The organism is Mammaliicoccus sp. O-M54 (assembly GCF_022386035.1).
In the GTDB taxonomy this organism is placed as follows: domain Bacteria; phylum Bacillota; class Bacilli; order Staphylococcales; family Staphylococcaceae; genus Mammaliicoccus; species Mammaliicoccus sciuri_A.
Map to the genome: position 1 here is coordinate 57,672 of NZ_JAJNJE010000003.1, position 57,152 is coordinate 114,823.

Sequence of the window (57,152 nt, forward strand, 5' to 3'; positions counted from 1 at the left end):
TTCTTTTAAGAATGTATCTGCTTTGGAGTTAGAAATAATGATTTCATTCTTGTCATTAATACCTAGCACACCATCGATCATTGAATTAATAAGTTTTTCTTGTATATTATTTTTCGATTTAACATCATCTATGTTTGTACGGATATCTTTACTCATTTTATTAAATGCTAAACCGAGTTCGCCAATTTCATCACGCGTATAAATCGGTACTTTTTCAGTATAATGACCTTTAGCAACTTTAAAGGCTGCATGTTTCAATTGAATTAAAGGTTTCGTAATTCTGTTTGAAAGGAAGAAGGCAAAGATCGTACTCACGATTAATAATATAATGGCTGAAACAAGTATACTCAATGTAACAACATTTTGAGCTTCTTTAATGGAGTTGATATCTTGGAATAAAAAGATACCTGCATCGTCTTCAGGAAAAGCTTGTGAAGGATAGCCTAATAAAATATATTGATGTTTCTCACCGTTATAAGTTAAATTGATTTCTTTTAATACGTGCTTATCTTCATTAAAGACTTTATCGAATGCATGATTAGTTCTGATCTCATTAAGCATGACTTCTTTTAACGGGTCTTCAGATCTTGCTGTCAAATCCTCACTATTTTTAACGATAATGAGTCCAGCAGGATCTTCAACAAGTGCTCTTGCATAATCGATTGCTGACTCTTTTTCGTGTGAACTCAGTAATAATCGTTCTATTTTACTTGCATTATTATATAAATTTTCACCTGTAGTAGATGTATTATTAGATTGTAAAAAAGTTATAAGAAATCCGCTTAATAAAAGTAAAACTGTCGTTACTATTAAAATAATAGATAACCACAGTTTTACAACAACACTATTTAATCGATTCATTATTCAGGAACCTCAAATTTATAACCGACGCCCCATACAGTATGAATCATTTGTGCAGCATCTTCAGAAACTCTATTTAACTTTTCACGCAATCTTTTAACGTGCGTATCAACTGTTCTTAAATCACCATAAAATTCATAGTGCCAAACTTCTTTCAACAGTTGTTCTCTATCAAATACTTTATCAGGTGATTTTGCTAAATATAATAATAATTCATACTCTTTAGGTGTTAAATTTACTTCTTTTTGATCTGCTAATACGCGATGTGCGTCATTATCAATGACTAAGTTTTCAAATACAATTAAATCTTTAGCTGTATTCGTTTGATTAACCATTGAATGATTCGTAGTACGTCTTAGTAATGCTTTTACGCGTAAGACAACTTCTCTAGGCGAAAATGGTTTGACGATATAATCATCTGCCCCAATTTCAAATCCTTCAACGCGATTATTTTCTTCACCTTTAGCTGTTAACATAATAATAGGTGTTGATTTTGTTTCTCTTACTCTCTTACATACTTCGATTCCATCTATTTCAGGTAACATTAAGTCTAACAATATGCAGTCATAATCTTCGTTTAAAGCTTTATCTAAGGCATCTTGGCCATTATCCGCTTCATCAGTTTCATAACCTTCTCTTTCGAGATACATTTTAACTAATTTTCGAATTCTATCTTCATCATCTACTACTAAAATACGATCTGTCATGCTTCGTTGACTCCCTTCTAGCATTTTTTAAGCATAAGAATGTAAACCAGCTACTATTAAGTTAACGGCAATAACATTAAATAGAATGATTGCAAGGCCACCAACAGCTAACCATGCTGATTTTCTGCCTTCCCAACCTTTACCTAATCTTAAATGTAAGAATATCGCATAATATAAGAATGTTATAAGCGCCCAAACTTCTTTAGGATCCCAGCCCCAATATCTACTCCAAGCCATTTGTGCCCAGATACTCGCGAATAATATACCGCCAAGTGCAAATAATGGGAAACCAATGATTACTGAACGATATCCTATTTCATCCATCAAGGATAGATTGACTTTTTTCGTAAGTGGTTTGATAAGACTAAATAAAGTCTTGCCTTTCAAAATCAATCTTAGTATACCATATAAGACTGTACCAACTACAATTGACCAAACGACTGTGTTTAGTTTTTGAGCATTGATAACAGCAGGTAATTCAATCTTGCTCCATTTTAAGATATCAGTTCTTTCTTTTGGTTCATAATCGCTACCAGAAACATGATCTACAAGTAAACTATCTTGTTGTGTCACAAATGCTGGAAGATGATAATGTTGAACAGAGTTATTATCGTTTTTATCGATAAAGAAATAAGTGTCATCGTAACCAACGATATCTTTCATAATGATCGTTGTTAATATAAATCCAATGACAATAACTATGAAATACATAATGACTTCTACAAAGAAACTATGTATCGATTTTTCTTCTGGACTAACAGCTGCGAATAAATAAATTAATCCTGCTATACAGCTGATTGATAAAATACCATATGAGATTGTTACTGTTATAACGTGAATTGCTAACCAACTAGATTGTAACGCAGGAATTAATGGCGAAACATCTCTAGAGAACATACTTGCATATGCAATTAACAACATCGCAATTGGTAATACGAATAGCGCTAAAATAGGTGTCTTATAAATAGAGTAAATAACAAGGAAGCCACCTACCATCATAATGCCAAACATCGTTAAGAATTCATACATATTACTTACCGGTGCATGTCCCGCTGCAATCCATCTTGTAATAAAGTATAGAATTTGTAATACAAAGCCGATGACAGTTAATGTCACCCCTACTTTTTCTGCTCTTTTCTTAGGTGAACGGATTGAGAATGAATATGGGACAATCGCAACTAAGTACAAAATAAAAGCAGAATATAAACTGATATTACTAATATTTAAAAACATATCTTTATCCATTGTTTGCCTCCTTACTTTCGTGAATGTCTTGTTTAGTATCTTCAATATGTGAAATGTGATGTTTATCTAAGACTTGGTTAATCTCTTTTGAGAAACCATAATAATTCTTATTTGTATGTGCAGCGATATTAAACTCACCGTTATCTGTATTAATCCAAATACGTCTATGGTTAATATATGATCCGACTGCTAAACCTAATAAGAAAATAACGAAACCTGTAAATAATATTGGAAGTGTTAAATCTTTCTTCACTGCCAACACTGTTGCCCATTGATTTGTTGCATTGGCAAATTTCACATCGTATTTATTATCTTTAGATATATCTTGTGATTCTTTAATTCTTAAGAAACTAAATTCTGATTGTTTGCCTTTATCAGTTACTTCAAACACAAAAGCTGGATTATTTGGATTTGGTGATTTAGTTGCAAGTACACCATTTTCTATTTTTTCGTAATCTGGTGCATAACTTCTTAACTTAACTGTTAAATCATCTGTAATTTTATAAGTCTTTTTAGGACTTTCCAAATTGACTGTAAATGGTTTCCCGAGTGCTTTACCGTCTTTTGTTTTTAAGTTAAATGTCATATCTTTTAACAACGAGTTATCAAAGCTACTTTGGTAAAATTGTAAGTGATCATATTTCAATGGATGATTGACTTTAATTGAACCTGAAGCGACTTCTTTTAGATTAGCATCTGAACCAATTACTTCTTCTTGACTGTTTTTATATAAAGTAGCTTTTGTTTCATAGTTCTTAGCAATTTTGTTTAAACTTGGGTCAATTGATTCAGGGTTTGTATTGGATTGAGATTTTTGATCATATTCTTCATATATAAAGTCGTTGTTTTTTATATAATAGCCTCTATCTGTACCTGGTACTGGTTTCGTTTCTCCTTCTTTCACATAGACCATATCATCTAAGTAAAAGCCTGGTAAGAATCTTAACATTGCCCCAAATAATAAAATGATTAAACCAGTATGGTTGATATAAGGACCGTATCTTGATAAACGTCCTTTTTCAAGTAAGATATGATTCCCATCTTGTTTAACTTTATATCTTTTTTCTTTAAAAGATTGACTTAATTCATCAAGATTAACTTGATCTTCTGAATGTAAGTTTAATCTTTGACGTTTATAAAATGAACTGTGCTTTTTCGTTCTTTGATTTTTCAAAGATTTATGTAAAGGTATCCCTCTATCAATACTTGATGTAATAATAGAGAACGCTACTAAACCTAACAGAATTAAGAACCACCATGAACTATATAAATTGTGGAATCCAAGTTTATAATATAGTAAACCGAGAGAACCATAATGTTCATAATAATATTGTTCTGGATTCACATTCATTGGAATGAAATATTCTTGTGGGAATATTGTTCCAATTGAAGCTGCAATAACCGTTAATACGAGTAAAGTAACACCTGTTTTGATTGAAGCGAAGAAATTCCAAATGCGATCTAATATTGTTCTATTTTTTGTTTTCGAACGTATCGCTTGCCCATCGTAACGCATAACGTCGGTTGTCTTTTTCTTATCATAGTCGTCATTTATTAAGCGACCACAGTTTAAGCATAATTGAGTTCCTTCTGGGTTCTTATGCCCGCACTCACAAACAATTTGCTTGTTGCTCACTTTAAATCCCCCTCTATTTCACTTTGACCTTTTCCATTTCTTCTATGATTTGCTTTTTAGAAAGTTCACCAGTATGCTTTGTTTTTATTTTACCATCTTTATCAACCGTTATCGTAGTTGGTAATGGATTGATACCGTATGCATCTGTTACTAAATTATCGTTATCCATTGCAACTGTGAATGTTGGTGTTTCTTTTAATGAACTTAAATATTGTTTGATTTGTTGAGGATTATTTCTGACATGTATCGCAACGACTTCAACACCTTTGTCTTTGTAGTTTTGATATTGTCTTTCTAACTCAGGCATTTCGCGTTTACATGGTTCACACCAAGTCCCCCAAAAGTTAATTAAAACACCTTTCCCACGTAAATCTTTTAAATTAACCTTTTTCCCATCAACTGTTTGGAGTTCAAAAAGTGGCGCATCATCTCCAACTTGCGCTACTTTATCCTTATCTTTCGTAAGACTGGACCATACTGTAAATACAATTGCAATTAAGATCACTGCAGTTATAACAATTTGGAGTACAGTCTTCTGTTTTTTCTTCATTTAAAATCCTCCCTAACACAATAAAAAAACCATACATATGCAATGTTATGGTGTTTTGTCTAGTATATCATGACTAAAAAGCAGATTAGTGGCATTATTGTGAACGTTTACAGATTATTTACCATCTTGTGCTAAATGTCTTAAAACTTTGATTTCATGGGGTGATAACGTTCTGCCTTGTCCAGCATTTAAGCCTTTTAAATTAAGTGGACCATATTCTACTCTCGTAAGTTTAACAACTTCATGTCCAAAATGACTAAACATTCTTCTAACCTGTCTATTTCTACCTTCCGTAATCGTAATTTCTACATGTGTTACATTACGCTCTCTGTCTTGACTTTTTACTTTTACAATTGCAGGTTGTGTCAATCCATCTTCTAGCTGTATACCTTTTTCTAATTGTTTAACTTCTTCTCTTAGTAAATAGCCTTTTAATTTTGCTACATATTTCTTTTGAATTTTATAACGAGGATGCGTCATTAAGTTTGTAAACTCACCATCATTCGTTAAAATTAATAAACCTGATGTATCATAATCTAATCTACCAACTGGGAAAATTCTCGTCTTAATATCTTTAAAATAATCCGTTACAACTGCTCTTCCTTTATCATCAGATACACTTGTAATTACTTTTGTTGGTTTATGGAATAAAATATATAGTTTATCTGGCATTTCTAATGGAATACCTTCTACTTCGATATAATCAGAATCTTTCACTTTAGTGCCAAGTTCTGTTACTTGTTTATGATTAACGTATACAAGCCCTTCTTCGATTAATTTTTCCGCTTTTCTACGTGACGTATAGCCACTTTTTGCAATAACTTTTTGTAATCTCTCTAATTCTTCGCTCATTATGATTGCTCCTCATTGTTTTGTTTTTCGTTCATGCTACTAAAAAACAAATCCATTTCTTCTTGTTCATTTTCTTCATTTGTTGATTTCGGTAATTCGTCTAAAGAAGTCAGTCCAAATACATTTAGAAAGTAATCTGTCGTATACAATAATTGACTTCTAGATTGATCGTTATGTTTTGATTCAACGACACCTTTCGCAATTAAAGTCTTAACAGAAGCGTCTGAATTTACACCACGAATCACTTCTATATCACTTCTCGTAACAGGTTGATTATATGCAATAATAGATAATGTTTCTAACGCAGCTTGTGATAATTTTGTATTCATATTATCTATCATTAATTTTTCAAGATATTGATGCATAATTGGCTTTGCTGTAAGAATGCATTTATTACCGTAAAAAATGATTTGTAATGTTTCGCGATCATATTCATTTGCTAAATCTTTTAATTGTGATGGCGTTAATTCTAATAACTCACATAACTGATTAACTTCAATGCCTTCATCACCTAATGAATATAATAATCCTTCTAATAATCCTAATTTACTCACTGACATAATTCACGCCTCGATTTATAGTTATTTCTCCAAATTGATATTGTTGGAATACATCAATTTGTCTTAATTTCATCATTTCCAATATTGCCAAGAACAACGTTACCAATACATTTGTAGATAAATCAGATGGCAATGTCTCGAAAAATTTATAACTCTTATGTTGGGCAAGTTGTGCTTGTATTGAAGCAGTTGCCATTTCAATCGTATAACTATCTTCGTTAACTGTGACATTCTGTGGTTTATTAAATCTCTGTCTACGTTTAGTACGTTGGTATGCAATAATTAAATCCGTCAAATCTAAATCTAAAGGTGCACGTTTGTCATGAACGGCTTCAAATTTGGATAAATCTGCTGGCTTTTTGATGAATATTTGTTCTCTGTCTTGTTTTTTATGATTTAATAATTCAGCATATTCTTTATAATTTTGGTATTCGATTAATTGTCTAACTAAATCGTCCCTTGGATCATCTTCAAATTCATCAATATCTGATGGTTGTGTAGGTAGTAATAATTTGCTTTTGATCATCAATAACTCTGATGCCATCACTAAATATTCACTCGCTACATTTATTTCTAATATTTTCATTTGATGTATATAACTTAAGTATTGCTCGGTTAGTTCCTTCATTGGAATATCATAAATATCTATTTCGTATTTTTGTATTAAATGAAGTAATAAATCCAAAGGTCCTTCAAAGGCATCAAGTTTTACTTCATACATTTAAAACTTCCTCATTTCTATTCCTTTTACGTGCATAAATCTAAAAATTATTATACCATGATTACGTATAAATATTCTATGCTGAGAGGGATTTTAAATGGAAACACAAATAATGTCATTTCACTATCATTTCCATGTCTTAAGACATTATTTTGAATGTCACGATATATTAGAAGATCATTGGAAAGATCAAACTCAATTTAGTAAGCATGATGCAATTGTAAGTTTAATATTGTTCTCTACAGCGTGTTACCACTATAGACGTGATAATACGAAAGGCGCTCTAAAAACTTATAAAAAAGCATTACAAATTGCTGAATTAAATGATGACTTTAGCCATTTAGGTATTGAAAAAGCATCGTTTCAATCTTTAATTCGTTCACAAATCATGCGCATTGAGCAAGGTCATCCATATGAAAATATTCAACTCCCTTTAACAGATGCAAGCTATCGTGCTTTAGAAAGTTCTTTTGATGACTTTGAATTTAACTATAATACAGATGTATCAGATTATATTAAACATCATCATCTACTAAGGGATCGTACTGAAGTGATAGAAAGTCGTATTTCAGCATATAAACAACGTCACGCTAGACAATAAATAACCAATAAATGAGACCCCAAGCGACAGCAAATGTTAATAAAATTGCTAAAGTGACATATTTTTTTGATTCATTTTGTTGTTGTTTATTGTTCTTCATTTTTCTTCTCCTTCTTGGCTCTAGGGTGATACGTTAAATACATCTCACGTATTTGTTTTTTAGAGATGTGTGTGTAAAGTTGTGTTGTAGAAATGTCGGAATGTCCGAGCATTTCTTGCACTGCCCTCAAGTCTGCACCATTTTCAAGCAAATGCGTCGCAAAAGAATGCCTTAAAGTATGAGGTGTTAAAGTTTTCGTTATCCCTTTTTCTAAGCCGATTTTTTTTAATATTTTCCAAAATCCTTGACGCGTTAAAGCTGTACCACGTGCATTTAAGAATAATATATCTGTAACCTGTTTCTTCAATAAATTTGGTCGAACTTCTTGGATGTAGTTTCTTAATATGCCCATTAAATGTTCACCAAGTGGTACGATGCGTTCTTTATTTCCTTTACCAAACACTCTAATAAATCCCATCGTCAAATTGACGTCTTCTACATTTAATTGAATCAATTCACTTACACGAACGCCCGTGCCATATAAAAGTTCAAGCATCGTTCGGTCTCGTTCATCTCTAGGATTTGTAATATGTGTAAATGTTAAGAGTTGGTTCACTTCATCTTCACTCAATACATCTGGAAGTTTCTGTTCGTATTTAGGTGTTTCAATCAATATTGTTGGATCTTTAACGGCGTATTTCTCTCTAATTGCAAATTGATGAAAGCTTCTAATCGTCGCTGCCAGTCTCGCAATTGTCTTAGCTGATTTACCTTCTTGTTTAAGATGTGCAAAATATTTTTGTATCACAATACGATCAATGTTGTCTATATGACTAATTTTATGTTCAGTTATGTATTGGTTATATTGCTTTAAATCTCTTTGGTACGATTGGATTGTATTTTGACTCAAACCTTTTTCTAATCTTATAAAATCTATAAACTCATTTATGATTTGTTCCATGAATTCACCTCATTGTTGTCATTATTTTACCATAAAAAAAGACATCACTAAAATCAGTATAAAACTTCATTTAGTAACGTCCAGTATAGATTTATTCTTCGTGACATCTATGACAAATACCATGAAAAGTTAATCGATGGTCTAAAATTTTAAAGTTAAATTCTTTTTCAACACGACGTTCTACGTCTTCTAATAAATCTTCTTCGATTTCATCAACTGCGCCACATTCCATGCATACCATATGGTGGTGAAAATGTTTTGCCCCTTCTTTTCTTAAATCGAATCTAGCAACACCATCGCCAAAGTTAATTTTGTCGACTACTTTTAATTCTGCTAATAGTTCTAACGTACGATAGACAGTTGCGAGACCAATCTCAGGTGCCTTATCTTTAACTTTTAGGTAAACGTCCTCTGCACTTAAATGATCGGCTTCATTCTCAAGTAATACTCTAACTGTCGCTTCTCTTTGCGGAGTTAGTTTGTAGGAAGCTTTGTGTAATTGTTCTTTCACACGTTGTATACGTTCTTCCAACTTGACACCTTCTTTCTAAAAAATAATCATTATCAACTAGTAATGTATTCGTATACTAAAATACCAATAATCTTCTCAAAAAGCAAGAAAAAATATCTTTTTATTTAGAATGATTATAATTTAATAATAAGTATTGGAAGGCTATCATTGTTTTTGCATCTTCAATTTTATGTTCTGATAATAAGGACTGTATTTGATCAATTGGAATTTTAGTTAAATTCAAGAACTCATCCTCGTCTAAATTTACTTTTCCTTCTTTTAAATCTTTCGCGATATAAATACTTACTTTCTCGCTACAGAACCCTGGACATCCATATACTTCACCTATGAGTTCGAGTTTATCTGCAACGTATCCTGTTTCTTCTTCTAATTCTCTAAGTGCAGCCGATTCACGTTCCTCCCCTATTTCTAATTTACCAGCAGGAATTTCGATTAATGTCTTTTCCATTGCTTTTCTATATTGTTCCACTACTAATACTTCATTTTCTGGCGTTATTGCTAATACGGATACTGCACCATTATGTAATACGACTTCGCGTTCACTCGTTTGCCCGTCTGGAAGTGTAACTTGATGTTTTTCTAGCTTAATAATACGGCCATCATATATCGTTTCTTTCGAAATAGTTTCTTCAGTTAGTTTCATTATAAGTGTGCCTCTTTTCATAAAAATAATTTATCTGGTAAACTTAATAAATAAAGTGTAGCGAAAGGAGCTTCAATATGCAAAAGAATACATTGAAAAGTGGCATTGAAATTTCAGAAGTCGGATTAGGTTGTATGAGTTTAGGAACAGATATTAACCATGCAGAAACAATTGTTGATGAAGCAATCAAACAAGGTATAACATATTTTGATACAGCTGATTTATATGATTACGGTGAGAATGAAAAAATCGTAGGACAACTTTTGAAAAAATATCAAGATCAACAAGATATTGTCATTGGATCAAAAGTTGGTAATCATTTTGATAAAGAGAAACAAGAACACTTTTGGGACCCTTCTAAAGAACACATTATGAAAAGCATTAAAGAAACTTTACAAAGATTGGATTTAGAACAATTAGATTTATATATGTTACATGGCGGTACGATTGAAGATAACAAAGATGAAACAATAGAAGCATTTGAAAGATTAAAAGAACAAGGTCTTATAAAAGCATATGGTATTTCGTCAATTAGACCTAATGTTATCGATTATTATTTAAAAAACAGTAACATTGAAACAATTATGATGCAGTTTAGTATTTTAGATAACCGCCCTGAAAGTCTTTTAGAAAAGATTGACGAGCATGGTGTTAAAATATTAGCAAGAGGTCCAGTTTCTAAAGGTTTATTAACTCATAAATCAAACGAGGTACTAGATCGTAAATTTAAAGATGGCTTACTAGAATATAATTATAATGATTTATCGGATACCATTTCTCAACTGAATAAAGAATATGATGATTTATCAAGTGTTACATTCAGTTATTTGAAATCATTTGACGCACTTGGCTCTATTATTACAGGTGCAAGTTCACCAGAGCAATTAGCTGAAAGTATGCAAAGTTATAATGGAACATTATCAGAAGATCAAATTAAGCACGCTTGTTCAATCGTTAAAAATATTGAATACACAAATCACTTACAATAAAAGAAAAGAGTCTGGGAGAAGATTAATTTTCCCAGACTCTATTTATATCTTTTTACTCAAAAAACTTTGCTTAAATAATTTTTCAAATGTACGAGGTGCTAATTGATAAAACCTCAATCCTAAATCCATCCATTTCGGTTCGTTTATTTCTATTTTTCTTTTAATCATACTTTTAACAATTTGTTCACTCAAATCTTCAACATTAAGCTGAATTTGAGATGTGAGCTTTTCAAAGTGGCCAGAAGGGTCTGCTTTAGCATGAAATTGTGATTTGAAAGGTCCTGGATTGACATTAAGTACATGTAAATCTTCTCGTTCAAGTCTTAAAGCATTTGTGAAACTACTCAAAGCTGCTTTTGACGCTGCATAATGGCTACCATATGGTGTTGTTACTTTAGAAGAAATCGATGAAATATTAACGATTGATGCCCCTTTTTTTAAATAAGGTAATACACGGTTCAATAGAATTATTAAATTCACGAGATTCGTATGATAAATATCCTTTATTTCATCACTTGAATGTGCCTCATTAGATTTAAAGTAACCTAACCCAGCATTATTAATAATCCCATCATACGTATTGTTCTGTGCAAGATTAAATTGTTCGACTTGCGCGGTGTCATTCATATCTAATATAAAGACTTCTTTAATATTTTTATATGTCGTCATTAAATGATTGGCCTTATCCTTATTTCTTACAATTATAGAAACGTAAGCACCATGATTATTCAATGATTGTATCAAGCTCTCCCCTAGTGAACCTGTGGCACCAGTTAATAAATAATGTTTACCGATCATTTAACTCATCCTTTATTCATTGTTATGTATAATGTATCATAACACTTCAAAAAAACTAAATACGATACAAGCAATTTTGACATAAGATTATATTTCTTTATAATTAAAATGAATTCATATGGAAGTGAGTGATTTTATTATGAAAATTGTGTTTTATGGATCTGGTAATATGGCAAACGCGATATTCACTGGAATTGTTAACAGTAAGTCGATTGAACCTGAAAATATTTATTTAACAAATAAGTCGAACCAAGAAGCATTGGAAAGTTATCATGAAGCTTTAGGCGTTAGCTATAGTTATGATGATGAAGAATTGTTAAAAGATGCAGATTATGTATTCTTAAGTACAAAACCTTATGATTTCTTAAAATTAGCTGAACGCATTAAACCTTTCATAACGAGTGATAATAAATTCATTTCAATTATGGCTGGTTTACCGATTAGTTATATTAGAGATAATTTACAAGTTGATAATCCAATTGCTAGAATTATGCCGAATACGAATGCGCACGTTGGGCATTCAGTAACGGGTATTAGTTTCTCTACAAACTTCGATCCTAATTCTAAACAAGAAGTATTAACGCTTATTGAAGCTTTCGGTACAGCGTTAGAAGTTAAAGAAGATCACTTACATCAAGTGACAGCTATTACTGGTAGTGGACCTGCATTCTTATATCACGTATTTGAACAATATGTAAATGCTGGTACTAAATTAGGCATCGAGCAATCTCAAGTTGAAGAGTCTATTAAAGAGTTGATTATTGGTACTGGTAAAATGATTGAACGTTCTGATTTAAAAATGGATCAATTACGAAAAAATATTACGTCTAAAGGTGGTACAACGCAAGCTGGTTTAAATGCGTTAAGCAACCATGACATTGAAGCTATTTTCTTAGATTGTTTAAACGCAGCTGTTAAGAGAAGTATCGAACTTGCAGAAGCGGATGAAGATTAATTGAATAAGTTACAAAAAAACATCTCATCTTAAAATACATATAAGATGAGATGTTTTTTTATATTTGAAATTGGTCATAATCTTTTACAAATTTAAAGTCATGAGTTACAGCTGAACGCAATGTGGCTTCAACTGTTTGAATATCTTCTAATTCATATCGATTAGATAAATGTGTGAATAGACCTTTTTTTACATTAACATCAGTCATTAATTGAAAGACATCTTCAATATGACTATGATAATAAGAATTGGCTAATTTTTTATCGCCTTCGATATACGTTGTTTCATGAACAATAACGTCTGCATCTTGAGCAAGGATATGTTCATTTTGACATGGCATCGTATCACCAAAGATTGTAATCACTTTCCCCTTTTTCTTAGGACCTTTGAAATCTTTAGATTGATAAGTTTGATTTTCATATTCAAAAGTTTCGTTTGCTTTTACTTCTTGATATTTTGGTCCAGGCTCTATTCCGATTGCTTTAAGTTTTTCAACATCAAGCTTCCCTTCAATATCAGGTGCTGTGATGCGATAACCGACAGATAATATACCATGTTTTAAAGGTAAAGCTTTAATATGAAAGCCATCGATATTAAGTTCGGTTTCCGTGTTGAATTCATTTACAGTTATCGGATAATTTAAATTTGATTGAGAAATTTCTAATGCCGTTTGTATAAACTTTGCTATACCTTTAGGGCCAATTATTGTTAAAGGTTTATCTTTACCACCTTGGAAGGAACGACTTGTTAATAATCCAGGTAATCCAAATATATGGTCACCATGTAAGTGCGTAATAAATATATGACTTATTTTGCCAAGTTTAATGCCAGTATGTAATATGCGATGTTGAGTTGCTTCACCAACATCAAATAACCATAGTTGATTGACGTGAGGTAGGCAATTAAAGGCAATTGATTGTGTATTTCTTTCTTTAGTCGGTAATCCGGCACTTGTGCCTAAAAATGTGAGTTCCATCGTCTTCCTCCTTACGATATTATTATAACATGTATCATACAATGATTTATAAAAATACATAAAAATGATGATGATTATACAACTTACTGAATAAATCGAAAATTTAACAGTTCAAATGGAAGAATATCAATCACTAACATGTTATAATAATTAATATTGTAAATTGTGAAAAAGTTAGAGAATCGAGGTAAATAAATGACAACCGAAACTAGAAATATTCCATGCTTAATTACAATATTTGGGGCTACAGGTGATTTAAGTCACCGTAAATTATTCCCATCTATTTTTCATTTATATCAACAAAATCAATTAGACGAGCACATCGCAATAATTGGTGTTGGTCGAAGAGATTGGACTACTGAAAAGTTCAGAAATGAAATTAAAGCTTCAGTAGAGAAACATGTACAGAATACAGACAAGTTAGATGAATTTATGGAACATGTGTTTTATCAATCGCACGATGTTAGTGACCCTTCTAGTTATGAAGAATTATTAGCTTTTTCAAATGAGTTAAATGAACAATATCAATTAGAAGGTAATCGATTATTTTATTTAGCAATGGCACCTCAATTCTTTGGAACTGTTACAGATTTCTTAAAATCTTCAGGTTTAACAGATACTGACGGTTTCAAACGTTTAATTATTGAAAAACCTTTCGGCACAGATTTAGCATCTGCTGAAGAATTAAATGAACAAATTAGACGTTCATTTAAAGAAGAAGAAATTTACAGAATCGACCATTATTTAGGTAAAGATATGGTACAGAATATCGAAGTGTTAAGATTTGCGAATGCGATGTTCGAACCATTATGGAATAATAAATATATTTCAAATATCCAAGTAACATCTTCTGAAATATTAGGTGTAGAAGATCGTGGTGGATACTATGAAAATAGTGGTGCATTAAAAGATATGTTCCAAAACCATATGTTACAAATGGTTGCTTTATTAGCAATGGAACCGCCTATTAGTTTAAACAGTGAAGATGTTAGAAATGAAAAAGTAAAAGTATTGCGTTCAATTAGAGCTTTAGATGAGTCAGAAGTTAAACAGAACTTTGTTAGAGGACAATATGATAAAGGTCAAATTGAAGGCGAAGAAGTTAGAAGCTATAGAGAAGAAGATAAAGTAGCAGATGACTCTAATACCCCTACTTTCGTTGCAGGTAAAGTATTGATAGATAATTTCAGATGGGCTGGTGTACCATTCTTTATTAGAACTGGTAAAAGAATGAAGAAAAAAGGTATTCAAGTCGTTGTTGAATTCAAAGAAGTACCAATGAATTTATATTATCAACGTGATTCAGAACTAGAATCAAATTTACTTGTCATTAATATTCAACCTAATGAAGGTCTTTCACTACATTTAAATGCTAAAAAACAAGTTCAAGGCATAGAAACAGAACCTGTTCAATTATCATACGCAATGAGTGCACAAGATAAAATGAATACAGTTGATGCATATGAGAACTTAATCTTCGACTGTCTTAAAGGTGATTCAACAAACTTTACGCATTGGGAAGAATTAAAAGCAACTTGGAAATATGTAGATGTGATACAAAATGTGTGGGACAATGATAAAGCACCGTTCCCTAATTATAGAGCGGGTACTAATGGACCGATTAAGAGTCAATTATTATTGTCTATTGATGGATTTAAATGGTGGGACGATATTAACTAATCTTTCCGCCAACAGGAGTGACTGAACATTGGAAGTAATTAAAGATTTACAAAGAGCAATTGTGTACATTGAAGATCATCTATTGAGCGATATCGATTTACAAACTTTGAGCGATCACGTTGAAAAGTCCCCTTTTCACTTGAATCAATCATTTACGATGGTTATTGGTATGACACCTATTGAATATCAACTTGCTAGAAGAATGACAGAAGCGGCATTTGATATATTAAGTGGTCATACACGTATTTTAGATATTGCTTTAAAGTATGGATACAGAGATGCACATGCATTCGCTCATGATTTTAATGCATATCATGGCATAAGTCCGCTACAAACGAAGACACATCAATCTATGCTTAAAATTAAAAAAAGAGTCTCTATTAAATTAACTTCTACAGAAACAGAACCGTTAAATTATTCATTACAATACAAAGATGATTTAAAGTTAGTAGGAAAAAATCATCATTATCATTCAAATGAACTAGATAATCATTTTTTAATACCTGACTTATTAGAAATGTTATTAGAGAATAATTACATAGAAGACTTTATTAAATATAATGATGTTAAACCTAATCAACTATTCGTTATTCGAAGACCACTTGTAGATGGACTCGAAGTATTTGTAGGTGTTCCTAGTGAAAGATATCCAGGTCATTTAGATAATTACTATTTACCTGGACATCATTTCGCGACGTTTAATTTACAAGGTGAATTAGATTTTGTAGTGAGTGAAGCTTGGCACCATATTGAAAATCAATGGCAACTTAAAATGCCTTATTTACATGATGATTTTTATGTTGAGGTATACCCTCTTGATGTTAATTTTGATCAAGAAACTTCTAAAGTACAACTTTGGATACCTATTGATCATAAAAGTATGAATTAAAAACAACCCGCTATCTCTTGGAGATAACGGGTTGTTTTGTTATATCAAATTATTTAGTCCATTCAGTATGGAAAATACCTTCTTTGTCTTTACGTTCATAAGTATGCGCACCAAAGTAATCGCGTTGTGCTTGAATTAAGTTGGCAGGTAAATCTTCTGAACGGTAACTATCAAAGTAATTGATTGCTGAAGAAAAACCAGGTGTTGCAATTCCTGCTTTGATTGCAGTCGCTGATACTTCTCTTAATGAACCTTGATATTTTGCAACGATATCGTTGAAGTAAGGATCTAATAATAAGTTTGTTAATGATGAATCATTATCGTAAGCGTCTTTGATTTTTTGTAAGAATTGCGCACGGATGATACAACCCTCTCTCCAAATCATAGCTAACTCACCTAATTTTAAGTTCCAGTTATTTGTTTCACTAGCAGTTTTCATTTGAGCAAATCCTTGTGCATAACTACAGATTTTACTCATATAAAGTGCTTGTCTGATTTGTTCTAAGAATGCTTCTTTGTCACCATCAAACTCAGTTACTTCTGGATTAAACGCTGTGCTTGCTTTAACTCTTTCATCTTTGAATGAAGAAATAAATCTAGCAAATACAGACTCAGTAATAATTGTTAATGGAATACCTAATTCTAAAGCATTGATTGAAGTCCATTTACCAGTACCTTTTTGTCCAGCTTTATCCATAATTTTTTCAACTAATGGTGTACCATCTTCGTCTAATTTATTAAAGATTTCGCCTGTGATTTCAATTAAATAACTTTCTAATTCGCCAGCGTTCCATGATTTAAACGTTTCAGCGATTTCTTTATGATCCATGTGTAATACACGTTTCATTAAGTCATAACTTTCAGCGATTAATTGCATATCTGCGTATTCAATACCGTTATGCACCATTTTTACATAGTGACCTGCACCGTCTGGACCAACATATGTTACACATGGAGAACCATCGCTTGCTTTTGCAGAAATGCTTTCTAAAATTGGAGCTACCAATTCATAAGCTTCTTTCTGACCACCAGGCATAATTGAAGGACCAGTTAAAGCACCTTCTTCTCCACCTGAAACACCTGTTCCAATGAAGTTTATTCCACTTTCATCTAAGTATTGATTTCTACGAATCGTATCTAAATAGTTAGTGTTTCCGCCATCGATAAGGATGTCGCCTTTATCTAATAATGGTAATAAGCTATCGATTGTTTTATCTGTTGCTTCACCAGCTTTTACCATAAGTAAAATTTTTCTTGGTTTTTCTAATGAATCTACAAACTCTTCGATTGAATAGTTTGGATGTATATTTTTACCCTGTGACTCTTCAACCATTTGGTCGACTTTCTCTTTTGAACGGTTATACACTGAAACTGAGTAACCACGTGATTCAATATTCCAAGCTAAGTTTTTACCCATTACAGCTAAACCAACTACACCTATTTGTTGTGTCATGAAATTAACCTCACTTTTTTTCATTTTCTAGTACATTTTAACATAGTTTGAATACGTTTTTCGTCTATAAAGTCTTTAATTTCAAATGAATACGTTTACATACTGAATTTTTATGCAAGTTCAGCAATTGCAACGATTTGTTCTGTAATTTTTTGTAATTCTTCAACTGGCATACGTTCATTTGTTGTATGAATATATTCATATCCAACACCTAAAATAACAGTAGGAATTCCGAATCCACTAATAACATTTCCGTCAGATCCGCCACCTAGTTTAACAAGGTCTGCTTTACGTCCAATTTTTTCAGAAGATTTAACGGCTAATTGAACAACATCGTCTTCTTCAGTTAAGTTAAAGCTTGGGTACATAATTTGTACATTAACTTCAGCAGAACATCCGAATTCTTCAGCAGTTTTCTCGAATGCTTCTTTCATATGTGTAACTTGTTGATTCATTTTTTCGTCATCTAAAGATCTAGCTTCTGCTAAAATATATACATGATCACTTACGATATTTGTTGCTGTTCCACCTTCGAATCTACCGATATTAGCAGTCGTTTCTTCATCGATACGTCCTAAGTTCATATGACTAACAGCTTTAGCAGCAATATTAATAGCAGAAACACCTTTTTCAGGTTCTAAACCAGCGTGTGCTGTTTTACCTTTAATAATAGCCTCTATTTTAGCTTGAGTAGGAGCTGCTACAACAGTTGTACCTACTTTACCAGGCGCATCAATAGCAAAACCATATTTCGCTTGAATATCATCAGGATTTAAAGCTTTAGCACCAACTAAACCAGATTCTTCACCTACTGTAATGATAAATTCGATATCACCATGTTGAATATTGTTATCTTTAATAACTTGAATAGCTTCTAAAATTGCAGCTAAACCAGCTTTATCATCAGAACCTAAGATTGTTTCACCTTTAGAATAAATGTAACCATCTTCACGTAATTCAGGTTCGATATTATTACCAGGCGTAACAGTATCCATATGGCTTGTAAAATAAATCGGTGTCTTGCTAGAATCTTCACCTTTTAATTTACAAATTAAATTTCCAGCACCATAACCAGTTTCGCTTTGAGAGTCATCCTCTTTAACATCTAAACCTAAATCAGTAAACTTTTGCTTTAATAAGTCAGCAATCTTTCTTTCATTTTTAGATTCAGAATCTACCTTTACAAGTTCCATAAAAGTATTTAATAATCTTTCTTCATTAATCATGATTGTCCCTCTTTTCATTTATTTAAATATCTCATAATCTAGTGTATAATAGTTGATAAATATATACAAAACTAATGTTTAAAGAGAGGGTTATCATGGGAAATAAGAATGTACGTAAAATCATAATCATCGTAATGTTAGTAGCAATCGTAGCTGCACTTGTATTATCAGGTATCTTACCATTCCTATTAAATTAATAATATAGTTCAAAAGCGCTTGCTCATGATGAGTAGCGCTTTTTTTGGGGTGAGAGATACAAATTTTAATTAGGTAATATTAGAATATGTGGAACTCGTGAGTTAAAGACAGAATAAACTCACGAGATTGTGAAAGATGTGAGTTAAAGACAGAATTAACTCACGAGATTGTGAAACATGTGAGTTAAAAGCTACATTAACTCACGAGATTAAGAAACATGTGAGTTAAAGCCCACATTAACTCACGAGATTGGAAAAGATGTGAGTTAAAGGCAATATTAACTCACAAGATTAGGAAACATGTGAGTTAAAGTCAACATTAACTCACGAGATTGGAAAAGATGTGAGTTAAATGCAACATAAACTCACGAGATTAGGAAAGATGTGAGTTAAAGCCAATATTAACTCACGAGATTGGAAAAGATGTGAGTTAAAGCCAACATTAACTCACAAGATTAGGAAACATGTGAGTTAAAGACAATATTAACTCACGAGATTGGAAAAGATGTGAGTTAAAGGCAATATTAACTCACAAGATTGTGAAAGATGTGAGTTAAAGCCAACATTAACTCACGAGATTGAAAAACATGTGAGTTAAAGGTAACATAAACTCACGAGATTGTGAAAGATGTGAGTTAAAGTCAACATAAACTCACATCTCCCCCCACTATATACACAAAAAACGCAATGCCATATAGCATTGCGTTTTTACTTCTTAAGGCTACCGAATTGTGATTTGATTAGTAAGTATTCTTCTACTTCGTTTAATAGTTGAAATAGTGCTGCGATACTTTCTAATTCTTGATGTGTTTTTGGTAGCTCGATAGATTGTAATTTTATTTTAATGTCATATAGATTATGCAATCTCATGAGTGAGTAATCGTTACCTTGTACGTTTTGTGATACTTCTAATAACAATTGACTACATAAATGATGTGCATGTTGACTGTGTTGCATGGATTCGATTAATTTTTTCATTCTTTTTAATAAAGTTAATTGTTCTTCTCTCATATCAAAATAATGATAGTAAGAGTTCTCATTTCTCACAAAATGATTTTTAACTTCTCTAAATGCTAATGATTTAGCTTTTCTAATATTTTCCGAAACGATATCAAATGACGGTACATTAATTTTCTTATTTGGATCTTGTAAGCATTGACTATAAATAAAGGTTATTAATATAAAGTCGTCTTCTATTTTGCGTTTATAATTGTTAAGTTTATAATCTAAACTTGGCATAAACATATTCATGATTAAAGCTATACCTATACCAATTACAAGTAATAAAATTTCATTTACGACAACATTCATATCAATCGTTTTAGCCATATACAGATGAAGTATTATAACACAGCTTGTTACAATTCCTTCTTGTACACCAATCATGACTGTTACGGGTATAAATAAAAGCACCATAATACCAAGTATAATAGGTGTACTTCCTAAATAAGTGAAAAATACTGAACCTATCAAAATTGCTATAAAACATGCTACAAATCTATATATTGCAGCTTCAAATGATTTAACTCTTGTATCCTTAATGCATAATACAACAAGAATAGCACTGGATGCATAATTATCTAAGCCGATTAACCTAGAAAGGATGACAGCTAATGTCATCCCTAGGGCAGTTTTTAATGTTCTATATCCTATTCTGTACGGTTTTATTTGCATAAGAAATGAACCGTTCCTTTACACTTCTTCGCAATACTCTTCGAATAGTGCTTGAATGTTTGTAATAACACTCATTGGATCGTGACCTTCGATTTCATGTCTTTCAATCATTTTGACAATTTTGCCATCTTTAAGAAAAGCAAATGATGGACTTGATGGTGGGTAACCTTCGAAATAATCACGTGCTGTTTCTGTTGCTTCTTTGTCTTGACCAGCAAATACAGTTACTAATTGATCTGGTAATTTATCATAGTGTAACGCATGTTGTGCTGCTGGTCTTGCGATACCGCCTGCACATCCACAAACTGAATTAACCATAACAAATGTTGTACCTGGTTTGTTGAAAGTTTCTTCAACTTCTTCTTTAGTTGTTAATTGTTTGTATCCAGCCGCTTCTATTTCATTTCTCGCAGAATTGACTACGTCGTTCATATATAAATTGAAATCCATTTCCATAAAAAAAGCCTCCTGTAATAATAGATAAGTCTATTTTACAGGAGATTTAAGGGTAAAACAATGACAAGGTTTTATTAATATATAGATGTGTTCTCGATTGTCATACTTTGTAATCTTTCTTTTACATATTTTAAGAATTCACCGGCCATTAAACCATCTAATATTCTATGATCAATGGATAATGATAAATTAACCATATCACGAATACCGATCATATCATTGACAACTACAGGTCGTTTCACAATTGATTCAACTTGTAAAATAGCAGCTTGTGGATGATTGATAATACCCATTGATGATACTGAGCCAAATGAACCTGTATTATTGACAGTGAATGTACCGCCTTGCATATCTTGAGAAGTTAACTTATGCTTTCTTCCTCTAGTTGCAAGATCATTAATTTCACGAGCGATACCTTTGATTGATTTATCATCAGCATTTTTAATAACAGGTACATATAATTTATCTTCACTTGCTACTGCGATTGAAATATTAATATCTTTATGAATTTTAATTTCATCGCCTGCCCAAGTACTATTTAACATCGGATATTTTTTCAATCCTTCTGCAACAGCTTTTACGAAAAATGCGAAGAATGTTAAGTTATATCCTTCATTTTGTTTAAAAGATGATTTATGATGTTGTCTTGTTTTAACAAGGTCTGTAGCATCAACTTCGACCATCATCCAAGCATGTGGAATTTCATGAACACTTTGCAACATTTTATTCGCAATTGCTCTTCTTACACCATTGACTGGAATTGAATCGCCAGGTAAAGAAGTTGTTTCTGGTTGAACTGTATTTTCAGCCACTTCTTGAACTGGTGCATCTACTTGTTTAGATGATGCATCTTCAGTTGGCACACCATTTTCAATCGCATTTAAAATGTCTTTTTTAGTCACTCTTCCTAAATTACCAGTACCTTTAACTTTATTTAAATCAATATTATTTTCACTTGCTAATTTAAATACAACTGGTGAATATTGACCGTTATTCATTGGACCTACTTGTGGTTTATTAGAAACAGGTGTTTCAGCTTTTGCAGGTTGCTCTTCTTTAGTTACTTCTGGTTCAGTTTGTTCATCGGCACTATTATTGTTTTCCTCTGATGTTTCACCTTCAACTTCCATTGTACAAATAACTGTTCCAACATCTACTGTTTCACCGGCTTCTACAACAATTTCTTTAATTGTTCCATTAAATGTTGAAGGGACTTCAGCTGTTACTTTATCTGTTATCACTTCGCACAGTGCATCGTACTCTTCAATTGTGTCACCTGGTTTAACAAGCCATTGTTCGATTGTACCTTCATGAACACTTTCTCCAAGTTTCGGCATCTTTACGTCCATAATTTAACCTCCTAAAATTCAGCTAATGTTCTCATTTTTTCTTCTATTTTCACAGGATTCATCATAAAGAAATCTTCCATAGGTGGTGAAAATGGCATAGCTGGTACGTCTGGACCTGCAAGTCTTGCAATTGGTGCGTCTAAATCAAATAAGCAATTTTCAGCTATTATGGCAGATACTTCACTCATAACACTACCTTCTAGATTATCTTCAGTTACAACCAATACTTTGCCAGTCTTTTTCGCACAATTAATAATTGTTTCTTTATCTAGTGGATATAATGAACGTAAATCTACTATTTCTGCATCTATACCTTCAGTTGATAATATTTCAGCTGCTTGAAGTGCGTAATTTACACATAATCCATAAGTGAATACTGTAATATCTGAACCTTCTCGTTTAACATCTGCTTTATCGATTGGTACAGTATAATATTCTTCAGGAACTTCTTCTTTTAATAGTCTGTATGCTTTTTTATGTTCAAAGTATAATACAGGATCATTATCTTCAATTGCCGCAAGAAGTAAGCCTTTAGCATCGTATGGTGATGATGGAATGACTACTCTTAAGCCTGGTGTTGAACAGAATATACTCTCAATACTTTGAGAATGATATAATGCGCCATGAATTCCGCCACCAAATGGACTTCTAATTGTTAAAGGACAATCCCAATCATTATTAGAACGGTATCTTATTTTAGCTGCTTCATTGATAATTTGGTTTGTTGCCGGAACGATATACTCTGCAAATTGAATTTCAGATACCGGTCTTTTACCCATCATAGCAGCACCAATTGAAGCACCCACTATATTTGATTCTGCTAATGGTGAATCGATTACACGCCCTTCACCATATTTGTTGTATAAATTTTTAGTTGCGCCAAATACGCCGCCTTTTAGACCAACATCTTCGCCGATAACAAATACATTATTGTCTTTTTCCATAGCTTGGTCCATAGCTTGATTAATCGCGTCAAGATAGGATAACTTAGGCATTCTTTTCGCCTCCTTGATCATATACATGTGTTAAAGCTTCTTCCGGTAATGGATAAGGTGCTTTTTCTGCATTTTTAGTAGCCGTATTGATTTCTTGTTTAATTTCATCTTCAATTTGGCTGAACCATTCATCATTTGTAACTTGATGTTCAACTAAATATTCTTTGAATTTAATCATACAATCATTTTCTTTTTCTTCTTTCATCTCTTCTGCCGGACGATAATTATCATCATCATCTGAAGAATGAGGTGTTAAACGGCTACATAATGCTTCAATGAGTGTAGGTCCTTCACCATTAATTGCACGTTCTCTTGCGCGTTTTACTGCTTCATAAACAGCTATCGGATCATTTCCATCCACTTGTTCACCAAATGCACCGTAACCTGCAGCTCTAGATGATAAATCATCTGTTGCATACTGTAAGTGACTTGGTACCGAAATGGCATATTTATTGTTTTCGATAATACAAATAAATGGCAACTTATGAACACCAGCAAAGTTCATTGCTTCGTGGAAATCACCTTGACTCGTACTACCTTCACCTAAAGTAGCAAGTGCAATCGCTTCTTTGCCATCCATTTTAAGTGATAAACTTGCGCCAACTGCATGTAACACTTGAGTTGTTACACAAGAACCTTGCGTTAAAATAGATAAATCTTTTTTACTAAAGTGAGATGGCATTTGCTTACCACCACTTGAAGTATCACCTTGTTTTGCAAATGCAGCTAACATAGATTCTTCTGCAGAAATACCACGAGCTGTAACTAAAGCTAAATCTCTATAGTAAGGTGCTAATACGTCTTCGTCTTTTAGTGCATAATATGTGCCAATTTGTGTTGCTTCTTGACCTTGACAACTAATAACAAACGGTAGTTTACCTGCTCGGTTAAGTAGCCACATTCTTTCGTCAATTTTTCTACCTAATAACATCCATTTATAAATTTCTTTTAAGTCTTCATGCGTTAATCCGACAGTCTTATAATCTAACATCTAATCTCTCCTCTTTAGACGTGAATAGCACGATTCTCAGATTTTAACCCTAGTTCCATGAGCACTTCTCCAATTGAAGGATGTGCATGTACAGTAGTTGCTAGTTCTTCAGTAGAGCCATTCATAAATGTAAATAGAGCTGCTTCATTAATTAATTCAGTCACTTTTGCACCAATCATATGAATGCCAAGCACTTTTTCATTGTCTATATCTTTAATTAATATACATTCACCAAGTCCATTATTTTCGATGACGGATTTGCCAATCGCTTTAAATGGTACTTTAAATTTTTTGAAATTAATATTTTGCGCTTTTGCATCTTGTTCAGTCATCCCTATCGATGCAATTTCAGGATTTGTATATATACATCTTGGTACTGTTAAGTAATCTAATGTGATAGGATTTTTATCAAACATATGCTCTACAGCAATTGTGCCTTCTTTTGTTGCAACATGTGCTAATTGATAATTGCCGATGACATCTCCAACCGCATAAATATGTTTATCATCAGTTTGATAAACATCATTTGTTAGTATATAGCCTTTATAATCGGTCTTTATTTTTGTGTTGTTCAATCCTAAATCTTCAGTATTCGGTGTTCTACCAACTGCGACTAATACTTTTTCAAAAGTTTGTTGCTCATTTTGAAGTGTGACATCTACATGTTTATCATGTATGTTGACATCTTGTTCAGATAAAGGACAATTCTCATGAATGGTTATGCCATTTTCTTCAAAGCTACGTTTAATCGTTTTACTGATTTCTCGTTGTTCGTTAGGGATAATGGATTGCCCAGCTTCAACAACTGTTACTTTTACACCTAAATCATTTAGTAAAGATGCAAACTCAAGTCCAATTACACCGCCACCGATAATTAACATGCTTTCAGGCAACGTTTCTAATTGCATCATATCATCACTTGAAATGATGGTCTGATGGTTAAACTTTAAGAATGGTAATTCAATTGGTCTTGATCCTGTTGCAATTAATACATGTTGATTAACGAGTAGTTCTGATTCGCCATTTTCAAATTCAACAGATACAGTTCCAGCTTGAGGCGAGAACAATGAAGGTCCTAGAATTCTGCCATTACCTTCGTAAATGTCAATTTTGTATTTTTTCATCAAACTTTGTACACCATTGTACATCGTAGTAACTGTTTCATCTTTCTTAGCAACAACATCCGTCATTTCAAAATCAGCTGAAGCAGTTTTAATACCATATTCGTTTGAATGTTGTATGTATCTTAAAATTTCTGCAGTTTTTAAATATGATTTTGTAGGTATACAACCTTTATGTAAACAAGTTCCACCTAACTTAAATTTCTCTACAATTGCGACTTTTTTTCCTAGTTGTGAAGCACGAATTGCTGATACATAGCCTGCCGTACCGCCACCTAGAACGACTAAATCATATTCTTTAGACATAGTATTACTCCTTATTCATATGACTTGGTACTAATTTTACCGTGTAAGAGGTCCATTACGCCAATATTTAAGGCGTGCATTTCTTTTTCTCCTTTATATATAGTAACATTTTGTAGCCAAGATACATATTGTTTTACTTTATTTGTGATATATTTTGAATAACTTAATCCGCCAGTTATGATAATTTGATCGATTTGACCTTCTAAAACGACCGCGCAAGACCCTATTGATTTAGCAATTTGATAACACATAGCATCTAAGACAAGTTTAGCAGTTTTATCGCCATTTTCCATCATTTGTTCTACTTTTAAACAATCATTTGTACCAAAATATGATAATAACCCAGAATTTTTACTTAATTCATTATTAGCTTCTTTAGCATTTAAATCGTGATCAATAACCCATTTAATTAACGCATCATTTGGAATGGAGCCAGCTCTTTCAGGACTAAATGGACCCTCGCCTAACAAGCCGTCATTAACTTCGATGACTCTTCCTTTTCTATGAGCACCTACACTTATACCGCCTCCAAGATGTGCGACGATGACATTAATATCTTCATATGCTTTGTTCATATCAGCTGCATATTGTTTAGCGACTGATTTCTGGTTTAATGCATGGAAGATACTGCGTCTTTCAATACCTTTAATGCCAGTAATTCTTGCTTCAGGTATTAATTCATCTACGACGACTGGATCAACAATATAAGCCTGTATATTTAATTCTTTAGCAAATGTATAGCCGATAATACCACTTAAATTTGAGGCATGATATCCATATTTAAAAGATTTCAAGTCTTGATACATGATGTTATTAACAAGATATGTTCCACCTTGTATAGGCTTTAAAACACCACCCCTACAAGCAATAGCATCTATTGCTTGTAGTGAGATATGATGTTGGTTTAATGAGTTCTTGATACTTTCAAGTCGAAATGGGACTTGATCAATTAATGGAAGATTAGTTTGATCGATATCATGTCTGATAACATCTTCAAATAACATATCATAGTTATTAAATACTGCAACTTTAGATGATGTGCTTCCTAAATTAAGTACAAGAATTTTTTTCATTATTTTTTACCTCTAGAAATGATAGATCTTTCAGTTTTCAAGAAATTACTTCTTACATTCATAAGTTGTTCAATGCGTTCTTCAGCTAAAATTTCAGCTGCACGTGCAGTAGTAATTTGATCTCGCTTACTAATTTCAAATACTTTATCCATTTGGTCATAGATTTTTTCAATGTTTGAGATAGCACGTACTTCATTGTATCCATCTAATTCATCCGCAACGTTGATAACACCACCAGAGTTAGCAACGAAGTCAGGCGCATATACAATACCTTTATCTTCTAATTGAGCACCGTGTACATCTATGTCTTGTAATTGGTTGTTTGCACTACCACATACGACTTTCACTTTTAAGCGTGCAATAGTATCGTCATTTAATACGCCACCTAAAGCACAAGGTGCAAAGATATCAGCATCTACATCATAAATATCATTAATACCGACACTTTGAGCGTTGAAGTCATTTACAACTCTATCAACAGCTTCTTGGTTAATATCCGTTACAACTAATTGAGCACCTGCTTCATGTAAATAACGACATAGTTCGTAAGCAACGTGTCCAACACCTTGAACAGCAACTGTTTTCCCGTTTAAGTCATCTGTTCCAAATGCTTCTTTAGCTGCGCGTTTCATAGAAACAAATACACCTAATGAAGTTTTAGGACTTGGGTTACCACTAGATTGGTGGCTTTCAGATAAACCAACTACGTAATCAGTTTCTTCAAAGATAATATCCATATCGTCTTCAGTCGTTCCTACATCTTCAGCAGTAATATAACGACCATTTAAACTTTCTACATATCTACCTAAAGCTCTAAATAAAGCTTCTGATTTATCTTTTTTAGGATCTCCGATAATAACTGTTTTACCGCCACCTAAGTTTAAACCAGCTGCAGCATTTTTATATGTCATACCTCTTGATAAGCGTAATGCGTCATTAATAGCTTCTTCTTCACTTTCATATGGCCACATTCTACAACCACCAAGCGCTGGTCCTAATGTTGTATCATGAATCGCAATGATTGCTTTTAATCCTGAACTTTTATCGTGACAAAATACGATTTGCTCATAGTCATATTTTTCTATCGTTTCGAATAACATAATAATCCCCTTTTCAACTTTTATATAATAACTTCATTTCTAATTTTACATGAAATGTTTTATTTATCAAATAAATTGACGAAAAATGATAGCGCTTACAAAAAGTAAAAATTTTTAGAAAATTCAATCTTTATTGATATAAAAGCATTGTAAGCTCTTTCAATACTTTGAAATAAAGAGTATAGTTATTAATTTGTTATTATAATATACTAAATAAGCATTAACGCACTACAAATAGAATGAAATTTATCTTGTGATGAATCTGATCTAGAAGTTAAAATTATGGGTATTTTTGCACCAATTATAACAGATGCTACATCAGCGTTCGATAAATATACGAGAGATTTATATAAAATATTGCCACTTTCAATTTGAGGGACGATTAAACCATCAACATTACCTGATATTTTTGAATCTATTTTTTTAATAATGGATGCCTTTTTATTAATTGCAGCATCAAATGCAATTGGACCTTCTATTTCAAGGTCTGGTTTTTCTTGATTGAGATAAGATACCACTTCTTTCGCATCAACCGACGACTGCATTTTCGAATTTACATTTTCAATTGCAGAAAGCACCCCTATTTTAGGTGAGTCGATACCAATTTTTTTGAGTGAATAAACTAAATTCGATGTGATTTCAATTTTTTGTTCGATATTTGGTGCAATGTTCATTGCAACATCTGATACGGTTAACATCTTGTGATACTCAGGTATATTAAATATTGCGATATGACTCATTCTATAGTTGGTCTTCAAGTTATATTTATCTTTTAAAACTTCTTTCAATAATTCTGAAGTTGAAATTAATCCTTTCATTATTAAGTCTGCTTTTCCATCTGCTACAGCTTGTACACATTGCGATACAGTATGTTCTTCGTTAAGTGTTTGAATAATTTCTATTCTATTTAATTCTTCATGTGTTAAATTAAATGACCTGATCAACTCATCTTGTGGTCGTTCATCAAACAACATGAATCTAGCTTTTGTATGTTTAATCGCTTTTACAATTGCTTTAATGACACCTTCATCATTTGATTTACATACAGCAATTGTAGCTGATATATTTTGACCATTTTTTATCATATCTTTAAAAAGCATTTAATCCCCTCCTATTACTATCATAATCAAATTGTACCGTTTATTCCATTTTTTCAATGTTTACTTTTACTCATTATCTCATATATAATATAAGTTATTAATTAATAGGAGTTTTAACTTATGCAAAAGTATATTGCATTACTCATTTTGGTCATACCAGGTATCATTGCAGGACTAGGTATTAAATGGATGAGAGATGCTGTTTTTGGACAACTTGTTCCACAATTACATTTTATTTGGTTACAGTTTTTATTAGGCTTTATCTTCTTTGTATTTGGTGTAGTGTTCATTGGGGGTTATATACTGCATCGTGAAAAGAAAAATAAACGCGCACAAGAACATTTTATGAAGAAACAAAATGCCAAAAAAAGAGACTAGGCTTACCTAGTCTCTTTTTTAAACTTTTCATATAGATGTAATAAAAACTCACCATTTGTAGGTCGTACATACAATTTTTCGCTATTATACCAATAGGACTTTAATTCTTTATCCCAAGCTAATTTAATAGCATGCCTGATAGACCTTTCCACATTATTCGCTTGAATATTATAATTTTGAGAAATTAAAGGATATAGTTCTTTAGTTAACGGCATCTTACGATTATATTGAAGCATAAGGTGTACACCATACTTAATATATTCGTACCCGTTTAAATTTGATGAAAATCCAATCTTCTCTAGTAATAAATCTAAAGCGTCCATTTCTTCTATATTAGAATCTGTTGTTGTTAATACACGTTGTATCGTATCTAACAAGACATCAAACTCAACAGGTTTAATTAAGAAGTAATCTACTCCTAATGAAACAGATTCTTTTAAGACATCATCACTTACAAAAGCACTCATACATATCACTTTAAATTGCTTATTTTGTTTTATATATTTTTTAAGCAAAGTCATGCCATCAATGTGTGGCAAGATTAAGTCTAATAGAAGAACATCGAAAACTTCTCCATTTAAAATGTCGAGTGCCTCTTTACCGTTGTATCCAATATTAACAATTTCAATATCGTGTTTCTTTAAATATTGTGCCATTTCACTAACATATGCTTTCGAGTCTTCTATTATTGCTACCTTAATTACCATGCTTAACACCCTAACGAATCATTCTATTTTAAATTTTTGTTTTGTATAATCATTTCTTTAGCGTGTTGTCGTGTTAATTCTGTAACTTCAACACCTGATATCATTCTTGCTATTTCATCTATCTTATCTTCACCATCTAATTGTTTTATAGAAGTCGTTGTTCTATCATTTACGGTTTCTTTAGCAATATACAAATGATTATCACTTATTGCAGCGACTTGAGGTAAATGAGAAATACATATCACTTGAAGTGTTTGCGCTATTTGATGCATTTTTTCAGCCATTTTTTGTGCGACTCTTCCAGATACACCTGTATCTACTTCATCGAATAAAATTGCTGTTTGTCCTTTTGAAGAAACAAATATACTTTTCAACGCAAGCATTATTCTTGAAAGTTCGCCGCCAGAAGCTATTTTATTTAAGCTTTTTAATGGTTCGCCTTTATTTGGACTGATTAAGAATTCTACTTCTTCTAAGCCATATTGAGTAGGCTTCGTTTTAGTAAATGTAATTTCAATATTCGCATCTTGCATGTGTAAATTCTGTACTTCTTCAACTAATCTATCTCTCAGGTTCAACGCAACTTGTCTTCTTTTAGCTGATAGTGCTTCACCGTATTTTACAACGTTTGTATGAAGATCATTAATTTCTTCACGTAATTGAGAAGTACTTTGTTCATAGTTCTCAATTTTATAAATTTCATCGTCAATTTTATCTCTATATTTGATTAATTCAGGTATGCTTTTGCCATATTTACGGTTGAGATCTGTGAGTACATTTAATCTAGACTCATACTCATTTAGTAAAGATTCATCAAAGTCATTAGACGTTAACTCATTATATAGTTCATGTTTATAGTCTTCTAAAGTGTAATACATTTGATCTAATTCTTCACTAAAAGCAGTGTATTTATCTGGAATTATATCGTTTATATGTTGAATTTCTTGATTAAGCTCATAAATTTTATCAGTAATGTTTTCTTCACTACTCAATAACATATGCGCTTTATTAAGACTTTCGTTTATTTTTTCGTGATTTTGAAGTTTCTTAATTTCTTGATTCAAAAAGTCAATTTCGTCTTCTTTTAAATTCGCGTCTTGTAATTCATCTCGTTGGAATTTTATTAAATCTAATCTTTGTAATAATGCTTGGTCTTGAGATTCTAACTTTTCAAGTTCTTGTTTCTTTAAGCGATAAGATTGAAAAGTTTCGTCGTATTGATCAATTTCAGCTTGATAAGTACCATCAGCATAATCATCTAACAATGATAAATGATATTTAGGTTTAAGTAATATTTGTGTTTCATGTTGTCCATGAATATCAAGTAATTCTTGCATAACAATTTTCAAATCAGATAGCGTTACATTCTGATTATTTAATTTACATATACTTTTCCCTGAAGCAAAGATTTCTCTTTTTACAAATAAGAAATCTTCGTCAAAGTCGATATCTAACTCACTTAAGATCTTATTGACGTTAGGTACATTATCAATATCAAATACGCCTTCAATTATCGCCTTCTGTTCGCCATGTCTCACGAAACTTTGTGAGGCTCTTGCACCTACTAACTGACCAATAGCATCTATAATAATAGATTTACCAGCACCAGTTTCACCGCTTAAAACAGTTAGTCCACCCGAAAAATTAATTTCTAAAGATTCAATTATAGCGAATTGTTTAATTGTAAGTGCTTGTAACATTGTATATTAAATCTCCTTTAAAGCATATTAAAAATTCTATCCGTTATCACTTCAGCTGCTTCTGTATCTTTACAAATAATTAAGCAAGTGTCATCACCGCATATCGTCCCAATTACTTCTGTCCAATCGATTTGGTCAATTATTGCACCGATTGATTGCGCATTACCTGGTAATGTTTTAAGTACTAATAAATTATCTGCTCCGTCAATTTTTACAAATGAATCCATTAAATATCTACCTAATTTATCAATCGGGTGATATTTACGGTCTCTAGGTAAACTATAGATATACTGACCAGAAGGTGCAGGAACTTTAATTAATTGAAGTTCTTTAATATCACGAGATATAGTAGCTTGTGTGATATTCAAATCATATTCATTTAGCCTTTTGACTAATTCTTCTTGTGTTTCAATTTGTTCGTTAGAAATTATTTCTCTTATCTTAATCTGACGCATTGTTTTGTTCGCCATTACATACACCTCTGTTAATGAATATTTATACACTTATAATAGCATAAAATTGAAAAAAATAGTAATGTAAGCGCTATAAACATTTAAATGACGCTTTAGATATACTAAAGCGCCTTTTTCAACATAAATATTCATATATTTCTCTTAACTACTTAATTAAAGATTTGACGGTAGATATAATATTTGATTTAGAGATACCAATATCTTCTAATAATAAACCTACATCACCGTGCTCAATGTACGTGTCATTTATGCCTATTCTACGCATAGTATTATGATAATCATTGTCATTCATAAAAGTAGCAATTTGACTTCCTAAACCACCAGTCAACATAGCTTCTTCAACTGTCAGGATCGGTTTAGACGCTTTACCGAGATTATGAAGCATGTCATAGTCCATAGGTTTTATAAACCGAGCATTAATGATATTGATATGGATATCTTCTTTTAATAGTTCGTCTGCTACATCTTTTACAAGTGATACTGTTGGCCCATAACTTATAATTGTTAAATCATCACCATTTCTTTCAACATTCCAAGATCCTATTTTGAGTAATTCGCTATTTTTAGAATCATCAAGTAAAGGCGCATTGCCTCTTGGATATCTAATCGCCATTGGACCATGGTCAGTTTCAAAAGCAGTTTTGATCATATTTTTCGCTTCATTTCCGTCTTTAGGCATCATAATTGTAAAGTTAGGAAATTGACTTAAAAAGCCAACATCAAAGACACCTTGGTGTGTCTCTCCATCTGCTCCAACAAGGCCTGCCCGATCAACACCAAATAATACGTTTAAGTTTTGACGGTCTACATCATGTAACAATTGATCGTAAGCACGTTGCATAAAAGTTGAATAGATTGCGACATATGGTTTCATGCCTTGTGTTGCTAGTCCTGCTGCCATCGTAACAGCATGCTGTTCAGCAATACCTACATCAAAAAATTGTTCAGGTAATGTTTGTTGAAATTTTGTTAATTTTGATCCTACAGGCATAGCTGGCGTGATTGCAACAATTCGTTTGTCTTGTTGCGCATATGCTAATACTTCATCACTCATTAAAGCACTCCATGCAGGACCTTCAGCATTTCCTTTTATCACTTCACCCGTTTCAAGCTTATATGGTCCTAAACCATGCCAAGTTCCAATTATATCTTTCTCAGCAGGTTTATAACCTTTCCCTTTCTTAGTCACAACGTGTATGAGAACAGGTTTGTCCATTTGTTTAGAAACGGTGATCGCTTCATCTAATGCTTTAAAATTATGTCCATCTACAGGTCCAATATATTTAATGCCGAGTTCTTCAAAGAAAATGCCATCTACGACTAAATATTTTAAACTGTCTTTAATTTTATCCGCAGAGTCTTTTAACAAATCTCCACCAGGTAGTCTATTAATTAAACTTTCAGCATCAAATTTAAAGCGATTATAATTTTGGTTTGATCGTATTCTTGCAAACATATTGTGCATTGCACCGACATTTGGTGCGATACTCATTTCGTTATCATTTAAAATAATCGTTAAATTTGTTTTGTCATGGCCTATGTGGTTTAATGCTTCTAGTGCCATACCACCTGTTAGAGCACCATCACCAATTACAGGTACAACATGATGATCTTGTCCTAATATATCTCTCGCTTTTGCCATCCCCACAGCTGCAGATAAAGAAGTTGAACTATGTCCAGCTTCCCACACATCATGTTCGGATTCTTTCATTTTAGGAAAACCACATAATCCTTTATATTGTCGCAAAGAATTAAATTCGTGGCCTCTTCCGGTTAATATTTTATGAATGTATGTTTGATGTCCAACATCCCATAATATCTTATCTACAGGGCTATTAAAATGTTTATGTAGACTCAATGTTAATTCAACCACACCTAAATTTGCCCCAATATGTCCGCCAGTTACTGAACAAGTTTCAATTAAAAATTTCCTAATGTCACTGCTCAGTTGTTCAAGTTCTTGATGAGAAAAATCTTTGAGGAAGGATGGGTTTTTTATTTTTGAAACATCCATTTTTTAACCACCTTTAGCCCGATTCTTGTGACCAGTCATCTTAATTATTAGATAGATTAATTTTCTCTATTTGCAAATAATTTTGTGAGAGACTTGAGTTCTTCAGTGTTATATTGATCTTCTAATTGTTCAAGTAAATATAACGCTTGATTCACATGTTGTTCTAAAGCAACTTTAGTATTCGTCTTACCTAATAGTGACACATAAGTACTCTTATGATTCGCAACGTCACTACCAACTGACTTACCTATTTTATCGAAATCCCCTTCAATATCTAGTAAATCGTCTTTAATTTGGAATATTAATCCTAATTCTTGGCTAAATGAATCAAGTAATAAGAATGTCTTACTATTAACTTTAGCGATTGTGCAAGCTGCAACAACAGAAAAACGGATCAGTGCACCAGTTTTATATCTATGGATTTTGCGTAATGTATCTAGCGAAATTTCTTTGTTTTCACTTTCCATATCTAACACTTGTCCACCTACCATACCTTGATGGCCTGCTGATTCAGAAAGCAATCTGATTAATTTCACTTTGTCGTCAGCTTCTATATATGTATCTTTAGTTATCAGTTCAAAAGCTTTTGTTAATAGTGCATCACCAGCTAAGATTGCAGTCGCATCACCATAGATTTTATGATTCGTTTTCATTCCACGTCTATAATCATCGTTATCCATAGCTGGTAAATCATCATGTATAAGGGAATATGTATGTATCATTTCAAGTGCTTTTGCAGTTTCCATTCCTTTATTAATATCTGTCTTTAACATCGATAAAGTCATTAATAATAGTACAGGACGAATACGTTTACCACCTGCTAATAAAGAATAGCGCATACTTTCTTCTAATTGTGTATTTACAACTGAATCTAGTTTCGTTTGATTAAGTGATTCAGTGAACTTGTCTACATAACTATTCATGATTTGACTCATCTGAATCACCTTCTTTTTGAACAAGTTTATTTACTTTATCTTCAGCTGCTTTAAGTTTCGTTTCACATTTACTACTTAATTCAATACCTCTTTGATAAAGTTCAATTGATTCCTCAAGAGAAATATTTTCTTCGTCTAATTTACCGACGACTTTTTCTAATTCTTCCATCATTTCTTCAAAAGTTTGTTCTTTAGCCACATTTGTCACCTAATTTCCTTAACATTAGCATTTATTTTACCATCTTTTAAATTGATTGTAATATCATCGTCAATTTTTAAATCATTTTTGCTTGTAATGATTTTATCATCTTTTTCGATGATTGAATAACCTCTTAACATGATTTGAGTCGGACTTAACGCATCTAATTGCGCTAACTTGCTAGTCAGAGCTTGTCTTTTTTGACTGATAATACGATTAACGAGCTGAGTTTGAAGCATATTTAAACGATCAAAATCTTGTCTAAATTGAAAAGTCTTACTATAAATTGGTGTGATTCGCAATTTATTTTGTAAGATATCTAGCTTATGATTATTACGCGTAACAGTCTGTTCTAAATTTCTAGATAATTGTTTTTGTAATTCATCTAACTTCTGTGTTTCTTGATCATATAGCAACGAAGGCGTCTTCAATTTATAATATGATGAAAGTTGTTTTAATTTATGTTTATCTTGCAGTATAGATTGCGTGATATGTTTTGTTAAATACTGTCTAGCATTTGAAATCAGTTGATACAGCGCGTTAATATCTGGTGTTGCAATGACTGCAGCTTGTGTTGGCGTTGCAGCTCTTACATCACTGACAAAATCACTTAATGTCGTATCAGTTTCATGACCAACTGCTGAAATAACAGGCGTCTTACAATGATAAATGGCTTCTACAACTTCTCTTTCATTGAAGCTCCATAAATCTTCAATAGATCCACCACCACGACCAACGATAATAACATCAACGCCCATGGAATCAGCTTCTTTGATGTTGTTAATGATATTATCCTTAGCTCCTTTACCTTGAACTAACGTGCTCATTAACACTTGTTCTGCAAGTGGATATCGCTTATCTAAAGTAGAACATATATCTCTTATTGCAGCGCCAGTCGATGCTGTCAACACAGCGATTTTCTTAGGATATTTAGGTATACTTAATTTATGTTCTTGGTCAAAGTAGCCTTTTTCTGCTAATTCTTTTTTGAGTGCTTCAAATTTTTCATAAAGAAGACCAACACCATCTAATTGCATAGATTGAACATAAATTTGGTATGCACCTCTTGATTCATAAACCCCAATTCTACCTTCAACAAGTACTTGGTCACCTTCTTTAGGATTAAATGACAATTGATTCGCACTCGATTTAAACATCATTGCACTGAGTACACCTTTATCGTCTTTTAAGGCAAAGTAAAGATGACCACTTGAATGTCTTTTAAAGTTTGATATTTCACCTTTAATAAAGACATTAAGTAGATGTGGATCTTGATCAAATTTATATTTGATATATTTAGTTATTGCTGTAACTGATAAATACTTATCCATTTATATCACTCTTTAACTTTTTGATAAACTGCTTAATACACCATTAATAAATTTATAGTGATCATCATCACTGTATACTTTCGCAATTTCTACTGCTTCATTAAATATAACTTTCTCTGGTGTATCTGTATATTTTAATTCATAAGTTGCCATTCTCAAGATGATTCTATCAGTCTTAAGTAAACGGTCTAATGTCCAGTTTTTTAAATGTGGACTTACAATTTCATCTAATTCGTCTTTTTTCTCTATCACTTCTTTAACAAAGTTCTTCACGTATAAATATTGTTCACCTTTAAAATCTTCTACTAAATATTGAATCGCTTCTTCTACTGTTAAATCAGTTTTGTTATTTTCTAATTGATATAGTGATTTAAAGACAATCTCTCTTAGTTCTGTTCTTTTCATATTCTTCTCCTTCAAAGAATAAGAGGATGCACGCATCCTCTTAATTAATCATTTTATTATTGGAAATGTATATTAACGATATGTACATTAACTTCTTTTGGTGTTAATGCCGTCATCGTATTTAATGCTTGTTTAATTTCTGATTGTACTTTACGTGCTGTTTCAGAAATTTTTGTACCGTAGTCAAATGTACAGTAGACATTAATGTAGATGCCGTCTTCTTTAATATCGACTTTAATACCTTTACCAAAATTCTTTTTCCCGAATTTTTCTAAGGAATTCTTATTAAAAACGGATTGCATATGAGATACACCTTTAATGTCAGTAGTCGCAATGCTCGCAATGACCTCAATAACTTCTGGCGCAATCTCTATTTTACCTAAAGAAGGCTTTTTATTTTCAATTGTTTTAGCCATTTGAATCCCTCCCTATTTGTCTTCATTATTTATAATATCATGAATCTCTAGGAAATTGGTATTAAAATCACCTGATTCAAATACATCATTTTCTAACAATCTTAAATGGAATGGGATCGTTGTATCTATGCCAGCAACTAAAAATTCTGATAAAGCTCTTTTACCGATTTGAATTGCATCTGTTCTATCTTTACCATGAACAATAAGCTTCGCAACCATTGAATCGTAATAAGGCGGAATCGTATATCCTGTATAACAAGCTGAATCAATACGCACACCAAATCCACCTGGTGTTAAATATTGATTAATTTTACCTGGTGATGGCATGAAATTTTTAAATGGGCTTTCTGCGTTGATTCTAAATTCAATCGCATGTCCACTCAAGTCAACTTCTTCTTGTGTAACAGGTAAAGTTTCACCACTTGCTACTTTTAGTTGAAGTTTAACTAAATCCATTCCAGTTACCATCTCAGTAACAGGATGTTCTACTTGAATACGCGTATTCATTTCCATGAAATAGAACGTTTCAGCATCTAAATCATAAATAAATTCAATTGTACCAGCATTTTCATAATTAACGGCTTTAGCTGCTCTAATAGCCGCTTCACCCATTTCTTTACGCATTTCTTCAGAAAGGACTGGTGATGGCGATTCTTCTACTAATTTTTGCATACGTCTTTGGATCGTACAATCACGTTCACCAAGATGTATAACATTACCTTCTGAATCACCCATTACTTGAATTTCAATATGTCTAAAGTTTTCGATGAACTTTTCTAAATACAAACCTTTATTTCCGAATGCTGTTTCAGCTTCTTGTTGTGTCATTCTAAATCCTGTTACAAGCTCTTCTTCATTACGTGCAATTCGGATACCTTTACCGCCACCACCGGCAGTAGCTTTAATAATAACGGGGTAACCAATTTTCTTCGCACATTTCTTTGCAATTCTTACTGTATCTACTAAACCATCACTACCAGGCACAACAGGTACGTTCGCTTTGATCATTTCTTCTTTCGCAACGTCTTTAATACCCATCTTCTGGATAGATTGATAACTAGGTCCAATAAATTTAATTTGGCATGCTTCACACATTTCAGCAAAATCACTATTTTCGGCTAAGAAACCATATCCAGGATGGATACCGTCACAACCTGTTGATTTTGCAATTGAAATAATATTAGGAACGTGAAGGTATGAATCTTTAGATTGTGTCGGTCCAACACAATAAGCTTCATCTGCTATTTGAGTATGTAATGCATCTTTATCAGCTTCTGAATAAATTGCGACCGTTTGTATGTCTAATTCTCTACAAGCTCTAATGATTCTTACTGCAATTTCCCCTCTATTTGCAATTAATACTTTTTTCATATTACTTCACCTTGAATAACGGTTGGCCATACTCTACCATTTGTCCGTCTTCAACTAATATTTCAGTGATTTCACCAGAAACTTCTGCTTGAATTTCATTAAATAATTTCATTGCTTCTAAAATACATACAGTTGTATCAGCTTCTACACGTGAACCTACTTGAACATATGGACCTTCATCAGGAGATGGTGATTTATAGAATGTACCAACCATTGGCGCATTAATTGTTAAACCACTAGGTGCTTCTTGTTCAACATTTTGTTGTGGTGCTGATTGAGTTGCTTGTTGTGGTTGTTCTGCAACGACATTTGTTGCCCCTTGGCTATAAATGACTTCTTGTTTAATATCTTTTTTTAAAGTTAGTTTAAAATCTTTATCATTAATATCAATTTCAGTTAAAGAAGAATTATCTAACACATCAACTAGTTCTTTAATTTGTTTTAAGTTCATTTGAAAAACTCCTTTTAAATTCTAATACGTTACACTTCATACATTTTACTTTAGTGGTCATACCAATTCAAGAGATTTTAATATTTAATTATAATTGTAAATAAGATACATTCCTAATTTAACCAAAATGATTGAGGCCAGGACACAAGTTACTGTCCCGGCCTCATTTTAATGTTTAATATTAACCTCTTGATACGTAGCTTCCATCAGTAGTATTAATGACAAGTAAATCACCTTCATTAACAAATAACGGTACGTTTAAACTATAACCTGTTTCAACTGTAGCTTGTTTAGTTGCACCAGTTGCTGTATCACCTTTAATACCAGGTTCAGTTTCTGTTACTTGAAGTGTAACTGTATTTGGTAATTCAATACCAATTGTTTCACCTTCGTAAGATTGGATTTGAACTTCCATATTTTCTTTAATAAATTTAAGTTCATATTCTAGTTTATCACCAGGTAACTCTAGTTGATCGTAAGTTTCGTTATCCATGAACACATGGCTATCACCATTAGCATATAGATATTGCATACGACGATTATCGATTTGAGCTTTTTCAACTTTTTCACCGGCTCTAAAAGTTTTCTCTTGGATTGCACCAGTTCTTAAGTTTCTTAATTTAGAACGTACGAATGCCGCACCTTTACCTGGTTTTACGTGTTGGAAGTCCATAACTTTCCAAATACCATTATCAACTTTAATTGTTAAACCTGTTTTAAAATCATTAACTGAAATCATTCATTTTCCTCCTATTTATACCTTCTTATAAAATAATAAGGTCTTTTGAAGATTTAGTAAAGCGCTGTAAGCCATTTTTTGTAACTAATACGTCATCTTCTATTCTAACGCCACCTAAACCATCTACATAAATACCTGGTTCTAATGTGATACACATATTTTCTTCAAGTACGATATCGGATTTTTGAGATAGTGCTGGACCTTCATGTACTTCTAACCCAATACCATGTCCTAATGAATGACCAAATTGTTCACCGTAGCCATAACTTTTAATAACATCTCTTGCAATTGTATCTGCTTCTTTACCTGTCATACCCGGTTTAATTTGTTCTAAAGCTGCTAATTGTGCTTCTAAAACAATATTATAGATTTTCTTCATTTCTTCTTTAGGTTCACCAATAGCAAATGTTCTCGTAACATCACTCACGTAACCTTCATATAATGCACCGAAGTCTAAAGTAATCATATCTCCTTCTTCGATAACTTTATTACTTGCTACACCATGCGGTAATGCACCACGGTGACCTGAAGCAACAATCGTATCAAATGAAGAACATGTTGCACCTTTACTTCTCATGAACATTTCCATTTCATTATTCACTTCATTTTCAGTCATGCCTGGTTTAACCCATTTTAAAATGTGTTCATATGTTTCATCTACAATGTCAGCTGCTTTTTGAATTTGTTTAATTTCAAATTCGTCTTTAATCATTCTGATTGTTTCAATAACATCTTCAATAGAAGAAAGTTCAACTGCATCTGTATTTAATGCTTGATATTCATTAAAAGTAATTAAATGTGCTTCAACGCCAACTTTTTTATATTGACCTTCTTTAATCAGTTCATTAATCTTACCTAACATTGGTCCTTCTTGATTAATAACTTCAAAATCTTGAGCTTGATCATTCGCTTGTTGAATGTATCTAAAGTCTGTAATTAAAAGGGATTTATCTTGTGTAATTAGTAGACTACCACTTGTCCCTGTAAATCCAGAAAGATATCTTCTGTTATACGGTGATAGAATTACAACTGCTTCAAGACCTTTTTCATTCATGACTTCTCTTAATTTATTAATTTTCATAATTATCCCCTTTCTATTTGTACAATAAATCTATATACATTAAAATAATATCATACATATCGAAATTTTTTCACAGTAAAACATTGGGAGTAAATAAACATGAGAAAAACAATTATAACAATCATGGCAAGTACAGTTGTCTTATCTGCGTGTGGAAATGATAAAGTTCAACAACTTGAAGAAAAGAAGTCTTCATTAAAAAGTGATAATCGAAAATTAAAACAAGAAGTATTAGACTTAGAAGATAAAAACAAAACATATAAACAAAAAGAAAATAGTGTTAAAAGCAAAATTAAAAAAAATGAACAAGAGTCGTCTAGCCAGTTTACAACTCAATATTTAAAGTCATCTACAAAATTTGTAAATGAAACGAAAACGAATATAGCGAGTTATAACAAAATCAAGAAAAATGTAACTTCAAAATTCGACGATGAACATACTAAAAATGAATTAGAAAATATTTATCATAATCAAGAAAATATTACTGATAGATATAAAAATGAAATGAAAGGTAAATCTATTCCTAAAGATTATAAATCTCTTCATAAAAGCATGTTAAAGTTATCAACAAGTTTTGAAAAAGTGTTTAAAGATTTAAATGATGCCTACAATAAAAAGGATAAAAAAGATGTTCAAAAAGCTATTGATGAACTTCATGGATTAGACAAAGAGATAGGTCAAATTGAGTGAGATTATACATAAAATGTGCTATATTAAATAGACTAATAATTTAAGGTGAGATTTTATGAAAAATGTTTTATTCTATTTAATTATTGCTATAGCAGTTTTTGGATTAATTATGAATCTTGATTTCTTTATCATGGGCTTCATTCGTATGATTGTCTCATTTATCATATTCGGATTAATCATCTATCTAATTTACTATTTCTTCTTTTTAACGCCAGATCAACGAAAATATAAAAAAGCCATGCGCAAACAAAAGCGTAGAAATAGATAAAAAAAGAGACTTCAATAGTCTCTTTTTTTTACTTTCTATAAGTCCATTCTTCTGATTTATATTTTTCTTCTAATTGTTTAATTTCAGCAAGTTGTTCTTCAGTAAATTCAAGTGGTTTATATTCAATATCTAAACCTTTCTTGAATCCTTCAAAAAACGCTGTTTCCATTTCTTCTAAAGTGATGTATTTATCTGATAAATCATTGATAGCAACTGCTTTATCTGTAAATGCAGCTTTCATTTTATCTTTTAGACGATCATTTCTATATATAAACATATCGAACAATTCATCAACATCTATATCTTGTAAAATTGAACCATGTTGCAAGATAACGCCTTTTTGACGTGTTTGTGCACTGCCTGCTATTTTTCTATCTTCTACAACAAGTTCATACCAACTTGGCGCATCAAAACAAACTGAACTACGTGGTGCCTTAAGTTTATCTCTTTCTTCTTTTGTCTTTGGAATTGAAAAATATGCATCAAACCCTAACGACTTGAATCCTTCTAACAATCCTTCTGAAATGACTCTATATGCTTCAGTTACCGTTTTAGGCATATTGGGATGCGATTCTGGAACGATGACGCTATAAGTTAACTCTTTATCGTGTAAGACACCTCTACCTCCTGTAGCACGTCTTACAAGTCCAAAACCTTTTTCTTTTACTTTTTCAATATCAATTTCTTTAGTTAGTTTTTGAAAATATCCAATTGATAACGTAGCTGGACCCCATGTGTAAAATCTAATAACCGGATCGATTTCTCCTCTACTCACAAAATTCATAAGTGCTTCATCAACTGCCATATTATAATATGGATTATTCGATTTCGTGTTTATAAAGTGCCAAGTTTCTTTCACAATTAAAACTCCTATTCAATTAATTCTTATGTACTTTTCTATTTTAGCAAAAAAATTTTGATAAATCTCACAAGAAATCTTATAATAAGGGTATCGACTTGAATTGGGAGGAATCAGACCATGAATTATTGGTATATCGCGCTCATAGTCCTAGTCTTGATTATCATTTATATGGCAATTAACTATTCATTAAATAAGCGCGCAGTAAAAGAATTAGATCAAAATGAATTCCATAAGGGATTAAGAAAGGCACAAGTTATAGACTTGCGTGAAAAGGCTGATTTTGACTATGGTCATATTATCGGGGCAAGAAATATACCGATGAGTGTATTTCGTACAAGATATCAAGGTTTACGTAAAGACCAACCTATATATTTTTGTGACGCAAATGGCGTAGCAAGTTATAGAGCTGCTAGAATGATGAAGAAAAAAGGTTACACTGAATTATTCATGCTTAAAGGCGGCTATAAAAAATGGACTGGTAAAGTTAAATCTAAATAAAATTAAAGCGTCTTGGTCGTTAAATGCGACCAAGACGCTTTTTATTATGCTTTTTCTTCTTTTAGTAATTCAAATTTAAGTACTGGTTTTCTTGCTGCTTGTGTTTCATCTAATCGACCAATGACAGTTGTATGTGGTGCTTCTAATACAACTTCTGGTGTTTCTTCTGCTTCTTTAGCAATTTGAATAAGCGTATCGCAGAATGCATCTAATGTTTCTTTAGATTCTGTTTCTGTTGGCTCAATCATCATACATTCTTCCACGTTGATTGGGAAGTAAATTGTTGGTGGATGGAAGTTAAAGTCTAAGAGACGTTTAGCAATATCCAATGTTCTTACACCAAGTTTTTTCTGTCTTGAACCACTGATTACGAATTCGTGTTTACAGTGTTGTGTATATGGTGTATCAAAGTGATCTTGTAATCTTCTCAACATGTAATTAGCGTTTAATACTGCTGTTTCTGAAACTGCTTTTAATCCATCTGGGCCCATCGTTCTAATATAAGTGTAAGCTCTTAAATAGATACCGAAGTTACCGAAGAATGGTTTAACTCTTCCGATAGATTGTGGCATATCATGTTCGAATTTAAATGTATCATTTTCTTTTACTACTGTTGGTTTAGGTAAAAATGGTACTAAATCTGCTTTAACACCAACTGGTCCTGAACCAGGTCCACCGCCTCCATGAGGTCCTGTGAATGTTTTGTGTAAGTTTAAGTGAACAGCGTCAAATCCCATATCACCAGGTCTAACTTTACTCATAATTGCATTTAAGTTAGCACCATCGTAATACAATTTACCACCTGCTTGGTGTACGATTTCTCTGATTTCTAAAATATCTTCTTCGAATAAACCTAATGTGTTAGGGTTCGTTAACATAATAGCGGCTGTGTCATCTCCAACTACACGTTTTAAGTCTTCGATATCAACTAATCCTTTTTCATTAGATTTTACAGTTACTGTATCGAAACCTGCTACTTTTGCAGAAGCTGGATTCGTACCGTGAGCTGAGTCTGGAACAATAACTTTCGTTCTATTGAAATCGCCATTTGCTTCGTGGAAAGCTTTAATCATTAATAATGCTGTCCATTCACCGTGCGCACCTGCTGCAGGTTGAAGTGTTACTTCATCCATACCCGTAATTTCTTTTAAATGTTCTTGTAAATCATAAATGATTTCTAATGAACCTTGTACAGTTGAAACATCTTGTAATGGATGTGCGTTTGCAAAGCCAGACATTCTAGCGACTTTTTCATTAATTTTAGGATTGTATTTCATCGTACATGAACCTAAAGGATAGAATCCTGTATCTACACCATGGTTTTTATTAGATAATTCAGTGTAATGGCGCATTAAATCTAATTCACTAACTTCTGGTAATTCTGCTTTTTGTTTTCTTGTAAATTTATCTCCTAAAAGATCTTGAACATCTTGTGTTTCAACATCTTTTTCAGGTAAAGAATATGCAAATCTATCTTTTCTAGATCTTTCAAATATTAATTCGCTTGATGGTTTACGCACTGTATTCACCTACTTTTTTGATAAATGTGTCGATTTCTTCTTTTGTTCTTAATTCTGTTACTGCAATTAACATATGATTGTTGAATGCTTCGTCGATGAAACCTAAGTCAAATCCACCAATAATACCTTCTTCAAGTAATTCAGCGTTGATTTCACTTATCGGTTTGTTAAATTTAACAACAAATTCGTTGAATGAAATACCTTCTAACACATCAAATCCAGCTTCTTGCATTTTTTGCTTCATGTAAGTTGTCTTTTCCATGTTAAGTTTAGCCATTTCAAACACACCATTTTTACCTAATGCACTCATACAAACTGATGCTGCTAATGCATTTAGAGCTTGGTTAGAACAAATATTTGATGTCGCTTTATCTCTTCTAATATGTTGTTCACGTGCTTGTAGCGTTAGAACAAAGCCTCTATTGCCATCTTCATCTTGAGTTTGACCAACTAAACGTCCTGGTAGTTTTCTCATAAGTTTCTTGGTAGATGCAAAATAACCACAGTGAGGTCCACCATATTGTGCTGGAATACCGAATACTTGTGCATCACCAACAACAATATCAGCACCGAATTCACCAGGAGGTGTAATTAATCCAAGTGATAAAGGATTGCTTGATACGATAAATAAAGCTTTTTTATCTTCAATTAATTGTTTAATTGCCTCTAAGTCTTCTAAAGAACCAAAGAAGTTAGGATATTGAACACATACTGCTGCTGTATCGTCATCGATAACTGCTTTTAACTTTTCTAAGTCCGTAACAGTTCCGTCTAAATCAACTTCAACTACTTCAATGTCTTGAGCTTTTGTATAAGTTTTAAGTACTTCTATAGATTGATAATGTACAGATTTAGATACAATTACTTTTGATTTCTTAGTATGACCTGCTGCAAGAACAGCAGCCTCAGCAAAAGCAGTTCCACCATCATACATAGATGAATTGGCTACATCCATACCAGTTAATTCGCAAATTAAAGTTTGAAATTCAAAAATAGCTTGTAATTCACCTTGTGAAATTTCTGGTTGATAAGGTGTGTAAGCAGTATAAAATTCTGAACGAGATATAACATGATCTACAACAGTTGGAATATAGTGATCATAAACACCTGCACCTAAAAATGAAGCATGTGTTTCACTTGTAATATTTTTGTTCGCAATTTGAGATAGTTCACGTAATAAAGGCGTTTCAGCTTTCTTTTCTTTAATATTTAACGGTTTATTAAACCTTACAGATTCAGGTATATCCGTAAATAATTCATCTACAGATTGAATACCAATGACATCTAACATTTCAGATTTATCTTTTTCAGTTAAAGGTATATAGCGGTGACCCATTTTATTCACTCCTATGATTTAAATGATGATTTTTTAACAATTTTAGCTTTTACTTGTCTTTTTCTAACTTGTATTAAAATTTCTTTATCTAATTCAAATGCACCCTTCTCAATTAATCCCATAGCAATTGATTTGCCAGTTGATGGAGACTGAGTTCCAGAAGTTACATAACCAATTTCATTACCATCAGTATCTAGAATTGCATAATCTGTTCTCGGTATGCCTTTATCAATCATTTCTATACCGATTGATTTTCTTGGCGCACCATTTTCTTTTTGAGCTTTCAATACATCTTTGCCAATAAAGTCATCTTCAATTAATGGTTTAACTGCAAAGCCAATGCCAGCTTCATATGGTGTGATTTGTTCAGATAAATCTTGACCATGTAATGGTAAAGCAGCTTCAAGTCTTAAAGTATCACGTGCACCAAGACCACATGGAACAACATTTTCGTTTATAAATCCATCCCAAATTGCTTTAGTGTCTGCAGCATCACAATAAACTTCGAAACCATCTTCACCTGTGTAACCAGATTGAGATAATATAACTTCTTTCCCGAATAGTGTTACATTTTGTTTAAATTCAAACATTTTCATTTCTGATACATCATCACTGACTAATTTTTGAATTAGTTCGCGTGCTTCTGGACCTTGGATTGCTAATTGGCCATATTCAGAAGATTTATTTTCAACATTTACATTAAAATCTTTAATTGATTTTAACCATTCGAAGTCTTTATCTGTATTACCTGCATTGACAACTAAGAAATAAACTTTGTCGTCTAATTTATAAACAACTAAATCATCAATTACACCGCCATCTTGGTTACATAGCGTTGTATATTGAGCTTTACTATCCGTTAATAATGTTGAATCATTCGTTAAAGTGTATTGAATAAACTGATCCGCTTCTTCACCTGTAACGAGAATTTCACCCATGTGACTCACATCAAAAATACCAACATTATTTCTTACTGCATTGTGTTCCTCTTTAATACTTGAAAATTGGACTGGTAAAGCCCATCCAGAAAAATCAATTACTTTAGCACCTTGATCTATATAAGTTTGATACAAAGGTGTTTGTTTTAAATCTGTCGTCATCATAACTCTCCCCTTCTGAATATGTATAATAAAAAAACAGGGTAGCTTTCGCTACCCTGTTGAAGTGCTCTTCAGGAATGCGTCACAAAGTTATCCTTTTGCCTGAGAGATTCACTCAAATCTGGCTTGCTCCTTCGGCGATGAATATATCATTCATTCTCTCTAACTTTGATCATTCGCAAATATTTAAGCTTATAGAGATTCAATAATCTCACTTGCAACTACTTCTCTAGGTCTGTTAGCATCAATATGCTTGAATGCGATTTCATTATAACTTAATTCTCGTTTTGAATACAAGGTTTTTAATTCATTTAATGACTTTCCGTTAGCATTTGGTCTGTTGTTATCATGATTAATTCTATTAAATAGAATTTCGACATCACATTTTAACCAAAAAGTATTGTCATTTTGCTTTAATAATTCTTTGCATAATTCCGATTCTACAATACCGCCACCAGTTGAAATAATCACATCTTGGTCAATCCATTTTTTTAAAGCTTGATACTCTAAATCTCTAAAATGTTTTTCACCATATTTTTCAAAAATTTGTGGGATTGGTAATTGAGTTGTTTCAACGATATAAGTATCTATATCTACTAAACTTTTATCATAATGTTCGCTCAACAAATTTCCGATAGTTGTTTTGCCAACACCCATAAATCCAATTAATACGATTGACATTAAATCTACTCCTCAGTTGTTTCATTTCAACTTAAACTTTATTCTATCTCATTATTCAGAAAATAAAAAGCTTAAAATTATTTATTTATCATTATTTTTATTTCACGTATATAGTATTGTTCTAAATTGTGATAAGTATTAAGCTTAAAGCTATATTGTACTAAGTAAAATGACAAAAAGGAACTATAAATAAATAATATCCCAAGTAGTAACGGTAAAATAAAACCAGCATCGTTAGAAATAAATTTCTTCATGTAATTCTTTATCGCCTTTTCTTATTATAATAAATACTTTAAATGTTTCGTTAGATATCTTATCTACTTGAAAAGTCTTCACATTATTAATTAAAGTGATGTTTCCGCGACCATTTATAGTTTTTATTATCTTTCCATTTAATAATGTGAATTCTGTAGAACGTGTTTCATTTATGAATTTAATCCTGTTTTGAGCATTGTCTAATTTTATAGTACTTTCTTTTATTTCATCGGAGAGTTCTTTTCTAAACATCATCAATTCAAAATGCGTATGATCCATTGCATTATCTTTAAACAAATAAAGACTCTTAATGAGCAATGGAATTAATGCCAATATAATTAATAAAAATGATAACGACAGTAGCATTTCTATCATCGTAAAGCCTTTACTATTTTTCAATACATATTTTTTCATTTTTTAATTCATCTTTCATACAAACTTTTGTATTAAACTCTAAATATTTATATCTCTTTACATCATATTTTGGTTCGTTAGATTTTGATTGTACTGTTTGATAAAGCATTTGATAAAGCTTTATTCTATAGTGTTCACGAGTGATATTTTCATTTAATGTTGAAACTAAAGGAAGTAATGTCCCACTCAGTAACATTATGATAAAAATTGACAACATAAAATCTATAAACACATACCCATCATGTCGTTTCAACAATTCTATATCTCCCTTTCTCGATGCGAAAAATAACATGATACTTTCTTTCATTAAATTCCACTTTTAAAGTACCAAATTGGTTAATATTCCCCTCTCCATCAAAAACTAATGTCGTAAACTCATTATTTTTAGAAATACGACCTTTATAGAGTGAAATGGTTTGAATCTGATTCTTCTCAATTTGATAAAATATTTTATCTGAATTAGGTTTAAACCAAACTAATATAGGTTGCTTTTGAGATAGAGATTTCGTTTCTAAAAACTCTAGCTTCGTTTCAAAATCATCTATGCCATTATTTAATCCACTACTTGCCAATGCGTTTACAGATAAATACATTGTCACCATAAAGATAATACTGATGATCGATAGAACAATAATCATTTCCACCAGCGTAAAACCTTTATTATCATTAATGTGCAACAACTTCACCATTTTCAAGTGTAATTGTCTCACCTGATTTACATGTCAGTTGCTTTTGATTAATATAACCATCACTTACTAAATCATTTATAGAATTTGGTTTAGCGTCGTGTTTCAATGTATAAGCTTCTACTTGTCCAGCAACCATTTTCACTTGAGCTTGGCATCCAGTACTTTTTACCGTCTCTGATTGCTTACTTATGTTTGGTATGATGATCACCAATAATATACTTATGATTAAAAGGACAATTAGCATCTCAACCAATGTAAATCCTTCTTTTTTACTTAAAAATTTAAATCTTTTCATTTTAAAACATTCCTTTCACTTTATACCTTCTACCATTTGCAGCATCGGTAGAATAATTATTAGATATAGCGTTACGATTAATAAAGCTAGAACACCAAATACTACTGGTTGTATCCATTTGAGATGTTTTAAAAAAGTCTTCTCTAATGTGTCTAGCATAAAAAGACTGTAATAATAAAGTTCTAAATCTAATTTAGATTTATTTTCTCCGTGATTGATATAGTGTATAAAATTAGATTCAAAGCACCCTAACTTCTTAATTGAATTTGGAAATGTCATACCAGAAACTAATGATTGATTGATGGAATGTCCAATATATTTCAAAAAGTCATCTTTAGTTTGCAACATATATATTTCAATAATTTTAGTAAGGGTAATACCATTTTGAATAAAAAAGGAAAAATCTCTAGATATACGATATGAGTTATACATCGTAATGTAACGATTGATGATTGGAATTTTCTTATATATAGCTAATTTACGAGCCATTTCTTTATCCATAAAATTCATATAACTGATAAGATAAACGAGGAATAAAATGAGGACTAACGCTAAAATGGTTATTGGTAAATAAGAAAATATTGTCGTGATAATACGTAACGAAGTAGAAATTTCTACATTCATTGAAGCATAAATTTCTGTGAATTGAGGAATAATGGTTTGATTCACAACAGCGAGTAACATAAAAAAGATGCTGAATAATAAAGCGGGATATTGAATTGTTTTTATAAATCTTTGTTTAACTTGTTCAATCTTTTTTAAATATAGAATAGAGTGTTCTAACGTTTCATTCAAATTACCATATTGTTCACCAAAGTATATTTGAGTAATAATGACTTGCGGATAATTAAACAGTTTAAGTATTTCATGTAATTGACCAGTCTCTTTAACAATTTCACAAGCAGTCGTATTTAAATTATGCTTTTTAAGTTGTATGAATTGATCAGACAGTAATTGAATAGCTTCTAGTAAAGTGAAACCTTGTTTCAACATATCTAACAGTCGTGTTAAATATAATACTTGGTCTTTTTTTAATACATTTTTCTTACGTTTCATAATCATTCTCCATATATTTAATAATGTCATCTTTAAAAATATAAGACATAACTAATGTTCTTGTTTCATCATTTTTCTTCACAAGACGTTGGTTCGTGATACATGAAATACCTTGTTTAATTTGTTCGACTGTTACACCTAGTTCAATTAGTCGGTGGATTGCCCCGATTGTATCACTCACATGCATAGTTGAAAGAACTAAATGACCACTTAAACTTGCCTGAATAACTTGCTTAGCAGTAACATCATCTCTTATCTCCCCAATCATAATAACGTCAGGATCACATCTTAAAATAGCTTTAAAGGATTGTTGATAAGTTATGTTAGCTTTTTCATTGACTGAAACTTGGACAATGCCATTTAATGTTTGTTCTACAGGATCTTCAATCGTAATAATATGTTTATTCTTCTCTCTCTTTAACGCATACATCAATTCATACATTAATGTCGTCTTACCTGATCCTGTTGGCCCCGTAAATAGAAATAACCCCTCTGATTGATACATTCTATTTTGTAGAACGATATATGATTGATCTTCTAATTTTCCATGTGAGTGATTAAAATGTTGAGGGGTTATTCTAATGGAACTAGATTCTATTCCTAAACTTATTGGTATTGTAGAAATTCTTAAGTAATAATGAATGTCATGTTCATATAGATATTGACCGCTTTGTGCTTTATTACGTTCACTTACATCAAGATGCGCGATAAATTTCATATAAATGAGTAGCCTACTATACAATTTAAAGTCTAGATTTAAATCATAAGGTGTATTATCGCCATTTATCCTCATTTGAACAAAGACTTTATCATCGTTTAAAGGTACAAAGTGAATATCACTCGCATTTGAATTAACAGCATCGTTAATAATTGACTTAAATAATTTCTCCATAATCTCCTCCTAATATATATAAACGCTTCCAATTAGCTAAATTACTTGTTTAATGCTTATGAATTTGCGTTAAAATGCTATTTACTTTTGTATAGAGTAACTTTATAATTAAATATGAATAAGAAAGTAAACACAGAGGGGGTTCTTAAGAAGATGGATAAAGTTTATAAAACTCTAGGCTTCTGGACTGCTATTTTTGCTACGATGTTTTATGTCGGTGGTATGGACATGATGGCATATTTCTTCTTAGCACAAACTGGATTTTTCGTATTGTTGGGATACTTAAAATTAACAGAAAGAATGTATATGTATATATTCGCAATTTATTTAGTATTATGTTTTGTTGGATTTACATATTATTCTACATTCTTATTAGAGCCAAGTTTTGGAGCACATCATTAAAAAAAGCATTACACAAACGTGTAATGCTTTTTTTAATTAAATCCATTTAAATACGGATTTGTCATTTCTTCATCTGCTATTGTTGTCTCCGGTCCGTGACCTGGGAAAATAGTTGTATTTGGATCTAGTTCTAACAACTTATCTTCAATTGAATTCAATAATGTTTTTGTATCACCTTTATATAAGTCCGTTCTGCCAATTCCACCTTTAAATAAAGTATCACCTACTATAGCAAAGTCGCCAAATACAAATGATAAACTACCCGGTGAATGTCCTGGTGTATGGATCGCTTCAAATTTAAATTCGCCAATCTCATATTCTCCAGGTTCCATTATTTGTGGAACAGTATGTTGAACCACTTGTGGCAATTGATACATTGCAAATTTTTTAGAACCATTTTTCTCTGTATCTGTTAGCCACGATTTTTCTTCAGGATGTACATATACTTTCACATCAAATTCATTTGCGACATCATCTACTGCACCTATATGATCAAAATGAGCGTGTGTTAATAATACAGCACTCACCTTTTTATTATATTGTTTAATTTGTTTATTTAAAAACTCGCCATTATCTCCCGGATCTATCACGAGTAATTCGTTTTCACCTTCGAGAATATAACAATTTGTTTCTACAATTCCTAATGAAAAACTATGTACTTGCATTTTATTTCCTCCTCTTTTAAAAAGTATCTCGACAAAACCACATATTAATTATACAATTAATATGATAATAAAAGAAATTTGTATTGGGGGTATTGGAATGCCATTTATCGACACAGGGGAACTATTTGAGTTATTTGGAGTAAAAATCCATATCGGTGTTAATATTTTCTCATTATTAATGCTAGCTGTTTTTATTCTAGCTATATTTGGTTTAATTTCAGCATTCAAAAACAAAAATATTTTGGGCATTCTTTTTGGTGCAATAACTGTAGTATCTTTTGGGTTCTTCTCATTAGCTACAATCTTTACATACGGTTATCCAATTTTACATCATTAAAGAAAAGACGAGTTTACACTCGTCTTTTTTTATTTGTTCAAATGTTTATTAACAGAATCTAATTTATCGTTCATTTTTCTAGACTTATCTCTTCTATCATCAATTCGGATATTTGTACAAACTCTGTCTAATCCTTTATTGAATGGACTTTCATGAATTTCTTGAATAATTTCAAGTAAATCTTTTAAATCACCTTCAATAAGCGTATTCATTGGTGTTAATTGATAATCAATTGTACCTGCTTCTTTATGCTTTTCTAAGATCAATTGAATATCTGCAATATATTCACTCACACTAGGTCCTTCTGTTCCCACTGGTATTACGACTACGTCAACTATTGCCATTATTCATTCTCCTTTTCTATTACATATGTCTTAATTAGACCAGCTGCACCGATGATACCTGCGTCGTTACCTAGTTGTGCTACTACGATGCTTGTACCATCTTGTGCAGGTTTAAATGTCATTTTTTCATAATGCTTTTTAATAAATTGGATAAGAATATCACCGGCTTTACTAACGCCACCACCAATTATAATATATTTAGGGTTAGTCATGACGCTAACAACACTTGCAGCATAAGCTATGTAACCAGCAACTTTATCAATGATAAATAAACTGAATTCATCTCCTGATTTTGCAGCATCAAATACGTCTTTAGCTGTTACATTTTTACCTGTTATTAAGTCATGAATACTTGATTTCATATTGATATTTGGATAATAATGATGCACTAAATTAATGACACCTGTAGCAGAAGCAACCGTTTCAAGACAGCCCTTCATACCACAATTACATTGAAATCTCTTCTTTTGGTCTACTAAGAAATGACCTATTTCAGCGCCTGAACCATTATGGCCATGAATTAATTCCCCATTTGAAACAATGCCGCCGCCTACACCTGTTCCTAGCGTCATACAAACAACATCACTTTCATTTTGGCCAGCGCCTTTAAATTTTTCTCCTAAAGTTGCCACATTCGCATCATTATCTACGTAAATTGGTCCATCAAAATATTGTTGCATATGTTTTCTAACTTCAATGTTACCAGTCCAATTTAAATTCACAGCACCGTTGACGATACCATTTTCAAAATCAATTGGGCCAGGTACACCGATTCCCATACCGATAATGTTCTTGATATCGATATCTTTTCTATTCAGATGGACAACGAATGAATCATATATATTCTCTAATATGCCTTCTCCAGTTTTATTCGTTGAAATTTCCCATTTCTCTTCGATATTTAGTGAACGATCAAAAATACCTAATTTACAAGTCGTACCACCAATATCAGCTGATAAAATATGTGTCATTTTTTCTCAATCCTTCTCTGATTTATAATAAGTCTTGCTTGTAAAAATGTTTCTTTATCAATAAGCATAGATTGATACATAGCTTTTATTTCTTGTTCCATCATTTCTAGTTGATCTTCTTCATCTTTAAAATAAATAATATAACCAAATTTTTTAAGTAATTGTTGTACGTCGTATAAATTATTCATAAAATTAACTCCTAAACGCATCAATTTCATCTTTTAATGCTGCATAATGTTTATTCTTTTTATCAAGCTTTATGGCCTTATTAATAAACTTATTTGCTTTATCATAGTCATCTTTTGCTCTATAACCTAAAGCTAATTGGTAATTTAATTTAGCTGAATTAGGAAAAACTTTTAAGCCTCTTTCCCATTCTAGTATCGCTTCATTCAAAGATGTATTATTCGCTACGATTAAGCCACTTAAAATATATGTCTCATCCGACTCGAAGTTCTTTTCTTTAATTTGCTTTACCATAGTTTCTGCTCTATCAAAATCACCGTTATTCATAGCATCTTTCGTTAATTCATCATATATATAATGTTGTTGTCTGTTAAAGATGATAACGATCAAAATGATGATGATCACTATAAAGGCAGTAATATAATAAAGTTTGAATTTATCATGTTCCATCCATTTGTACATGATAAACATTAAGATTGCCCCGCCAACAAATCCACCTAAATGGGCAAAGTGGTTCACATTATTAATAAACAATGCTAATAACGAAATAATCACAATACCGATAAATGTTTGTAATACAAATTGTTTATTAATATTTTTACGTGTAAATAAATACACAATAAATGCACCAATTAATCCGAAAATGGCACCACTTGCACCAATTGAAATAGATTGTGTATCTATACTAAGCGATACAATACCTGTAAATAGACCTGATATGAAATAAATGGTGAACATTTTAATGGACCCTAATGCACCTTCAATCAGTTTACCGAATATAATAAGCGAAAATACATTCATCATTAAGTGTGTAAAATTCGCGTGTATAAACATGGACGTTAATAAACGGTACCATTCACCGTGTACTACATTGAAGTGCACAAGTCCGCCGTAATCGACTAAATTAATTTGGCCAAAATGATTAAAAATTAAAACTAAAGACAGCCATACAATTACATTAGCAGCTACTAAAAAGTATGTTACCGGTGAAAACTTAAGCATAAAGCTATCAATAAAGCTCGCATTCAATAATTTGTTTTTATATGTCGTAACAGGATTTGTTCTATTACGTTTAATTTGATGTTTCGTTACGAAGTGATGAGATACTTTCTCAAAATCACCAAGCTCATATAAAGCATGATATCTAATTTTAGGTCGTTTAGTATGATTAAATTCAGTGAAATCTATCTCTTTTTCGGTAATATAAAAAACATCTAATTGTTCAAAACTAAACCCTATACTATCAATTAAGTCACCTAAATGGTCAGTGATTTTTTCTAAGTCAAAATCAACTTCTTGATGTGTAGGCGTCTTATGTATAAATCTTTTGACAATTTTTTTAGATTCATGGGTCAACCATATTTCTGCTTCTTCTTCATCAATCGATATTATTTTGTAGCCTTCAGTGTAGACTAAATAATATATCGACTTCCACATTTGTTTTGTTTTATCCATCTATTCTTCTCCATATATATCATTTGGTGTCAACATTTCATCAACTGGTATATCATGTGATTCAGCATCAAAGTTTCTTAACTGAAAAGGATATAACAAACTTATTGTATGTCCATTATAACGAGATAAATATTTATCATAATACCCTCCACCATAGCCTATTCGATAACCAGCTTGATTAAATACAACACCAGGTACAATAATTAAATCAATATCATCACTAATTTCAGTTTCTTGATTAACATACTTAATGCCTTTTTGATCAATTGCAATGGAATTCAAATCAAGTATTCGCTGAAATTCCATTTGTTTCGTTTCGTAATTGGTTCTCGGTACGAATACTTTCTTACCTATATTTAAAAGATGTTCAATAATAGGTATCGTATTGACTTCATGATCCATACTCATAACGATAGCAATTGAATTGGCTTGCTTAAAATTGTTATGTTCAAATAATTGTTCTTTTAAATTTAAATCATATTGTTCTTTTTGAGATATGTCTTGATTTCTCATTAAATTCAATATTTCTTTTCTTAAATTTTTCTTGTTTGACATGAATTTAACACTTCCAAATATTGATTAAATTTTTATCAGTTACACATAATATGATAACACAAGAATTATTGTGATAGGTAGTCGTACAACCTTTAAAGGTATTAAAAAAACACATTCCCGTATAATGGAATGTGTTTTTATTCGTTTTATTATTTTGTTTCTCTATGAAGAGTGTGTTTACCGTCACGAGCACAATATTTTTTCATTTCAATACGCTCTGGGTTGTTACGTTTATTCTTTTTAG

Annotated in this window: 67 protein-coding genes and 1 riboswitch (2 of these 68 cut by a window edge); of the genes, 12 read left to right on the forward strand and 55 right to left on the reverse strand. The window is 31.9% G+C overall.

Annotated elements, in window-relative coordinates:
- From LQ673_RS06160 to LQ673_RS06195, 8 genes are all read right to left on the reverse strand, one after another.
- Positions 1-861: the 5' end (the start) of an ATP-binding protein gene (locus LQ673_RS06160; protein WP_126477483.1), read on the reverse strand. 882 nt of this gene lie to the left of the window's left edge; 861 of the gene's 1,743 nt are visible here — the first part of the coding sequence; its start codon is at positions 859-861; its stop codon lies off the left edge, out of view.
- Complete coding sequence (locus LQ673_RS06165) at positions 861-1,568, reverse strand: response regulator transcription factor (RefSeq protein ID WP_025907062.1); 708 nt, start codon at positions 1,566-1,568, stop codon at positions 861-863. The genes LQ673_RS06160 and LQ673_RS06165 overlap by 1 nt, the downstream gene beginning before the upstream one ends.
- Positions 1,569-1,595: 27 nt before the next feature.
- Positions 1,596-2,813, reverse strand: coding sequence for a c-type cytochrome biogenesis protein CcsB (gene ccsB / locus LQ673_RS06170; protein WP_037588178.1), 1,218 nt, complete (start codon positions 2,811-2,813; stop codon positions 1,596-1,598).
- Positions 2,806-4,449, reverse strand: a complete 1,644-nt coding sequence (gene resB, locus LQ673_RS06175; RefSeq protein ID WP_037588181.1) for a cytochrome c biogenesis protein ResB — start codon at positions 4,447-4,449, stop codon at positions 2,806-2,808. Before resB ends, ccsB begins: the two co-directional genes overlap by 8 nt.
- Before the next feature lie 13 nt (positions 4,450-4,462).
- Positions 4,463-4,999, reverse strand: a complete 537-nt coding sequence (gene resA, locus LQ673_RS06180; protein WP_037588184.1) for a thiol-disulfide oxidoreductase ResA — start codon at positions 4,997-4,999, stop codon at positions 4,463-4,465.
- Positions 5,000-5,113: 114 nt separating this feature from the next.
- Complete coding sequence (locus LQ673_RS06185; protein WP_025907054.1) at positions 5,114-5,851, reverse strand: pseudouridine synthase; 738 nt, start codon at positions 5,849-5,851, stop codon at positions 5,114-5,116.
- A complete protein-coding gene (gene scpB / locus LQ673_RS06190; RefSeq protein WP_037588190.1) occupies positions 5,851-6,411 on the reverse strand; it encodes an SMC-Scp complex subunit ScpB in 561 nt (186 codons plus the stop codon). The genes LQ673_RS06185 and scpB overlap by 1 nt, the downstream gene beginning before the upstream one ends.
- The gene (locus LQ673_RS06195; RefSeq protein ID WP_191835594.1) at positions 6,398-7,132 is read right to left on the reverse strand and encodes a segregation and condensation protein A; all 735 of its coding nucleotides are present in this window, start codon (positions 7,130-7,132) and stop codon (positions 6,398-6,400) included. The genes scpB and LQ673_RS06195 overlap by 14 nt, the downstream gene beginning before the upstream one ends.
- Before the next feature lie 97 nt (positions 7,133-7,229).
- Here LQ673_RS06195 and LQ673_RS06200 point away from each other — a divergent pair, with 97 nt between their 5' ends.
- Complete coding sequence (locus tag LQ673_RS06200) at positions 7,230-7,733, forward strand: DUF309 domain-containing protein (RefSeq protein WP_191835595.1); 504 nt, start codon at positions 7,230-7,232, stop codon at positions 7,731-7,733.
- Positions 7,734-7,819: 86 nt separating this feature from the next.
- Here the strand turns inward: LQ673_RS06200 and xerD are convergent, their stop codons facing one another.
- From xerD to LQ673_RS06215, 3 genes are all read right to left on the reverse strand, one after another.
- The gene (gene xerD / locus LQ673_RS06205; protein ID WP_159315635.1) at positions 7,820-8,734 is read right to left on the reverse strand and encodes a site-specific tyrosine recombinase XerD; all 915 of its coding nucleotides are present in this window, start codon (positions 8,732-8,734) and stop codon (positions 7,820-7,822) included.
- A gap of 91 nt (positions 8,735-8,825) precedes the next feature.
- Positions 8,826-9,266 (reverse strand): ferric iron uptake transcriptional regulator, encoded by a 441-nt coding sequence (gene fur / locus LQ673_RS06210; protein WP_025907044.1) that lies wholly within the window; start codon positions 9,264-9,266, stop codon positions 8,826-8,828.
- A 100-nt stretch (positions 9,267-9,366) separates the two neighbouring features.
- Positions 9,367-9,909 carry an NUDIX hydrolase gene (locus LQ673_RS06215; protein ID WP_037588197.1) on the reverse strand — a complete coding sequence of 181 codons (543 nt, stop codon included), beginning with the start codon at positions 9,907-9,909 and terminating at the stop codon, positions 9,367-9,369.
- A 77-nt stretch (positions 9,910-9,986) separates the two neighbouring features.
- Here LQ673_RS06215 and LQ673_RS06220 point away from each other — a divergent pair, with 77 nt between their 5' ends.
- Positions 9,987-10,898, forward strand: a complete 912-nt coding sequence (locus tag LQ673_RS06220) for an aldo/keto reductase (protein WP_196307433.1) — start codon at positions 9,987-9,989, stop codon at positions 10,896-10,898.
- 42 nt (positions 10,899-10,940) lie between these two features.
- Here the strand turns inward: LQ673_RS06220 and LQ673_RS06225 are convergent, their stop codons facing one another.
- Positions 10,941-11,696 (reverse strand): SDR family NAD(P)-dependent oxidoreductase, encoded by a 756-nt coding sequence (locus LQ673_RS06225; protein ID WP_191835597.1) that lies wholly within the window; start codon positions 11,694-11,696, stop codon positions 10,941-10,943.
- A 139-nt stretch (positions 11,697-11,835) separates the two neighbouring features.
- Here LQ673_RS06225 and proC point away from each other — a divergent pair, with 139 nt between their 5' ends.
- Positions 11,836-12,651, forward strand: a complete 816-nt coding sequence (gene proC, locus LQ673_RS06230) for a pyrroline-5-carboxylate reductase (RefSeq protein ID WP_025907039.1) — start codon at positions 11,836-11,838, stop codon at positions 12,649-12,651.
- Positions 12,652-12,709: 58 nt separating this feature from the next.
- Here the strand turns inward: proC and rnz are convergent, their stop codons facing one another.
- A complete protein-coding gene (gene rnz / locus LQ673_RS06235) occupies positions 12,710-13,627 on the reverse strand; it encodes a ribonuclease Z (protein ID WP_126477490.1) in 918 nt (305 codons plus the stop codon).
- A gap of 195 nt (positions 13,628-13,822) precedes the next feature.
- Between rnz and zwf the strand changes: the two genes are divergently transcribed.
- Both zwf and LQ673_RS06245 read left to right on the forward strand, forming a co-directional pair.
- Positions 13,823-15,307, forward strand: coding sequence for a glucose-6-phosphate dehydrogenase (gene zwf, locus LQ673_RS06240; protein ID WP_037588201.1), 1,485 nt, complete (start codon positions 13,823-13,825; stop codon positions 15,305-15,307).
- A 28-nt stretch (positions 15,308-15,335) separates the two neighbouring features.
- A complete protein-coding gene (locus LQ673_RS06245; protein WP_191835598.1) occupies positions 15,336-16,196 on the forward strand; it encodes an effector binding domain-containing protein in 861 nt (286 codons plus the stop codon).
- A 49-nt stretch (positions 16,197-16,245) separates the two neighbouring features.
- Here LQ673_RS06245 and gndA read toward each other — a convergent pair whose 3' ends face one another.
- Complete coding sequence (gene gndA / locus LQ673_RS06250) at positions 16,246-17,649, reverse strand: NADP-dependent phosphogluconate dehydrogenase (RefSeq protein ID WP_025907031.1); 1,404 nt, start codon at positions 17,647-17,649, stop codon at positions 16,246-16,248.
- Positions 17,650-17,759: 110 nt separating this feature from the next.
- Entirely contained in the window at positions 17,760-18,875 is a 1,116-nt protein-coding gene (locus LQ673_RS06255) for a M20/M25/M40 family metallo-hydrolase (protein ID WP_103362130.1), read from the reverse strand.
- 95 nt (positions 18,876-18,970) lie between these two features.
- Here LQ673_RS06255 and prli42 point away from each other — a divergent pair, with 95 nt between their 5' ends.
- Positions 18,971-19,072, forward strand: a complete 102-nt coding sequence (prli42, locus tag LQ673_RS06260) for a stressosome-associated protein Prli42 (protein ID WP_150527395.1) — start codon at positions 18,971-18,973, stop codon at positions 19,070-19,072.
- 708 nt (positions 19,073-19,780) lie between these two features.
- Here the strand turns inward: prli42 and LQ673_RS06265 are convergent.
- The 9 genes from LQ673_RS06265 to LQ673_RS06305 all read right to left on the reverse strand — a co-directional run bounded on the left by LQ673_RS06265 (position 19,781) and on the right by LQ673_RS06305 (position 29,237).
- A complete protein-coding gene (locus tag LQ673_RS06265; protein WP_191835599.1) occupies positions 19,781-20,746 on the reverse strand; it encodes an aromatic acid exporter family protein in 966 nt (321 codons plus the stop codon).
- An 18-nt stretch (positions 20,747-20,764) separates the two neighbouring features.
- A complete protein-coding gene (locus LQ673_RS06270; RefSeq protein WP_025904925.1) occupies positions 20,765-21,202 on the reverse strand; it encodes a BrxA/BrxB family bacilliredoxin in 438 nt (145 codons plus the stop codon).
- A gap of 74 nt (positions 21,203-21,276) precedes the next feature.
- Complete coding sequence (locus LQ673_RS06275) at positions 21,277-22,551, reverse strand: dihydrolipoamide acetyltransferase family protein (RefSeq protein ID WP_126477493.1); 1,275 nt, start codon at positions 22,549-22,551, stop codon at positions 21,277-21,279.
- Between the two features lie 11 nt (positions 22,552-22,562).
- Complete coding sequence (locus LQ673_RS06280; RefSeq protein WP_025904927.1) at positions 22,563-23,546, reverse strand: alpha-ketoacid dehydrogenase subunit beta; 984 nt, start codon at positions 23,544-23,546, stop codon at positions 22,563-22,565.
- Positions 23,539-24,537, reverse strand: coding sequence for a thiamine pyrophosphate-dependent dehydrogenase E1 component subunit alpha (locus LQ673_RS06285; protein ID WP_025904928.1), 999 nt, complete (start codon positions 24,535-24,537; stop codon positions 23,539-23,541). The genes LQ673_RS06280 and LQ673_RS06285 overlap by 8 nt, the downstream gene beginning before the upstream one ends.
- 14 nt (positions 24,538-24,551) lie before the next feature.
- On the reverse strand, positions 24,552-25,964 hold the full coding sequence (gene lpdA, locus LQ673_RS06290; RefSeq protein ID WP_191835600.1) for a dihydrolipoyl dehydrogenase: 1,413 nt from the start codon (positions 25,962-25,964) through the stop codon (positions 24,552-24,554).
- Between the two features lie 11 nt (positions 25,965-25,975).
- Positions 25,976-27,037, reverse strand: a complete 1,062-nt coding sequence (gene buk / locus LQ673_RS06295; RefSeq protein ID WP_191835601.1) for a butyrate kinase — start codon at positions 27,035-27,037, stop codon at positions 25,976-25,978.
- Entirely contained in the window at positions 27,037-28,137 is a 1,101-nt protein-coding gene (locus tag LQ673_RS06300) for a Glu/Leu/Phe/Val dehydrogenase dimerization domain-containing protein (protein ID WP_025904931.1), read from the reverse strand. The genes buk and LQ673_RS06300 overlap by 1 nt, the downstream gene beginning before the upstream one ends.
- A gap of 209 nt (positions 28,138-28,346) precedes the next feature.
- Positions 28,347-29,237, reverse strand: a complete 891-nt coding sequence (locus tag LQ673_RS06305) for a phosphate acyltransferase (RefSeq protein WP_191835602.1) — start codon at positions 29,235-29,237, stop codon at positions 28,347-28,349.
- Positions 29,238-29,357: 120 nt separating this feature from the next.
- On the opposite strand from LQ673_RS06305, the gene LQ673_RS06310 reads away from it, so the two are divergent.
- Complete coding sequence (locus LQ673_RS06310; protein ID WP_025904933.1) at positions 29,358-29,615, forward strand: DUF2627 family protein; 258 nt, start codon at positions 29,358-29,360, stop codon at positions 29,613-29,615.
- 2 nt (positions 29,616-29,617) lie between these two features.
- On the opposite strand, the gene LQ673_RS06315 is transcribed toward LQ673_RS06310, so the two are convergent.
- The 13 genes from LQ673_RS06315 to LQ673_RS06375 all read right to left on the reverse strand — a co-directional run bounded on the left by LQ673_RS06315 (position 29,618) and on the right by LQ673_RS06375 (position 41,437).
- Entirely contained in the window at positions 29,618-30,322 is a 705-nt protein-coding gene (locus LQ673_RS06315; protein WP_025904934.1) for a response regulator, read from the reverse strand.
- Between the two features lie 23 nt (positions 30,323-30,345).
- The gene (gene recN, locus LQ673_RS06320) at positions 30,346-32,022 is read right to left on the reverse strand and encodes a DNA repair protein RecN (RefSeq protein WP_191835603.1); all 1,677 of its coding nucleotides are present in this window, start codon (positions 32,020-32,022) and stop codon (positions 30,346-30,348) included.
- 17 nt (positions 32,023-32,039) lie between these two features.
- Positions 32,040-32,492 (reverse strand): transcriptional regulator AhrC/ArgR, encoded by a 453-nt coding sequence (gene ahrC / locus LQ673_RS06325; RefSeq protein WP_025904936.1) that lies wholly within the window; start codon positions 32,490-32,492, stop codon positions 32,040-32,042.
- Positions 32,493-32,640: 148 nt separating this feature from the next.
- Positions 32,641-34,509: a 1-deoxy-D-xylulose-5-phosphate synthase gene (dxs, locus tag LQ673_RS06330; protein WP_191835604.1), complete on the reverse strand. Its 1,869-nt coding sequence runs from the start codon at positions 34,507-34,509 to the stop codon at positions 32,641-32,643.
- A gap of 56 nt (positions 34,510-34,565) precedes the next feature.
- Complete coding sequence (locus tag LQ673_RS06335) at positions 34,566-35,444, reverse strand: polyprenyl synthetase family protein (protein ID WP_126477500.1); 879 nt, start codon at positions 35,442-35,444, stop codon at positions 34,566-34,568.
- Entirely contained in the window at positions 35,425-35,616 is a 192-nt protein-coding gene (gene xseB / locus LQ673_RS06340; RefSeq protein WP_153653573.1) for an exodeoxyribonuclease VII small subunit, read from the reverse strand. The genes LQ673_RS06335 and xseB overlap by 20 nt, the downstream gene beginning before the upstream one ends.
- A 32-nt stretch (positions 35,617-35,648) precedes the next feature.
- A complete protein-coding gene (xseA, locus tag LQ673_RS06345; RefSeq protein ID WP_191835605.1) occupies positions 35,649-36,974 on the reverse strand; it encodes an exodeoxyribonuclease VII large subunit in 1,326 nt (441 codons plus the stop codon).
- Positions 36,975-36,986: 12 nt separating this feature from the next.
- Positions 36,987-37,379 carry a transcription antitermination factor NusB gene (nusB, locus tag LQ673_RS06350; protein ID WP_025904941.1) on the reverse strand — a complete coding sequence of 131 codons (393 nt, stop codon included), beginning with the start codon at positions 37,377-37,379 and terminating at the stop codon, positions 36,987-36,989.
- A gap of 56 nt (positions 37,380-37,435) precedes the next feature.
- Positions 37,436-37,795 (reverse strand): Asp23/Gls24 family envelope stress response protein, encoded by a 360-nt coding sequence (locus LQ673_RS06355; protein ID WP_025904942.1) that lies wholly within the window; start codon positions 37,793-37,795, stop codon positions 37,436-37,438.
- Positions 37,796-37,807: 12 nt separating this feature from the next.
- On the reverse strand, positions 37,808-39,166 hold the full coding sequence (gene accC / locus LQ673_RS06360) for an acetyl-CoA carboxylase biotin carboxylase subunit (protein ID WP_025904943.1): 1,359 nt from the start codon (positions 39,164-39,166) through the stop codon (positions 37,808-37,810).
- 1 nt (position 39,167) lies between these two features.
- Entirely contained in the window at positions 39,168-39,617 is a 450-nt protein-coding gene (gene accB / locus LQ673_RS06365; protein WP_126477501.1) for an acetyl-CoA carboxylase biotin carboxyl carrier protein, read from the reverse strand.
- Positions 39,618-39,798: 181 nt separating this feature from the next.
- The gene (efp, locus tag LQ673_RS06370) at positions 39,799-40,356 is read right to left on the reverse strand and encodes an elongation factor P (RefSeq protein WP_025904945.1); all 558 of its coding nucleotides are present in this window, start codon (positions 40,354-40,356) and stop codon (positions 39,799-39,801) included.
- 25 nt (positions 40,357-40,381) lie between these two features.
- A complete protein-coding gene (locus LQ673_RS06375) occupies positions 40,382-41,437 on the reverse strand; it encodes a M24 family metallopeptidase (protein WP_275583255.1) in 1,056 nt (351 codons plus the stop codon).
- Between the two features lie 99 nt (positions 41,438-41,536).
- Between LQ673_RS06375 and LQ673_RS06380 the strand changes: the two genes are divergently transcribed.
- Positions 41,537-42,127 (forward strand): hypothetical protein, encoded by a 591-nt coding sequence (locus LQ673_RS06380; RefSeq protein WP_191835606.1) that lies wholly within the window; start codon positions 41,537-41,539, stop codon positions 42,125-42,127.
- A gap of 55 nt (positions 42,128-42,182) precedes the next feature.
- Positions 42,183-42,395 carry an SA1362 family protein gene (locus tag LQ673_RS06385; protein WP_025904948.1) on the forward strand — a complete coding sequence of 71 codons (213 nt, stop codon included), beginning with the start codon at positions 42,183-42,185 and terminating at the stop codon, positions 42,393-42,395.
- Between the two features lie 28 nt (positions 42,396-42,423).
- On the opposite strand, the gene LQ673_RS06390 is transcribed toward LQ673_RS06385, so the two are convergent.
- A complete protein-coding gene (locus LQ673_RS06390; RefSeq protein ID WP_191835607.1) occupies positions 42,424-43,254 on the reverse strand; it encodes a lipoate--protein ligase family protein in 831 nt (276 codons plus the stop codon).
- Between the two features lie 120 nt (positions 43,255-43,374).
- Here LQ673_RS06390 and LQ673_RS06395 point away from each other — a divergent pair, with 120 nt between their 5' ends.
- The gene (locus tag LQ673_RS06395; RefSeq protein ID WP_025904950.1) at positions 43,375-43,755 is read left to right on the forward strand and encodes a rhodanese-like domain-containing protein; all 381 of its coding nucleotides are present in this window, start codon (positions 43,375-43,377) and stop codon (positions 43,753-43,755) included.
- 44 nt (positions 43,756-43,799) lie between these two features.
- Here the strand turns inward: LQ673_RS06395 and gcvPB are convergent, their stop codons facing one another.
- The 10 genes from gcvPB to comGA form a co-directional block, all read right to left on the reverse strand.
- The gene (gene gcvPB, locus LQ673_RS06400) at positions 43,800-45,275 is read right to left on the reverse strand and encodes an aminomethyl-transferring glycine dehydrogenase subunit GcvPB (RefSeq protein ID WP_037588250.1); all 1,476 of its coding nucleotides are present in this window, start codon (positions 45,273-45,275) and stop codon (positions 43,800-43,802) included.
- Positions 45,268-46,611: an aminomethyl-transferring glycine dehydrogenase subunit GcvPA gene (gene gcvPA, locus LQ673_RS06405; RefSeq protein WP_191835608.1), complete on the reverse strand. Its 1,344-nt coding sequence runs from the start codon at positions 46,609-46,611 to the stop codon at positions 45,268-45,270. Before gcvPA ends, gcvPB begins: the two co-directional genes overlap by 8 nt.
- 11 nt (positions 46,612-46,622) lie before the next feature.
- Positions 46,623-47,711 (reverse strand): glycine cleavage system aminomethyltransferase GcvT, encoded by a 1,089-nt coding sequence (gene gcvT, locus LQ673_RS06410; RefSeq protein ID WP_126477617.1) that lies wholly within the window; start codon positions 47,709-47,711, stop codon positions 46,623-46,625.
- 80 nt (positions 47,712-47,791) lie between these two features.
- A riboswitch (glycine riboswitch) is annotated at positions 47,792-47,887 on the reverse strand.
- A 16-nt stretch (positions 47,888-47,903) separates the two neighbouring features.
- Positions 47,904-48,392 (reverse strand): shikimate kinase, encoded by a 489-nt coding sequence (locus tag LQ673_RS06415; protein WP_037588260.1) that lies wholly within the window; start codon positions 48,390-48,392, stop codon positions 47,904-47,906.
- 234 nt (positions 48,393-48,626) lie between these two features.
- On the reverse strand, positions 48,627-49,022 hold the full coding sequence (locus LQ673_RS06420) for a competence type IV pilus minor pilin ComGF (protein WP_239705292.1): 396 nt from the start codon (positions 49,020-49,022) through the stop codon (positions 48,627-48,629).
- A 13-nt stretch (positions 49,023-49,035) separates the two neighbouring features.
- Entirely contained in the window at positions 49,036-49,317 is a 282-nt protein-coding gene (gene comGE, locus LQ673_RS06425; RefSeq protein WP_126477507.1) for a competence type IV pilus minor pilin ComGE, read from the reverse strand.
- Positions 49,301-49,750 carry a competence type IV pilus minor pilin ComGD gene (gene comGD, locus LQ673_RS06430; RefSeq protein ID WP_126477618.1) on the reverse strand — a complete coding sequence of 150 codons (450 nt, stop codon included), beginning with the start codon at positions 49,748-49,750 and terminating at the stop codon, positions 49,301-49,303. Before comGD ends, comGE begins: the two co-directional genes overlap by 17 nt.
- A complete protein-coding gene (gene comGC / locus LQ673_RS06435) occupies positions 49,728-50,045 on the reverse strand; it encodes a competence type IV pilus major pilin ComGC (protein WP_037588275.1) in 318 nt (105 codons plus the stop codon). Before comGC ends, comGD begins: the two co-directional genes overlap by 23 nt.
- 15 nt (positions 50,046-50,060) lie before the next feature.
- Entirely contained in the window at positions 50,061-51,101 is a 1,041-nt protein-coding gene (gene comGB, locus LQ673_RS06440) for a competence type IV pilus assembly protein ComGB (RefSeq protein ID WP_126477508.1), read from the reverse strand.
- Positions 51,091-51,993 carry a competence type IV pilus ATPase ComGA gene (comGA, locus tag LQ673_RS06445; protein ID WP_239745022.1) on the reverse strand — a complete coding sequence of 301 codons (903 nt, stop codon included), beginning with the start codon at positions 51,991-51,993 and terminating at the stop codon, positions 51,091-51,093. The genes comGB and comGA overlap by 11 nt, the downstream gene beginning before the upstream one ends.
- Positions 51,994-52,146: 153 nt before the next feature.
- Here comGA and LQ673_RS06450 point away from each other — a divergent pair, with 153 nt between their 5' ends.
- Positions 52,147-52,395, forward strand: a complete 249-nt coding sequence (locus LQ673_RS06450; RefSeq protein WP_025904960.1) for a DUF2626 family protein — start codon at positions 52,147-52,149, stop codon at positions 52,393-52,395.
- A 32-nt stretch (positions 52,396-52,427) separates the two neighbouring features.
- Here LQ673_RS06450 and LQ673_RS06455 read toward each other — a convergent pair whose 3' ends face one another.
- Positions 52,428-53,060, reverse strand: a complete 633-nt coding sequence (locus LQ673_RS06455) for an MBL fold metallo-hydrolase (protein ID WP_126477510.1) — start codon at positions 53,058-53,060, stop codon at positions 52,428-52,430.
- Positions 53,061-53,157: 97 nt separating this feature from the next.
- Here LQ673_RS06455 and LQ673_RS06460 point away from each other — a divergent pair, with 97 nt between their 5' ends.
- The gene (locus LQ673_RS06460) at positions 53,158-53,397 is read left to right on the forward strand and encodes a DUF2759 domain-containing protein (RefSeq protein WP_016911885.1); all 240 of its coding nucleotides are present in this window, start codon (positions 53,158-53,160) and stop codon (positions 53,395-53,397) included.
- Between the two features lie 29 nt (positions 53,398-53,426).
- Here LQ673_RS06460 and LQ673_RS06465 read toward each other — a convergent pair whose 3' ends face one another.
- The 6 genes from LQ673_RS06465 to rpmG all read right to left on the reverse strand — a co-directional run.
- Positions 53,427-53,741 carry an MTH1187 family thiamine-binding protein gene (locus tag LQ673_RS06465; protein WP_048539720.1) on the reverse strand — a complete coding sequence of 105 codons (315 nt, stop codon included), beginning with the start codon at positions 53,739-53,741 and terminating at the stop codon, positions 53,427-53,429.
- A complete protein-coding gene (locus LQ673_RS06470; RefSeq protein WP_126477511.1) occupies positions 53,741-54,712 on the reverse strand; it encodes an ROK family glucokinase in 972 nt (323 codons plus the stop codon). The genes LQ673_RS06465 and LQ673_RS06470 overlap by 1 nt, the downstream gene beginning before the upstream one ends.
- On the reverse strand, positions 54,709-54,900 hold the full coding sequence (locus LQ673_RS06475; RefSeq protein ID WP_078099923.1) for a YqgQ family protein: 192 nt from the start codon (positions 54,898-54,900) through the stop codon (positions 54,709-54,711). Before LQ673_RS06475 ends, LQ673_RS06470 begins: the two co-directional genes overlap by 4 nt.
- A gap of 4 nt (positions 54,901-54,904) precedes the next feature.
- Positions 54,905-56,353, reverse strand: a complete 1,449-nt coding sequence (locus LQ673_RS06480; RefSeq protein ID WP_191835611.1) for a rhomboid family protein — start codon at positions 56,351-56,353, stop codon at positions 54,905-54,907.
- Entirely contained in the window at positions 56,354-56,908 is a 555-nt protein-coding gene (locus LQ673_RS06485; RefSeq protein WP_126477513.1) for a 5-formyltetrahydrofolate cyclo-ligase, read from the reverse strand.
- Between the two features lie 149 nt (positions 56,909-57,057).
- Positions 57,058-57,152: the 3' portion of a 50S ribosomal protein L33 gene (gene rpmG, locus LQ673_RS06490; protein WP_016911879.1), read on the reverse strand. The gene runs 55 nt beyond the window's last position; the window shows 95 of its 150 coding nt (coding positions 56-150); the start codon falls outside the window, past its right edge; it ends in the stop codon at positions 57,058-57,060.

Excerpts from the sequence above, each read along its gene's own strand:
- LQ673_RS06165 (WP_025907062.1), bottom strand. The coding sequence starts at position 1,568 with ATGACAGATCGTATTTTAGTAGTAGATGATGAAGATAGAATTCGAAAA.
- ccsB (WP_037588178.1), bottom strand. The coding sequence starts at position 2,813 with ATGGATAAAGATATGTTTTTAAATATTAGTAATATCAGTTTATATTCT.
- resA (WP_037588184.1), bottom strand. The coding sequence starts at position 4,999 with ATGAAGAAAAAACAGAAGACTGTACTCCAAATTGTTATAACTGCAGTG.
- LQ673_RS06185 (WP_025907054.1), bottom strand. The coding sequence starts at position 5,851 with ATGAGCGAAGAATTAGAGAGATTACAAAAAGTTATTGCAAAAAGTGGC.
- scpB (WP_037588190.1), bottom strand. The coding sequence starts at position 6,411 with ATGTCAGTGAGTAAATTAGGATTATTAGAAGGATTATTATATTCATTA.
- LQ673_RS06195 (WP_191835594.1), bottom strand. The coding sequence starts at position 7,132 with ATGTATGAAGTAAAACTTGATGCCTTTGAAGGACCTTTGGATTTATTA.
- LQ673_RS06200 (WP_191835595.1), top strand. The coding sequence starts at position 7,230 with ATGGAAACACAAATAATGTCATTTCACTATCATTTCCATGTCTTAAGA.
- xerD (WP_159315635.1), bottom strand. The coding sequence starts at position 8,734 with ATGGAACAAATCATAAATGAGTTTATAGATTTTATAAGATTAGAAAAA.
- LQ673_RS06215 (WP_037588197.1), bottom strand. The coding sequence starts at position 9,909 with ATGAAACTAACTGAAGAAACTATTTCGAAAGAAACGATATATGATGGC.
- LQ673_RS06220 (WP_196307433.1), top strand. The coding sequence starts at position 9,987 with ATGCAAAAGAATACATTGAAAAGTGGCATTGAAATTTCAGAAGTCGGA.
- LQ673_RS06225 (WP_191835597.1), bottom strand. The coding sequence starts at position 11,696 with ATGATCGGTAAACATTATTTATTAACTGGTGCCACAGGTTCACTAGGG.
- proC (WP_025907039.1), top strand. The coding sequence starts at position 11,836 with ATGAAAATTGTGTTTTATGGATCTGGTAATATGGCAAACGCGATATTC.
- rnz (WP_126477490.1), bottom strand. The coding sequence starts at position 13,627 with ATGGAACTCACATTTTTAGGCACAAGTGCCGGATTACCGACTAAAGAA.
- zwf (WP_037588201.1), top strand. The coding sequence starts at position 13,823 with ATGACAACCGAAACTAGAAATATTCCATGCTTAATTACAATATTTGGG.
- gndA (WP_025907031.1), bottom strand. The coding sequence starts at position 17,649 with ATGACACAACAAATAGGTGTAGTTGGTTTAGCTGTAATGGGTAAAAAC.
- LQ673_RS06255 (WP_103362130.1), bottom strand. The coding sequence starts at position 18,875 with ATGATTAATGAAGAAAGATTATTAAATACTTTTATGGAACTTGTAAAG.
- prli42 (WP_150527395.1), top strand. The coding sequence starts at position 18,971 with ATGGGAAATAAGAATGTACGTAAAATCATAATCATCGTAATGTTAGTA.
- LQ673_RS06265 (WP_191835599.1), bottom strand. The coding sequence starts at position 20,746 with ATGCAAATAAAACCGTACAGAATAGGATATAGAACATTAAAAACTGCC.
- LQ673_RS06270 (WP_025904925.1), bottom strand. The coding sequence starts at position 21,202 with ATGGAAATGGATTTCAATTTATATATGAACGACGTAGTCAATTCTGCG.
- LQ673_RS06275 (WP_126477493.1), bottom strand. The coding sequence starts at position 22,551 with ATGGACGTAAAGATGCCGAAACTTGGAGAAAGTGTTCATGAAGGTACA.
- LQ673_RS06280 (WP_025904927.1), bottom strand. The coding sequence starts at position 23,546 with ATGCCTAAGTTATCCTATCTTGACGCGATTAATCAAGCTATGGACCAA.
- LQ673_RS06285 (WP_025904928.1), bottom strand. The coding sequence starts at position 24,537 with ATGTTAGATTATAAGACTGTCGGATTAACGCATGAAGACTTAAAAGAA.
- lpdA (WP_191835600.1), bottom strand. The coding sequence starts at position 25,964 with ATGTCTAAAGAATATGATTTAGTCGTTCTAGGTGGCGGTACGGCAGGC.
- buk (WP_191835601.1), bottom strand. The coding sequence starts at position 27,037 with ATGAAAAAAATTCTTGTACTTAATTTAGGAAGCACATCATCTAAAGTT.
- LQ673_RS06300 (WP_025904931.1), bottom strand. The coding sequence starts at position 28,137 with ATGTTATTCGAAACGATAGAAAAATATGACTATGAGCAAATCGTATTT.
- LQ673_RS06305 (WP_191835602.1), bottom strand. The coding sequence starts at position 29,237 with ATGCTTTTTAAAGATATGATAAAAAATGGTCAAAATATATCAGCTACA.
- LQ673_RS06310 (WP_025904933.1), top strand. The coding sequence starts at position 29,358 with ATGCAAAAGTATATTGCATTACTCATTTTGGTCATACCAGGTATCATT.
- LQ673_RS06315 (WP_025904934.1), bottom strand. The coding sequence starts at position 30,322 with ATGGTAATTAAGGTAGCAATAATAGAAGACTCGAAAGCATATGTTAGT.
- recN (WP_191835603.1), bottom strand. The coding sequence starts at position 32,022 with ATGTTACAAGCACTTACAATTAAACAATTCGCTATAATTGAATCTTTA.
- ahrC (WP_025904936.1), bottom strand. The coding sequence starts at position 32,492 with ATGGCGAACAAAACAATGCGTCAGATTAAGATAAGAGAAATAATTTCT.
- dxs (WP_191835604.1), bottom strand. The coding sequence starts at position 34,509 with ATGGATGTTTCAAAAATAAAAAACCCATCCTTCCTCAAAGATTTTTCT.
- LQ673_RS06335 (WP_126477500.1), bottom strand. The coding sequence starts at position 35,444 with ATGAGTCAAATCATGAATAGTTATGTAGACAAGTTCACTGAATCACTT.
- xseB (WP_153653573.1), bottom strand. The coding sequence starts at position 35,616 with ATGATGGAAGAATTAGAAAAAGTCGTCGGTAAATTAGACGAAGAAAAT.
- xseA (WP_191835605.1), bottom strand. The coding sequence starts at position 36,974 with ATGGATAAGTATTTATCAGTTACAGCAATAACTAAATATATCAAATAT.
- nusB (WP_025904941.1), bottom strand. The coding sequence starts at position 37,379 with ATGAAAAGAACAGAACTAAGAGAGATTGTCTTTAAATCACTATATCAA.
- LQ673_RS06355 (WP_025904942.1), bottom strand. The coding sequence starts at position 37,795 with ATGGCTAAAACAATTGAAAATAAAAAGCCTTCTTTAGGTAAAATAGAG.
- accC (WP_025904943.1), bottom strand. The coding sequence starts at position 39,166 with ATGAAAAAAGTATTAATTGCAAATAGAGGGGAAATTGCAGTAAGAATC.
- accB (WP_126477501.1), bottom strand. The coding sequence starts at position 39,617 with ATGAACTTAAAACAAATTAAAGAACTAGTTGATGTGTTAGATAATTCT.
- efp (WP_025904945.1), bottom strand. The coding sequence starts at position 40,356 with ATGATTTCAGTTAATGATTTTAAAACAGGTTTAACAATTAAAGTTGAT.
- LQ673_RS06375 (WP_275583255.1), bottom strand. The coding sequence starts at position 41,437 with ATGAAAATTAATAAATTAAGAGAAGTCATGAATGAAAAAGGTCTTGAA.
- LQ673_RS06380 (WP_191835606.1), top strand. The coding sequence starts at position 41,537 with ATGAGAAAAACAATTATAACAATCATGGCAAGTACAGTTGTCTTATCT.
- LQ673_RS06385 (WP_025904948.1), top strand. The coding sequence starts at position 42,183 with ATGAAAAATGTTTTATTCTATTTAATTATTGCTATAGCAGTTTTTGGA.
- LQ673_RS06395 (WP_025904950.1), top strand. The coding sequence starts at position 43,375 with ATGAATTATTGGTATATCGCGCTCATAGTCCTAGTCTTGATTATCATT.
- gcvPA (WP_191835608.1), bottom strand. The coding sequence starts at position 46,611 with ATGGGTCACCGCTATATACCTTTAACTGAAAAAGATAAATCTGAAATG.
- gcvT (WP_126477617.1), bottom strand. The coding sequence starts at position 47,711 with ATGACGACAGATTTAAAACAAACACCTTTGTATCAAACTTATATAGAT.
- LQ673_RS06415 (WP_037588260.1), bottom strand. The coding sequence starts at position 48,392 with ATGTCAATCGTATTAATTGGATTTATGGGTGTTGGCAAAACAACTATC.
- LQ673_RS06420 (WP_239705292.1), bottom strand. The coding sequence starts at position 49,022 with ATGATAGAAATGCTACTGTCGTTATCATTTTTATTAATTATATTGGCA.
- comGD (WP_126477618.1), bottom strand. The coding sequence starts at position 49,750 with ATGGTGAAGTTGTTGCACATTAATGATAATAAAGGTTTTACGCTGGTG.
- comGC (WP_037588275.1), bottom strand. The coding sequence starts at position 50,045 with ATGAAAAGATTTAAATTTTTAAGTAAAAAAGAAGGATTTACATTGGTT.
- comGB (WP_126477508.1), bottom strand. The coding sequence starts at position 51,101 with ATGAAACGTAAGAAAAATGTATTAAAAAAAGACCAAGTATTATATTTA.
- comGA (WP_239745022.1), bottom strand. The coding sequence starts at position 51,993 with ATGGAGAAATTATTTAAGTCAATTATTAACGATGCTGTTAATTCAAAT.
- LQ673_RS06450 (WP_025904960.1), top strand. The coding sequence starts at position 52,147 with ATGGATAAAGTTTATAAAACTCTAGGCTTCTGGACTGCTATTTTTGCT.
- LQ673_RS06455 (WP_126477510.1), bottom strand. The coding sequence starts at position 53,060 with ATGCAAGTACATAGTTTTTCATTAGGAATTGTAGAAACAAATTGTTAT.
- LQ673_RS06460 (WP_016911885.1), top strand. The coding sequence starts at position 53,158 with ATGCCATTTATCGACACAGGGGAACTATTTGAGTTATTTGGAGTAAAA.
- LQ673_RS06465 (WP_048539720.1), bottom strand. The coding sequence starts at position 53,741 with ATGGCAATAGTTGACGTAGTCGTAATACCAGTGGGAACAGAAGGACCT.
- LQ673_RS06470 (WP_126477511.1), bottom strand. The coding sequence starts at position 54,712 with ATGACACATATTTTATCAGCTGATATTGGTGGTACGACTTGTAAATTA.
- LQ673_RS06475 (WP_078099923.1), bottom strand. The coding sequence starts at position 54,900 with ATGAATAATTTATACGACGTACAACAATTACTTAAAAAATTTGGTTAT.
- LQ673_RS06480 (WP_191835611.1), bottom strand. The coding sequence starts at position 56,353 with ATGGATAAAACAAAACAAATGTGGAAGTCGATATATTATTTAGTCTAC.
- LQ673_RS06485 (WP_126477513.1), bottom strand. The coding sequence starts at position 56,908 with ATGTCAAACAAGAAAAATTTAAGAAAAGAAATATTGAATTTAATGAGA.